At 39.7% G+C, this 47633-nt stretch carries 43 protein-coding genes, 1 pseudogene and 2 riboswitches; of the genes and pseudogenes, 37 read left to right on the forward strand and 7 right to left on the reverse strand.

Features of this window, described 5'->3' with window-relative positions; translation table 11 throughout:
• Nucleotides 1-405: 405 nt before the first annotated feature.
• The 3 genes and pseudogenes from ABES02_RS16615 to ABES02_RS16625 all read right to left on the reverse strand — a co-directional run bounded on the left by ABES02_RS16615 (nucleotide 406) and on the right by ABES02_RS16625 (nucleotide 3918).
• A pseudogene (locus tag ABES02_RS16615) lies at nucleotides 406-1679 on the reverse strand (IS110 family transposase).
• 377 nt (nucleotides 1680-2056) lie between these two features.
• Complete coding sequence (locus ABES02_RS16620) at nucleotides 2057-3061, reverse strand: NADP-dependent oxidoreductase (protein ID WP_430137110.1); 1005 nt, start codon at nucleotides 3059-3061, stop codon at nucleotides 2057-2059.
• 563 nt (nucleotides 3062-3624) lie between these two features.
• On the reverse strand, nucleotides 3625-3918 hold the full coding sequence (locus ABES02_RS16625; protein WP_430137113.1) for a hypothetical protein: 294 nt from the start codon (nucleotides 3916-3918) through the stop codon (nucleotides 3625-3627).
• A 95-nt stretch (nucleotides 3919-4013) separates the two neighbouring features.
• On the opposite strand from ABES02_RS16625, the gene ABES02_RS16630 reads away from it, so the two are divergent.
• The 3 genes from ABES02_RS16630 (at nucleotide 4014) to ABES02_RS16640 (ending at nucleotide 5182) form a co-directional block, all read left to right on the forward strand.
• The gene (locus ABES02_RS16630; RefSeq protein ID WP_430137116.1) at nucleotides 4014-4148 is read left to right on the forward strand and encodes a hypothetical protein; all 135 of its coding nucleotides are present in this window, start codon (nucleotides 4014-4016) and stop codon (nucleotides 4146-4148) included.
• Nucleotides 4149-4300: 152 nt separating this feature from the next.
• Nucleotides 4301-4438, forward strand: coding sequence for a DUF3953 domain-containing protein (locus tag ABES02_RS16635; protein WP_430137217.1), 138 nt, complete (start codon nucleotides 4301-4303; stop codon nucleotides 4436-4438).
• 57 nt (nucleotides 4439-4495) lie between these two features.
• Nucleotides 4496-5182: a restriction endonuclease gene (locus ABES02_RS16640; protein WP_430137118.1), complete on the forward strand. Its 687-nt coding sequence runs from the start codon at nucleotides 4496-4498 to the stop codon at nucleotides 5180-5182.
• A 193-nt stretch (nucleotides 5183-5375) separates the two neighbouring features.
• Here the strand turns inward: ABES02_RS16640 and ABES02_RS16645 are convergent, their stop codons facing one another.
• Nucleotides 5376-5909 (reverse strand): tubby C-terminal domain-like protein, encoded by a 534-nt coding sequence (locus tag ABES02_RS16645; RefSeq protein WP_430137120.1) that lies wholly within the window; start codon nucleotides 5907-5909, stop codon nucleotides 5376-5378.
• Nucleotides 5910-5994: 85 nt separating this feature from the next.
• Here ABES02_RS16645 and ABES02_RS16650 point away from each other — a divergent pair, with 85 nt between their 5' ends.
• Both ABES02_RS16650 and ABES02_RS16655 read left to right on the forward strand, forming a co-directional pair.
• Nucleotides 5995-6219: a hypothetical protein gene (locus tag ABES02_RS16650; protein ID WP_430137123.1), complete on the forward strand. Its 225-nt coding sequence runs from the start codon at nucleotides 5995-5997 to the stop codon at nucleotides 6217-6219.
• Nucleotides 6220-6687: 468 nt separating this feature from the next.
• Entirely contained in the window at nucleotides 6688-7026 is a 339-nt protein-coding gene (locus tag ABES02_RS16655) for a YolD-like family protein (RefSeq protein WP_430137125.1), read from the forward strand.
• A 318-nt stretch (nucleotides 7027-7344) separates the two neighbouring features.
• Here ABES02_RS16655 and ABES02_RS16660 read toward each other — a convergent pair whose 3' ends face one another.
• On the reverse strand, nucleotides 7345-7551 hold the full coding sequence (locus ABES02_RS16660) for a helix-turn-helix domain-containing protein (RefSeq protein ID WP_430137128.1): 207 nt from the start codon (nucleotides 7549-7551) through the stop codon (nucleotides 7345-7347).
• A gap of 165 nt (nucleotides 7552-7716) precedes the next feature.
• Between ABES02_RS16660 and ABES02_RS16665 the strand changes: the two genes are divergently transcribed.
• The 5 genes from ABES02_RS16665 to ABES02_RS16685 all read left to right on the forward strand — a co-directional run bounded on the left by ABES02_RS16665 (nucleotide 7717) and on the right by ABES02_RS16685 (nucleotide 10959).
• The gene (locus ABES02_RS16665; RefSeq protein WP_430137131.1) at nucleotides 7717-7950 is read left to right on the forward strand and encodes a hypothetical protein; all 234 of its coding nucleotides are present in this window, start codon (nucleotides 7717-7719) and stop codon (nucleotides 7948-7950) included.
• Between the two features lie 84 nt (nucleotides 7951-8034).
• Nucleotides 8035-8310 carry a hypothetical protein gene (locus ABES02_RS16670; protein WP_430137134.1) on the forward strand — a complete coding sequence of 92 codons (276 nt, stop codon included), beginning with the start codon at nucleotides 8035-8037 and terminating at the stop codon, nucleotides 8308-8310.
• Nucleotides 8311-8556, forward strand: coding sequence for a hypothetical protein (locus ABES02_RS16675; RefSeq protein WP_430137136.1), 246 nt, complete (start codon nucleotides 8311-8313; stop codon nucleotides 8554-8556).
• 320 nt (nucleotides 8557-8876) lie between these two features.
• On the forward strand, nucleotides 8877-9146 hold the full coding sequence (locus ABES02_RS16680) for a hypothetical protein (RefSeq protein ID WP_430137139.1): 270 nt from the start codon (nucleotides 8877-8879) through the stop codon (nucleotides 9144-9146).
• 367 nt (nucleotides 9147-9513) lie between these two features.
• Nucleotides 9514-10959, forward strand: a complete 1446-nt coding sequence (locus ABES02_RS16685; RefSeq protein WP_430137142.1) for a S8 family serine peptidase — start codon at nucleotides 9514-9516, stop codon at nucleotides 10957-10959.
• Nucleotides 10960-11528: 569 nt separating this feature from the next.
• On the opposite strand, the gene ABES02_RS16690 is transcribed toward ABES02_RS16685, so the two are convergent.
• Nucleotides 11529-11732, reverse strand: coding sequence for a hypothetical protein (locus tag ABES02_RS16690; RefSeq protein WP_430137144.1), 204 nt, complete (start codon nucleotides 11730-11732; stop codon nucleotides 11529-11531).
• Nucleotides 11733-12151: 419 nt separating this feature from the next.
• Between ABES02_RS16690 and ABES02_RS16695 the strand changes: the two genes are divergently transcribed.
• The 20 genes from ABES02_RS16695 to ABES02_RS16790 all read left to right on the forward strand — a co-directional run bounded on the left by ABES02_RS16695 (nucleotide 12152) and on the right by ABES02_RS16790 (nucleotide 33951).
• Nucleotides 12152-12913 (forward strand): DeoR/GlpR family DNA-binding transcription regulator, encoded by a 762-nt coding sequence (locus ABES02_RS16695; RefSeq protein ID WP_430137147.1) that lies wholly within the window; start codon nucleotides 12152-12154, stop codon nucleotides 12911-12913.
• Between the two features lie 405 nt (nucleotides 12914-13318).
• Entirely contained in the window at nucleotides 13319-14287 is a 969-nt protein-coding gene (locus ABES02_RS16700; protein ID WP_430137149.1) for an ABC transporter substrate-binding protein, read from the forward strand.
• A 103-nt stretch (nucleotides 14288-14390) separates the two neighbouring features.
• Nucleotides 14391-15953 carry a sugar ABC transporter ATP-binding protein gene (locus ABES02_RS16705; protein WP_430137152.1) on the forward strand — a complete coding sequence of 521 codons (1563 nt, stop codon included), beginning with the start codon at nucleotides 14391-14393 and terminating at the stop codon, nucleotides 15951-15953.
• Complete coding sequence (locus tag ABES02_RS16710; RefSeq protein ID WP_097973606.1) at nucleotides 15950-16927, forward strand: ABC transporter permease; 978 nt, start codon at nucleotides 15950-15952, stop codon at nucleotides 16925-16927. Before ABES02_RS16705 ends, ABES02_RS16710 begins: the two co-directional genes overlap by 4 nt.
• A gap of 45 nt (nucleotides 16928-16972) precedes the next feature.
• On the forward strand, nucleotides 16973-17317 hold the full coding sequence (locus ABES02_RS16715; RefSeq protein ID WP_430137155.1) for a fumarylacetoacetate hydrolase family protein: 345 nt from the start codon (nucleotides 16973-16975) through the stop codon (nucleotides 17315-17317).
• A gap of 499 nt (nucleotides 17318-17816) precedes the next feature.
• Entirely contained in the window at nucleotides 17817-19424 is a 1608-nt protein-coding gene (gene dcuS, locus ABES02_RS16720) for a DcuS/MalK family sensor histidine kinase (protein WP_430137158.1), read from the forward strand.
• Nucleotides 19421-20179, forward strand: a complete 759-nt coding sequence (locus tag ABES02_RS16725; RefSeq protein WP_430137160.1) for a response regulator — start codon at nucleotides 19421-19423, stop codon at nucleotides 20177-20179. Before dcuS (ABES02_RS16720) ends, ABES02_RS16725 begins: the two co-directional genes overlap by 4 nt.
• Before the next feature lie 335 nt (nucleotides 20180-20514).
• Nucleotides 20515-21987, forward strand: coding sequence for an anion permease (locus tag ABES02_RS16730; RefSeq protein WP_430137163.1), 1473 nt, complete (start codon nucleotides 20515-20517; stop codon nucleotides 21985-21987).
• Nucleotides 21988-22012: 25 nt separating this feature from the next.
• Nucleotides 22013-22267 carry a hypothetical protein gene (locus ABES02_RS16735; protein ID WP_430137165.1) on the forward strand — a complete coding sequence of 85 codons (255 nt, stop codon included), beginning with the start codon at nucleotides 22013-22015 and terminating at the stop codon, nucleotides 22265-22267.
• A complete protein-coding gene (locus tag ABES02_RS16740) occupies nucleotides 22200-23045 on the forward strand; it encodes a fumarate hydratase (protein ID WP_430137168.1) in 846 nt (281 codons plus the stop codon). Before ABES02_RS16735 ends, ABES02_RS16740 begins: the two co-directional genes overlap by 68 nt.
• A gap of 12 nt (nucleotides 23046-23057) precedes the next feature.
• Entirely contained in the window at nucleotides 23058-23618 is a 561-nt protein-coding gene (locus ABES02_RS16745) for a Fe-S-containing hydro-lyase (RefSeq protein WP_430137171.1), read from the forward strand.
• A gap of 24 nt (nucleotides 23619-23642) precedes the next feature.
• On the forward strand, nucleotides 23643-25352 hold the full coding sequence (locus ABES02_RS16750; RefSeq protein ID WP_430137174.1) for an FAD-dependent oxidoreductase: 1710 nt from the start codon (nucleotides 23643-23645) through the stop codon (nucleotides 25350-25352).
• A complete protein-coding gene (locus ABES02_RS16755) occupies nucleotides 25352-26311 on the forward strand; it encodes a succinate dehydrogenase/fumarate reductase iron-sulfur subunit (RefSeq protein ID WP_430137177.1) in 960 nt (319 codons plus the stop codon). Before ABES02_RS16750 ends, ABES02_RS16755 begins: the two co-directional genes overlap by 1 nt.
• On the forward strand, nucleotides 26308-27186 hold the full coding sequence (locus tag ABES02_RS16760; RefSeq protein ID WP_430137180.1) for a CoB--CoM heterodisulfide reductase iron-sulfur subunit B family protein: 879 nt from the start codon (nucleotides 26308-26310) through the stop codon (nucleotides 27184-27186). Before ABES02_RS16755 ends, ABES02_RS16760 begins: the two co-directional genes overlap by 4 nt.
• 37 nt (nucleotides 27187-27223) lie before the next feature.
• Entirely contained in the window at nucleotides 27224-27571 is a 348-nt protein-coding gene (locus ABES02_RS16765) for a molecular chaperone GrpE (protein ID WP_430137183.1), read from the forward strand.
• 178 nt (nucleotides 27572-27749) lie between these two features.
• Nucleotides 27750-28499, forward strand: a complete 750-nt coding sequence (locus tag ABES02_RS16770; protein ID WP_430137186.1) for a sulfite exporter TauE/SafE family protein — start codon at nucleotides 27750-27752, stop codon at nucleotides 28497-28499.
• 109 nt (nucleotides 28500-28608) lie between these two features.
• Nucleotides 28609-30204: a DcuS/MalK family sensor histidine kinase gene (dcuS, locus tag ABES02_RS16775; protein ID WP_430137188.1), complete on the forward strand. Its 1596-nt coding sequence runs from the start codon at nucleotides 28609-28611 to the stop codon at nucleotides 30202-30204.
• Between the two features lie 2 nt (nucleotides 30205-30206).
• Nucleotides 30207-30914, forward strand: coding sequence for a response regulator (locus tag ABES02_RS16780; RefSeq protein WP_430137190.1), 708 nt, complete (start codon nucleotides 30207-30209; stop codon nucleotides 30912-30914).
• A 244-nt stretch (nucleotides 30915-31158) separates the two neighbouring features.
• Nucleotides 31159-32127, forward strand: coding sequence for a 2-keto-3-deoxygluconate permease (locus ABES02_RS16785; protein WP_430137192.1), 969 nt, complete (start codon nucleotides 31159-31161; stop codon nucleotides 32125-32127).
• Nucleotides 32128-32235: 108 nt separating this feature from the next.
• A complete protein-coding gene (locus ABES02_RS16790) occupies nucleotides 32236-33951 on the forward strand; it encodes an NAD-dependent malic enzyme (protein WP_430137194.1) in 1716 nt (571 codons plus the stop codon).
• Nucleotides 33952-34229: 278 nt separating this feature from the next.
• Here the strand turns inward: ABES02_RS16790 and ABES02_RS16795 are convergent, their stop codons facing one another.
• A complete protein-coding gene (locus ABES02_RS16795; RefSeq protein WP_430137197.1) occupies nucleotides 34230-35918 on the reverse strand; it encodes a GMC family oxidoreductase in 1689 nt (562 codons plus the stop codon).
• 385 nt (nucleotides 35919-36303) lie between these two features.
• Between ABES02_RS16795 and ABES02_RS16800 the strand changes: the two genes are divergently transcribed.
• The 7 genes from ABES02_RS16800 to ptsG all read left to right on the forward strand — a co-directional run bounded on the left by ABES02_RS16800 (nucleotide 36304) and on the right by ptsG (nucleotide 47397).
• The gene (locus ABES02_RS16800; protein WP_430137200.1) at nucleotides 36304-37260 is read left to right on the forward strand and encodes an AAA family ATPase; all 957 of its coding nucleotides are present in this window, start codon (nucleotides 36304-36306) and stop codon (nucleotides 37258-37260) included.
• Nucleotides 37261-37305: 45 nt separating this feature from the next.
• Nucleotides 37306-38478, forward strand: coding sequence for a DUF58 domain-containing protein (locus ABES02_RS16805; protein WP_430137203.1), 1173 nt, complete (start codon nucleotides 37306-37308; stop codon nucleotides 38476-38478).
• Nucleotides 38475-40688, forward strand: coding sequence for a transglutaminase TgpA family protein (locus ABES02_RS16810; protein ID WP_430137206.1), 2214 nt, complete (start codon nucleotides 38475-38477; stop codon nucleotides 40686-40688). The genes ABES02_RS16805 and ABES02_RS16810 overlap by 4 nt, the downstream gene beginning before the upstream one ends.
• Nucleotides 40689-40728: 40 nt before the next feature.
• Nucleotides 40729-40830, forward strand: a riboswitch (purine riboswitch).
• A 143-nt stretch (nucleotides 40831-40973) separates the two neighbouring features.
• Entirely contained in the window at nucleotides 40974-42494 is a 1521-nt protein-coding gene (gene guaA, locus ABES02_RS16815; protein ID WP_430137219.1) for a glutamine-hydrolyzing GMP synthase, read from the forward strand.
• A gap of 107 nt (nucleotides 42495-42601) precedes the next feature.
• Nucleotides 42602-42703, forward strand: a riboswitch (purine riboswitch).
• A 115-nt stretch (nucleotides 42704-42818) separates the two neighbouring features.
• Nucleotides 42819-44147, forward strand: a complete 1329-nt coding sequence (locus ABES02_RS16820; RefSeq protein WP_430137209.1) for an NCS2 family permease — start codon at nucleotides 42819-42821, stop codon at nucleotides 44145-44147.
• Nucleotides 44148-44294: 147 nt separating this feature from the next.
• Nucleotides 44295-45137, forward strand: coding sequence for a glucose PTS transporter transcription antiterminator GlcT (gene glcT, locus ABES02_RS16825; RefSeq protein WP_430137212.1), 843 nt, complete (start codon nucleotides 44295-44297; stop codon nucleotides 45135-45137).
• 190 nt (nucleotides 45138-45327) lie between these two features.
• On the forward strand, nucleotides 45328-47397 hold the full coding sequence (gene ptsG, locus ABES02_RS16830) for a glucose-specific PTS transporter subunit IIBC (RefSeq protein ID WP_430137214.1): 2070 nt from the start codon (nucleotides 45328-45330) through the stop codon (nucleotides 47395-47397).
• The last annotated feature ends 236 nt before the right edge of the window (nucleotides 47398-47633 follow it).

The following is a 47633-nucleotide window of genomic DNA, read 5'->3' on the forward strand; positions in this document are numbered from 1 at the left end:
GCTCCCTCAGTTAGATACGATTATCTCTCGAATACTCACTTATTCGCAGGATTTCAAATCACTTGAAAGAATAGTAGGGTATTGTTTGAATGAGTTTAGATCATTTTGGCACATGAAGGCGTACTTAAATAAAGGAGGTAGTAATAACTCCAATAATTTCCATATAATGTACGTATTCTCCACGCTACCCTTGGAGGTTTTCACTCCCATGTCTCAACGGGTCAATGCCCTCTCATTCCTTCGTTACACCTATCCAAGTGGTAGAGGCCGGTCTTTCTAACGGAATGGGTATTGAGCCCTTTTGCACAACAAATCCGGTACTCGTACTTTCTTTGAAATCCTACGAATAAGCCAATATTCGAAAGGCATTAAACTTAAAGTAATTATTTTATTATCAATTTAACATTAGGCAGCTATTGACATAATAGGTTGTACCTTCTCAGGACGATAGGAATCATTCTTTCTAGCCATTCCTACTAGGACTCTTGCGAGTTTATGAATTAGTTTCATAATTGATTTCATTTTCTTCATCTTTTTCACTTTAACATTATTAGAGTGTAGTTCTTTAAAATCAGGGTTGTTCATGACAAGACTCATAGTCGTTAGATACAAGAAGCGCCGTAAACGAGATCTACCACGTTTGGAAAGGACAATTTGACCTTTCCATTTACCTGAACTAGCTTCTGCAAGGTGCAACCCAGCATGACGCAATAATGAATTGCCGTGTGCAAATCCACTGAGATCTCCTGATTCTCCTAAAATGCCTGCGAGGGCAATTTCGCTAATCCCTTTAATAGCAAGTAACTTTCTTGCGAAAGGTATTCGTTTAAGGACTTCAGTGACTTCCTTTTCAACTCGCTCGAGTTGAGTGGTTGCTAAATCAAACTCTTCAATCAATTGTTCAAGGTGTAGTTTATAAGCATCAAGTGCTTGTCGAGTTCCGACTGAATGGATAGCCAATTCAATTAATAATTTTGCTTTTCTTAACCCAGGTTGTCTCTTCATTTGGGTTTTCCAACCTACAACGATATCTGTTGCTTTCATTGAACGTAGTTCAAGTGGTGTAGGAAATAATCGTAGAGTTGCCATTGCCCCTTTGCCTTTAACATCTTTGAATACCTGCCGAAGTTCTGGGAAAACAATATCGACCCAACGGTTGATTTGATTGACCGCACTGACAAGTCGTTTAACCGTCATGTCTCGGTTAGACATTAAAACTCTTAGTTTTTCAAAGGCCTCTGAAGTAGGACGAATAAAGGAATAGTAACCATTCTTGACCATATCAGCGATAACAAGAGCATCCTTTTTATCACTTTTCGAACGGCTATTATCACGGTTTTCCTTATTCTTTTTTACGAGGTGTGGGTTAACAGTTACTGCCTCAATATCTTGGTCGTATAGTCATTTTGATAGATTAACCCAGTAATGTCCTGTAGGTTCCATGCCGATTATTGTAGAAGCAAATCCTTTTAAGGTTTTAACTGGTTAATCCATTGTAGTAATCTAGCAAAGCCCTCTTCATTATTTTCAAATGTAACAGGATCGCCGACGATTATTCCACGGAAATTTACAGCTCTAGCTACGTGTAACTCTTGGGCGATATCCACACCAACCACAAGGTGTTTATCGGAAATTCTCTCAATTAGTTGATTTTGTTTGTCTTGCATCTTAAACTTCATATTAGGGTTCCTCCTTAAGGTTTTGAGTTAGAGTGGTGTCTATACTCATATCTTACTGAGGGACCTAATAATTTTTTTCAAAGTTGATAATTAGCTATCTACAGGAATTCTAACGGGTGCTTATGTTCAATAACGGGGTGGCTACGGCGATCCTGTTTTTCTTATTGAACGTGGAGTTTAATTCAATAAAATAAAAAGCAACCCAAATGAAACAGGACCGCACATTTTAGACATATATAAAATGTGTGGCCCTTTTATTATCGTTGAACTAACTAACCTTAGTATAAAGATAAAGTGTCATTTTGTTTGTCAATTTATCGATATGCACCTCAAAACGGAACGTTTGGTATTACTCTGTTTGTTTTTTTGTTAGTTCATTACTGAATTTCTGAGACTGTTACAATTGCTTTTCCAAGGTTGGCTCCTTTGAAAAGACTTAGAAAAGCTTCAATTGTATTGTCAAAGCCTTCTGTAATGGTTTCTTCATACTTTAATTTGCCGTCTTTAAGCCAACCCGCCAATGCTTGGATACCTTCACCAAAGCGTGATGAATAATTGCCAACCGTAAAGCCTTGCATTAATGAGCTCGTTTTAATTAGATAGGACTGAACGCGTGGTCCGATATCCTCAGTTTCGTTATTATAGGAGGAAATGGCACCACATACCGGAATTCGAGCAAAGTTATTTAATAAAGGATAGACTGCGTCTGTCACTTTTCCCCCGACGTTCTCAAAGTAAACATCAATTCCATTCGGGCACACTTCTTTAAGGGTCTCACCAACATCTTGAGTTTTATAATTAATTGCTGCATCAAACCCGAGTTCTTCCACCAAGTACTTGACCTTATCGGTTGAACCGGCAATTCCTACCACTCGGCAGCCTTTAAGCTTGGCAATTTGACCGACTATTGATCCGACTGCGCCGGCAGCACCAGATACAACAACCGTTTCGCCCGTCTTTGGTTTACCAATGTCTATTAAACCGAAATATGCTGTAAGTCCCGTCATTCCGAGCACACTTAAATATGAAGAAGCAGGTGCAATGGTTGAATCTATTTTACGAACGGTTGTTTCTTTTGCAATGGAATATTCTTCCCATCCTAAAGAACCTAAAACAAGATCGCCCTTTTTAAATAGGTCTGATTGAGACTCTTCAACCTGGCCAATTACACCACTTGAAATAACCTCATTTAATTGGAAGGGTGGAATGTAGGACTTCGTATCGTTCATACGCCCCCGCAAATAAGGGTCAACTGAAATATAAACGGTACGGATTAGTAATTCACCTTGTCCTGGTTGGCGAATTTCAGTTTCTCTTATTTCAAAATTCTCATGTGTTGGCATCCCTGTTGGTCTATTTTTTAATAGTATTTGTTTTGGCACTGTATGAGACTCCTTTTTCCCTAAATTTGAATCATATTTACTATATATTAATCACTTGATGAATCAAAAAGAATTGCTCGTGTCTTTAGTTTTTGTTTTTTTACCGGGTTCATACTGAACTTTGTAGTAATCCTCTTTTTTTGGTGAATTTTCCTTGTAAGGATATAAGAATGGGAGTTTCATAATGGAAGGACTTGATTTACCTTTTCTGTTCTATCTCATTATTACTTGACTAATATTAAATAGGATAATCAAAAAACATTAACTAAAGGTGAGCGTTTCTTCTATTGATATAACCATCCTGAAGACCCTGATTGTCCTGAAATGTTAGATAGAATTAGAAGTTGGAGAGAAATGTACTTAAAAATGGGGAAGAGAAACCCTAGGATTCGGTTTATATATTTTTAGGAATGTCTGAAATTTAGCTACGAATATTTTTGTGGTTTGTAAGATTGTTAAGAATTGTACTTAAACTATCGGGTGCTTTAGTGAAAAAAAAGACTGTCTTTTTGACGGTCCTTTTTTGGTGAGATTAACACAAATACATTTTTGTAAAGTGCCTGCTACTTATTTATAGAGTTATTATTGCTCTCATCACGATTTGTGGAAGCTGTTTTGTCATCGACTTCAGCCCCCTCAACGATCTGGTTACCAATAGCACCGCCTGAAACACCGCCTATTACAGTACCAATTAGTCCAAATGGAGCACCTATCATAGAACCCGCAACGGCTCCATTAAAAGCTCCTGCTGCTTCACCAAAGTCACTCGCATCTTGATTAGCATTACTATCAGCTTGATTGTTGCCACTTTCTTCTACTTTTTCACCAAAGTTATTGCGTTCGTTACTCTGATTCATCTATTCACTTCCTTGTTTATTAATGGGGAATATGCTGATGATGGAAGGACACTACCCCAAACATATACTACCCAGCTGAAGTAGTTTTACTCACTATGTTGGTTCAAGATATGCTTGTCTTATCGGCAGTCATTTTTTCTTGTTCAACTAATGGGTGCATTACTGGAACAACGGTAATGCTTTTTCTTATTGATGTAAAAGGCAGGTTAGTGAAAAAGGAATTGGATTAATGGAGAGAATAAATAATATGGACTTCTTATTAGCAGGGTAAATCGGGGTGAGATGATTGTTAAAAATTATAAGGATAATCCTTTCAATAATGGCAGTTGCAATAGGAATTTACAGTATTATCACACATAATAATGCGGTACTTCCGTATGCGATGTTTTTCTTAAGTATGTTACTGATAATTATCGGTATTTCCGAATTACGCCAAAAACGAAAAAAAGTCGGTATAAGTTACATTCTTTTTGCAACTTTTATATTTTATGGTGTTATTCAAAGTATTTTATTTCGCTAACAATTAGGTTAGGTTACCCACCATCGGTAGCTTTCTCTTATTCTAACGGGTGCTTGAGTGAAAGATGATATTCCTGCAATGATCGCTGCGGCGGTCTTTTTTTGCTGTTGTGCTAACGGTTACAGGAAGAAAGTTATATTTAATCAAAAAAATAAGCTCGAAAACTATAATAAAATGGTAGAATATAACTATTATGCTACAAGGCAAGGGAGGAAAAAATTGGACTTTTTAACTGGATTAAGAGTTGGCTTTGAATTACTGTGGGCAATACTTACAGCAGAACCAAAATTAACTGTGATCCTTGTAATATTTTTTGCAGGTTCATTAATTTGGGCTTTTGTGACTAACTATTTAAGACAACAAAGGCTACGGAAATCAGGCATATTAGAAGTAGACAAAATGACTGGTACTGTATTTGAGGAGTATTTACAAGGTCTATTGAATCGCAGGGGATATAAGGTTAGTTTAACCTCGGTAACAGGAGATTATGGTGCTGATCTTGTATTATCAAATACTGATAAAAAGATAGTTGTGCAAGCCAAAAGGTACAATAAAAAAGTGGGACTAAAAGCTGTTCAAGAAATTGTTTCTGCTAAGAACCACTATAATGCTGATGAATGTTGGGTTATTACAAATAACTATTTCACCGCACCTGCTGTGAAACTGGCAACCTCTAATAAAGTAATATTAATTGATCGAGATCGTTTAATGAAGTGGATGTTAGAAATGAATAAGGGGGCATAAGTAAGTTCTCGACATTCGTTTTACATTGACTGCAACTTTGACGATCAATATTTTATGTCTAATCTTTTTATAAAAAAATCTTGTTAAACAAATGTATGCAATAACCGAAGATCCAGCTGCCTTTTTGGCAGCTTTTCTTGCTGAAGTAACTGGCAGTTTAGTTGAACAAAAGTTTGATTTTTGTACATTAATTTTAAGCACCGTAATAATAGAACGTATGATATAAAACGGCAGCAAGACCTGCGACTTCCTGCGTCGTTGATTTTATAATAATAGTATCTAATTCTGACTTTTTGAACAACGAAATATTTGTTTTAATAGGCATCGAAACACTGGCTACTAGTTTATTGTCGCATTTTAAGTAACCAGCACTTGTATGATCTTTTTCAAAAAAATATTCGTGGTTATTTAATATAAAACGATATGCCTTTTCAATTAGCTGAACTTTATTGGAAGCTACTTGCACGGTTTGTGAGGATAAATGGTCAATCAATTTGTACCTAAAGCCTGGAAACAGGCAGTCTATGGTATAAAGTGGTTTCCCAAACGCATTAGCAATTTTATAACTATAGGGAATGCCACCACGTAATGAGTTGTGGACGATACGGGTAAAGAATTTATGTTGTTGTTTTCTTATTATGAATACAGCTTCTCCTTGTTCGGTTATTATTGGTATTATTGTTGAAATATGCACCTTTTCAGGTACTTGATAAGTAAACTGTTCCATAGTATCCTCCAGCACATTCAATTGAACTTTTATATTATATAACACGTCGGAAACATTTATAGTATCATTTTCTTTTGGAGGAAAGGTGCTCCTACATTATGAAGAAGAAATTCCTTTTATTGTGGTTGGAACGACATCAAGAATGGGTCAAGTAGCCGCAATTGAGCTTTTAAGAGGATGCGAAAATTTTAAAGCTTATCATAAGCATCTTTTCGGAACGGAAGTAAAATCATTTGTTATGGATGATAAGCTGTTTAAGAAAGTGAAAAATTGGATGCATTACTTTCATCCAAATGGAATCTACCGATAAAAAGTTATTAATTAAACAAAATGTACATAATAAAGGGCAGTCATTTTGTCAACTGCGAGCATTTCAGAAAAGATTAAATGGCTACGATGTGAAGGCAGGAATAACAAGAATTTGCATCCGCATATATTCCGTCATACTGCAGCGACAATTTTCCTGGAAGCTGAATAAACCGCGCAAGATAAAGCGATAAACTATTACGTCACCTTAACGGGTGGCGTTTTTATGTACGAAAAGGGAAAAAGCGCCATAAGCCGCTCTTGTAAATGCTTACTTTAATCAAGGGATATTAATATATTATGAGGGTTGTCTTATAAAGACATGGACAAGCATGGAGCTTATATAAAAAAACCACCCTTGAATTAAAAGGATGGTTTCATATGGAGGATTCCTAATATTGTTTCTTATATACCTTTATGTATACATATGGAACATAAGTTCGTATATAATATTAAGAAAGGAGGCGATTATATGGCGATACGTGATCGCGGTATGGTTAAATGGCAGGCAGCATTTCAATTGCCAGAATTAGCGAAGACTCAGAAGGATTTTTGGCGTGATACTAAGCGGGAAAGGAAGCCAATCATTGACGAGCATGAAGCAGAAGAGCTCGACTTACGCATTATTTACGCAATGGAATATAACCATTCGATAAAGCTGATGATATGGGCCGATGGCTTTACGAAGGAAATGACAGGGCGAATACACTTCGTTGATCCGGTAACGCATGAGCTACGGATTGAAGTTAAAGACGGAGAGTTTGAGCGGGTGGCATTCGATAGTGTAGTCGGAGTGAAGGTTGTTATTTAATACCGACAAAAAAATATCCGGGTAAGTACCGGATACAATAAGGGGTTTGGTCTACTTCTTTAATTTACCCAATTCAGATGAACTAGGCATTAAGAAATCGTAAAGATTATGTCAAAATTGGATTCGAATGTATTGTTACGCTGTCGACAGGAATTTAATGCGATTAGAAAAAAGGATTCGGTTGCCGGCTTCATTCACAGAATTGAACCGTTAGTGTTCTCAGCACTAGCGATTTTTTTGTTGGTTTTCTAATCAATATTAACGTTTTTTTAGTCCACTGTGTAAAAATTCAATCCTGATTTTGTACGGTCATACCAATCATTCTTTATCTTTTATTTTTTCGTAAAAATCGTCAAATTTACAGTTAAGCAGCTCCGCCAGCATTAAACCGGTTTCGGCGGGAATGAATAACTCGAACTTTTCGTATTTCCGTAACTGGCGCGGAGATACCTTTATTTTTTCAGCTATGAAATCTTTTCTTAGTCCGCTTTCCTTAATAAGAGCCTCTATGTTACATTTCCACATTAACATCACCTATAAAAAATAATACCGCAAAATAGCTGCAATTCCTCTATGAATGTTTAGGGCTGAAATAAGACCTCAAAAATTTGCATAAACATACCTTATTTATTCGTATATAAGTATTACCATTCATACCATAGAGTAAACAACCGAAAGGAGGAGCGATAAGTGAGCAAAAATAAGGTTATCAAATCCGTATCGTTTAACGTTACCAACGAAGAAGATAGGCGGTATTTAGAACGCATCGAGAACGTCAATTTCTCCGGTTACGTCAAGAAGCTGATCGAGAAGGATATGCGGCAGCGGAAAGTGATTAAATCCGAAAGTACATCTGTTCAGGCATCGGATAGTCATACCGCAATCGTGACGAAAGGGACACCGTTAATATTGAAAACGGAGTAACCTCCTCTCTCCCGATTATTTTGTAACAGTGTAACACGGTTGACATTGTCAATTGTCATGACGATTGGAAAGGGGTTTTGAGTTTTGATAGAAGAGAAGGGGCTAGGCGGAAAGAAAGTTCATCGGGTGAACGTGTCGCTGACGAACAGGTTAAGCCTAAAGCTAAACCGACTTGCAACAGCTTGCAACATGAAGCCTACGACACTTGCAGGTCTGCTAATTGAATTAAGCTTGAACATTGCAGGGCTGGTGGACAAATTGCAAAAAGAGTACTGCACACAAACTTCATATAGGGTGGTCATCGTTAATAATGGTGCAGGGGATCTAGTTTACCTATTAAACGGTAGGGAGGATGGATAAATGAATTGGGTCAGTTTTTTCTCAGGGGTTACTACAGTGTTAATCACATATGCATTATTTAGCCGGGTATTGGAGGAGAAACCCGAAGAAATTGAAGTGGATGAGACAGGTGTAGTTGTAAGTGGCTTTTCTGGACGACACGTCACCCTATCCTGTCAAACATGCCGAAAGTTAAAGAAGCATCGAGAAGTGGAACTAAATCTTTACCAGTGTACAAAATGTAAGCGACATGTAGATTTGCGGTGAGTTCTTAAGGTTTATATGTTGCCGATAGCGTCTTTCCGATTGGAAGGGCGTTAAGTTATTTTACTTATCAATAAATGGTCACATCTGTGATAAACCTGTATGTGACCATTTATTTATTGATTTAGGCCGGCATTCCTCTCATACTGCGACCAACAGATCGTGTGGTCATCTTCAATGCCCTTCCACTCCATTAGCGTTTGCGTGTTCGCCTGCACCACCGATGGTCCGACAAGTAGAACTCATCCACAGGCCAAAAAGCCTGTTTTATCAAGCTTTTTTAGAATAACTTTATAACGTTTTTCTTCCTATTAAATATATAAATGAAAGATAAGAAGAGAACCTTCTATAATGATGATACCGGAGAGATTCATGGTATTGTAGGTAGGGAACCAGAAGTACTTCTTTCTTTATACTTAGAAATATTACCTGGGTTACTTAGTGCTTATCATCGAGATCAGCAAAATGTAGTATGGACTCCTACTCAGGCAATTCAGGCAATAAGGGATTGGGCTATAGAGGTTATCGAAGAGCTTTGTTTACATCATGGAATAACAAAACATGATTTAATGACGTTGCTTTCTATCCAATAACTCCTGTAGTAAATATATAGGGCTTGTTGGAATTTAATCGAAAAAAAGTTATTAGAGCTGCCATTTGGGCAGTTTTTTTGACCAAAATTTGACCACATTTTAATCACAAAATATATATAATAGTATTTTATCCTGTTTACATAAAACGTTAAGAAGCCTGGTAAATCAGTGGGTTATTAATTAAAGTGTCTTTAAAATTTTAAAAAATCGGGAGGAAGCACTTGGAGTACGACTATTTAGTTTGTCAACAACCAATTCAGACTGAATATTTCAAATATTTTCATCGAATGTTTTATATGAATTTAATTAATTTTCTGATAAAATCAATCTTGCTGATATTATAATTCATTTCTAGGAGGGGTAAAGATTGAAAAAGAAAGTTGCCATGTTATCAGTATGTTCAGCACTCACATTCTCTTTGTTTACGGGGCTCAATACAGACAAAGCAAGAGCTTCTGAGGAAACGACTCGTTATTTAATTGCTTACAAAGGAAATCTTCCATCTAATTTCTCAGAAACTGTAACTAAGGCAGGTGGTAAAGTAGAGCGCGTTATTGGAGAAATTGGAATTTTAGAAGCGGTTTCTTCTAATCCAGCGTTTCTATCTTCTATAAAACAAGATACTAATGTACAAGCTGCGGAGAAAGAATTAGAAGTATATTTAGAAGATGATCCGAATCCGGCAGACGGAATGCCGATCACGACGATCCCACAACCGGATTGGAACAATCCAAATCAAAACTATCATGAGTACCAATGGGACGTGAAGCGCGTTACAAATGATTTTAAATCATTTGATATTAATAAAGGAAATCATGATACAGTAGTTGGAATTATCGATACAGGGATGGACTTTAATCACCCAGACCTAAAAGAAAATGCTGATTTAGCCGGAAGTAAAACGTTCGTTCCAGGAACAAAGGATGCGTGGGACCAAAACGGTCATGGTACACACGTTGCTGGTTCCATTGCAGGGAATGGTAAGGTATTCGGGGTGGGGCCAAACCTGAAGGTACGTTCCTACCGTGTATTCGGAGCAACTGGTGGTGCAGAGGAATCTTGGATTACAGACGCAATCGTAGCAGCTGCAAATGATGGTGTAGCTGTTATCAACATGAGTCTTGGCGGATGGCGTTGGATAGCAAATAACTTGGATGAAAAAGGTGACTCTGCATCTATGGTTGCGTACCACCGTGCCTTGCAGTACGCAACGAAAAAGGGTGTGACGGTTGTAGTGTCTGCAGGAAACGACTCTCGCGACTTGAATAGTTTGCAGGATATGCAGTCCTACTGGGCGAAATACGGTCTAGATATTAAAGGTCCTTCTCGTGTAGCACCTGCGCAAATTCCTGGTGTTGTAACCGTTTCTTCATCAAACAAATGGTCAAATGATTCGATCGCGTTCTATTCAAACTACGGAAGCGTGATTGATGTAGCGGGACCTGGCGGAGATAACGGTCCAGTGTATGACGCGTTATTTCGTGAAAACCCTACCTTATACCGTGATTTTCCAACAGCGGAGATATTGAGTAAGCGTGATTTCATGTATCGTACACTTTCTACATGGCCGACTTACTTAGCTCCAAACGTAACGTCTAACTTGAGAGGGTATGCGCTCTTACATGGTACTTCCATGGCGGCTCCTAAGGTTGCCGGCATTGCAGGTGTCATTAAAGCAGCGCATCCTGAGTATACACCTGCACAAGTGCAAGCATCTCTTCGTCAAACGGCTGTGGACTTAGGAAAACCAGGACAAGATCCATTGTTCGGTTCTGGTGAAGCAAACATTTATAACGCACTAACAAGCAAATAATCTTTCATAGAAAAATACTGAAAAAATAAGTTTGCAGTAAATAAAGACTGCTTAAAATAAGATCCCTTCTCGAGTACGATACAAAGAGAAGGGATTTGTTTGTCTAAACAAAGAAAATAAGAAAAAAACAAGAAGCTTATGGCCTCTTGTTCAGAGTGACGAGAAACCCAAAGGGTTTCTCGTTTCTTAAAAGAATGTTTATGGAACTTTTATCGTGTTCAATGTCATCACTAATTGTATCACTGTATTTTGTCCGCAAGTTTGTCCGCAAAATTTTTAGATATTAATTAAAAAAGTTTTATTAAGAACCTTATAAATAACCATTTGAGTAGCTTTTTTATTATTATTTTTTACTATTTAGATTCAAGTTGAATGGGCGGCATGATGTAATCATCGCCCAACCTCTTGATATATGAGGGTTTTATGTAAGAGGGGAGAGAAATGCTAACATCTTGCTTACATTTCTCTCCAAACATTAGAGGTTTCTCATGAGTTGCTCAAACTTGTGGGAAGCCTCTTTTTTCATTTCTTTAGTTACTTGCAGATATACGTTTTTGGTTGTCTCCTCGTCAAAGTGGCCTAGCCGGACCATAATCTCTTATAGGATAGCCGGGTTGGTTCTCTTTCTTGGCGAAAATGAATCCTTCATCAAGATAGGCTTCACCACAGTGCTCCTGCACTTTCTTCTGGGCTAACATATGCTCATCGAGAGCAGCAATAACCTTTTCATCCACTACGGTGGTTCGTTTAGATTTTCTCGTCTTAGACGGCACACTCGATACACGTCGAATGCGTCTCGGCAATGATTTTAAAAGAAGAAGCAGGAATCGAGTAAGCTGCTTCTATTCAATTTTGGAACCACAAACTAGGAGTTACTCCCTAAAATGAGAAACTCCTTTTCCGTTTAGTTTTATTTTAGAATTTATACTTCAATTTTTCTTTTTCAAAACTACTTTCATTTCTCTCAAATTAATACCATTCGAAGCCCGAACTTGTGTTTACTTCTAAGTTTTACTTAGTCAGAGTGTTGCCCCCTTAATTTTAAAATTTTCACAATTATTCTGAAATTCATATTGTAAATTGGTAAAATAGCACATATAATCAAAAATGAGCATAAAAAGCCAAATTCATTCAAAAATGAGCTAAAACGGTCAAATGTCGCATTTCAAATGAATTGGAGGAAAACGATTCTATGTACGGTATAGAAAGAAAGTCGGCCATACTAGAGTTACTAAACAAGAATGCTAGAGTAGATGTACAAGAATTAAGTCAACACTTTGACTTATCTGAATCAACAATTCGTAGGGACTTAAAGGAACTTGAGGAAGCACAATTGTTAAAAAGAACTCATGGTGGGGCTGTCTTGTTCAAAAGTGTAACTTTCGAACCGACTTACATTGAGAAAGAAGTGCAGTTTCAAAAAGAGAAAAGGGCTATTGCAAAGGAAGCGGCTATGCTTATTGAGAACGGTGAAAGTATCTTGCTCGATTCGGGTACGACAACTTATTATCTTGCTCAAGAACTAAGAAACTTTTCTAGCTTACAGGTGGTTACCAATTCAATATTATGTGCCAACGAATTAAAGGATGTATCTGGAATTGAAGTCTTATTATGTGGTGGTTCTCTGCGTTCAGAAACACTATCCTTGGTGGGTCCTTTGGCTGAAATGAGCTTTAATCAAATTTGTGTAGACAAATCGTTTATTGCTACGAATGGCGTTGATGTAGAAAATGGTTTAACCACCCCAAATTTAATTGAGGCATCAACAAAAAAGAAGATGATTGATTGTGCGGAAAAGGTTATCCTCATTACTGATCATACTAAAATAGGTCAAGTAAGCTTTGCGAAGTTTGCGGATATTCATGAGATAAATTATTTAATAACCGATAGTGCTGCACAAAAGACCGTGCTTAACCGCATTGAGGAATCAGGAATTTCTGTTCGCATAGTCTGACTTTTCCCCCATAGGTAAAGATCTAATATCAGATAAAAGAAAAAAATGAAGGCGTTTAAATGAAGGTGTTTAAATGAAAGCGTTTTAAAAAAATATCCACATCATTTTTAGGAGGTGATGCTTATAGAGTTGAAAAAATAATAGAAGAGATTTTAATCGTTTTAATTAACTTGTTCTTTGAGAGAGAAAAATGAAAGAATCACAAAAAAAGGTTACGATTCAGGGCAACCACGACCAAATGGAAAAAAGCCCAAAATCATAACCCTGCCTGAGTATATCTAAAATTAATACTAATTTTAGCACTCATTTTTAATACTACGGTATTTATGATTTTTTTACAAGGATTGTGTTTTGCTAGAAGTATCTATTACTTTACAAAACTATATTTAGGAGGAATTACAAACCATGAAAAACTTTAAAATTTTTAACATAGTATTATTAATTTTAACATTATGCTTTTTAGGTGCATGCAGCAATAATGAAAGCGCTTCTAATACAGGTAAAACAGATGACAAGTCGAATACTGAAAAAAAGCTAAAGATTGGTTTAACAGTTCCAAATTTAAGTAATCCATTCTTTGTAGCGATGTCTAAAGGGGCTAAAGAAGTTGCTTCTAAGTATAATGCTGAAGTAACGACTGTAAGTGCGGATCAAGATCTTGCTAAACAAACTGCACAAATTGAAGACTTTATTACAAAAAAAGTTGACTTAATATTATTAAGCCCATTTGATTCTGCTGGTATTGCTGGTGCAGTTAGTGAGGCAAAAGCAGCAGGTATTCCGGTTGTTGCTCTTGATGGATTTGCAGAAGGTGGCATTGACACTGTGGTTATGTCTGATAACCGTCAAGCAGGTAAATTAGCTGCGGAGTATCTTGTAAAACAACTTAATGGAAAAGGTAATATTGTTATTATTGATGGACCTCCTGTTTCAGCAGTGACAGATCGAATTAAAGGTTTTAACGAAGTAATTAAAAAATATCCAGATATCAAGGTTGTTGCTAAACAAAATGGTGAGGGTAATCGTGAAAAGGCTCTTACCGTAATGGAAGGTACACTAACAGCAAACAAAAAAATCGATGCAGTATTTACAATAAATGATGAAGAAGCTGTTGGGGTACAAATTGCTCAAGAACAAGCTAGTAGACAAAATGAATTCTTTGTCGTAAGTGTTGACGGTGCGCCTTCTGCGGTTAATGCGCTGAAAAAAGGCGGAAGCTTTGCTGGTACTTCAGCACAATTCCCGAATCAGATGGTTATTGATGGTGTTGCTTTAGCATTAAAAGTCATTGATGGAAAGAAAGTTGACTCAAAAGTTCTTATTCCAACTAAATTTATCACTAAAGATAATGTTGATTCCTATGGTGGCTGGTAATTGATTTCCCTCTAGTGGAGGTAAAATATGGTGCTCTATCAGGAGCACTATATTTATTTCCTAGAAGAATAGGGCTAAAAAAGAGACTTAGGGAGTGGCACTAATGGCAGTATTTCAGGTTCAAGAACAAATAAATCGTCGTCTACCAGAGAGTCAGTTACCTATACTTAGGATGAAGGCGGTTACGAAGAAATTTTCCGGTGTCAAGGTGTTGCAAAACGTTAATATCGAACTCTATAAAGGGGAAGTTCATGCCTTGATGGGGGAGAATGGTGCAGGAAAATCTACTTTAATGAAGATCATGGCTGGAGTGTATCAGCCTGATGAAGGAACGATTGAATATAAAGGTCAAGAAGTACATTGGAATAATCCAATGGAGGCAAGAAATAAAGGGATCAGTGTTATTCACCAAGAAATAAGCCTTTCACCTAATCTGTCCATTGGTGAGAATATTATGATGGGGACAACATTTAAGAAAAATAGGCTGGGCCTAATAAATTGGAATGATATTTATGAAAATGCTGCCCAAGTTTTAAAATCCATAGGATCTTCCTTGGATCCTCGAGCGGATGTTTCAACCTTAAGTGTGGCCCAACAACAAATGGTAGAAATTGCTCGAGCTTTATCACTTAATTCTGAGATTTTAATTATGGATGAACCGACGGCATCTCTGACAGATAAAGAAATAGAAAAGCTTTTTGGCATCATTGAAGAATTAAGAAGAAAAGGCGTAGCTATTGTTTATATTTCTCATCGAATGGATGAGATTTTTAAAATTTCAAATCGCTTTACAGTTCTTAGAGACGGTCAATGGGTTACAAGTGGACCAATTTCGGATACCAATCCCGAGAATCTAGTAAAACTTATGGTAGGAAGAGAGTTAAATGAGCTATTTGTAAGAGAAAGAATTAAAAGTATGGTTAGGTCTGAACAAAAACCAGTCCTTGAGTTAAAAAATGTCTCTGACAAGAAGTTTGTAAAGGGGATATCACTAAAAATCTACCCTGGTGAAATTGTGGGCTTAGCGGGCCTTGTCGGTGCGGGACGGACTGAGCTGGTAAGAACAATCTTTGGACTATCCGAACTGTCAGAGGGTCAAATAATTTTGGATGGCCAGCAGGTTCATATAAAAAGTCCTATTGATGCAATAAAACTTGGCATTGCTCATGTTCCTGAAAGCAGGAAGGAACAGGGGTTATTACCAAATTTATCTGTAAAAGAAAATATACTGATGGCACAATTACCAACCTATCGTAAATTTAAACTATTGCAGTATAAGCAAATGAATCGTGATGCGGATAGATACATTAAAGAACTTGGAGTAAGAACGGCATCAAAAGAACAAAATGTTATGGGCCTTAGCGGAGGAAATCAACAAAAGGTTGTTATTGCTAAATGGTTATCTATTGGTCCTAAAATACTGCTGCTTGACGAACCGACCCGTGGTGTAGACATAGGTGCAAAGACTGAGATTCATAAAATCATAAGTAAATTAGCAGAGCAAGGGCTTGCTGTATTGATGATTTCTTCTGAATTACCAGAAGTATTAGGAGTTAGTGATCGGATTTTAGTGATTCATGAGGGGAAACTAAGAGCTGAACTATCTCGTGATGAAGCTACACAAGAAAAAATTATGTACTATGCTACAGGAGAGGTTAAACAATGAATACAAACTTACAAACGTCAAGTCCATCCGTAGTTTCATTCAAGGAACGGTCAAAACAGATTTTTAATCAGCTGGGCATGGTAATAATTCTTGCCTTATTAATCATCGTTATGATTATTGTTGCACCGAATTTCACGGACTCAAGTAATATCTTAAACGTACTCAAGCAGAGTTCAATCACTGCTATTCTGGCAGCTGGGATGACTGTAGTTATATTAACAGGAGGAATTGATTTATCGGTAGGCTCAACCCTTGCATTGAGCGGTGTTATATCTGTATTACTATCAAATGCCGGAACTCCTCCAGTAATCGCTATGTTAGTAGGAGTTGCGGTAGGATATGTTGCTGGGGCTATTAATGGATTTTTAACAGCTGTACCTAAGTTGCCTGCCTTTATTGTGACGCTTGGAAGTATGACCTACCTGAGGGGGTTGGCTTATGTTATAACCGGCGGATATCCTGTAGTTTTGGCATCAAAGCAGTTCAAGTTCATTGGTGCAGGTGAAATTCTGGGGATTTCTACTCCTATTTATGTGATGGCAATTGTTTATATCATCATGATAACTGTTTTAAAGAATACGATGTTCGGGAGACATGTTTATGCTATTGGCGGTAATGAAGAAGCTGCACATCTTACAGGGATCAAAGTTAATCGCACCCTGATTAATGTATATTCCATCAGTGGCTTATTGGCCGGTGTTAGTGGCGTTGTGATGGCAGGACGATTGTTCTCAGGGCAGCCCATGGTAGGAATAGGATTTGAGCTAGATGCGATAGCAGCTGTCGTACTAGGTGGTACTAGTTTTGTAGGGGGACGTGGCCGTATACAAGGAACTATCATTGGGGTTTTGATTGTGGCTGTGTTAACGAATGGAATGACCTTACTTAACGTGGATTATTACTGGCAACAAGTTGTAAAAGGGATCGTTATTGTTATTGCTGTGCTTCTTGATAGATTACGAAGCAGAACTTAAATAGTTCCATTTCAAATAAAAAGCCAGAAGAGTAGTCTTCTGGCTTTGTTGAAGAAAAAGGGGTATCCTTGGCTGCTTGCAAAAGGCTTTCCAAACTCTGCAATATTGACCCAATTTATTGAGTTTCCGAGTGTAGAAAAATGCAAGCAATTTGATTTTGCTCTTTGGAAGAATGGTGAGCAAGTACAGCTTGGGAATATTCAAAATATGATTTTTGACTTACAGACCATTGTTGATTTTAGTGCGTTACATTTTGGTCTTGGTAAAGGAGATATCATTTTTACAGGAACGCCTGAGGGGGTTGGGCCTGCTGCTGAGGGTGATCATTTTGCTCTCAAATGGGGAGAAAATACCCTTGGAGAGTTTTCCGTTTCTTTGAATAATAAATAGATATCCAATTATTTAAATGCTTTAAGTGATAAGCAATATGAAGGAACACCAATTTTCAGACATCTTGTTCTTTTTTTAAACAAAAAGCTAACATTTTGCTAACGCAATGAAGTAAAACAGTAAACTTTCGTTAAAGATGTTACAGTTAGAAAATCCAAAAACGTTGATATATCGCACTTTTAATACACAAGTTGAAAAGGTGTTACACCTTTTCAACTTGTGATCGGCATGATGTAATTAAAGATAAATCTCTGGTCTTATCAGCGTTTCACCAATAAAATATACTACTGTCCTCGTTATCCAAACGATGACAAAAGAAAAATATCGATTAGAGAAGGTCTTCCTTCAGTTTGTAAAACTGTTGGGAGGCCTTTTCTTTTTGTGCTTTTTTGTTTTTTGAAGTTATTGAAGTTTCCTCCTTCACAATATTGAAACACTTTTAATCCTTTAACACCATTAGAATAAAGGAAAGTCATTTAAGTTAAAGGGGCCATTTCTAATGAAGTTTAAAATAAACCTCCCCCTGCGTTATAAAATCACGTTTCTAGTATGTGGGGTAAGTATTCTATGTCTATTAGTTACTAATTACTTTATACAGAGAAACTTTGAGCAAACCATCATCGCGAATATAGAAGAGAAAGCAAAGGATATTTCTAAAACAGCCGCACTTTCTCCGGTTTTTGTCGATGGATTAAGCGGGAAGGTAAGTGACCAAACGATTCAGCAATATTCGGAGAAAATGCGGAAGGCAGCCAATGTTTCCTTCCTTGTTGTCCTTGATATGAATGGAATCAGAAAGTCCCACCCCATGCCAAGTAAAATTGGTAAGAAATATGCAGGCGGTGATGCAGGGGAAGTCTTTAAAGGTCATGAACAAATGTCAATCGCCAAGGGGACTTTAGGAAAATCGTTACGATATTTTACTCCAGTCTACAGCCATGACGGCAAGCAAATCGGAGCCGTTTTGGTAGGTATTTTAATAGACGATGTGGAGCGGCAAGTCGCGAAGAGTACAAGAGTTATCCTTTTCAGTATGCTTTTGGGAATTATCGTTGGTTTAATTAGTGCAATTGGTTTAGCAAATAAAGTGAAGAAAATATTATTTGGAATGGAACCAGTAGAAATAGCCCATCAACTCGAACAAAGGAGTGCAATCTTGGAGTACGCCCGTGAGGGGATTATCGCAGTTGATCAATACTCAAGAATCACGCTCCTCAACAAGGAGGCTTCCAGATTAATAAAGTTGATGGGAATTTATAACGATCCAATTGGAATGGAAATAGGACAGGTGATGCCTCAGCTTCAGTTGTCCTCATTGATAAGCGGCGGAGAAAAAATACTTGATAAAGAATACTCGTTTCGGGGGCTTGTCATTGTTGCCAACATTGTCCCCATTTACGTAAATCAACAAATCACTGGAGCTGTAGCCACTTTTCGTGACAAAACAGAAATCAAACAATTAGCTGAACAGCTTACAGGAGCACGAGAATATGCTGAGGCACTAAGGGCACAAACGCATGAATTCATGAATAAGCTCCATGTCATTCAAGGATTGGTCCAGTTGAAAATTTTTGATAAACTGACTGATTACGTAAAACAAATCTCTCACTCTTTTCAAACCGAGGTTGGATATTTATCAAAACGGATCAAAGACCCTGTTATTGCAGGATTTATCATTGGTAAAGCTAGTTATGCCAGGGAAAATGGAGCCCAGCTTAAGGTCACAGAAAATAGTTATGTTCCAAAACCCAATAATAATGATGCTATACAAGATTTAGTCACCATCCTAGGAAACTTAATTGATAATGCGATCGATTCCTTACAGGGGTGCAAAGAGAAAAAGGTGGAGGTAGAGGTGCGTCCGGTTGAAAACAATCAACTATCAATCATCGTTTCTGACACAGGAATGGGAATGAATAGGGAAATTCAAGAGCAGGTACTTGAAAAAGGTTTTTCCACAAAGGGAGATAACCGAGGAATAGGACTTTATTTGGTGTTTGAGACAATAAAGAAGTTAAATGGAAAAATGACTATTTTATCCGAACCCCAACTGGGAACGACCATTCATGTAACGATATCTCTAGAGAGAAAGGAGCAGGAGTTATGATTAAAACGGTAATAGTAGAAGATGATCCGATGGTAGCCGAAATCAATCGCCGTTATTTAGAACAAATCGAGGGATTTGAACTTGTTGGAATGGCTGGAACCATTGAAGCTGCCCTTTCAATCCTGGAAAAGAAAAAAGTGGACCTGCTTCTGCTGGATATTTATATGCCTGGAGAAAATGGCTGGGATTTAATGTCTAAAATCCGTGGTTTAGGAAGCGAAATGGACGTTATCGTTATTACTGCATCTTGCGACAAGGAAAGCATCAAGAAAGGGCTCCGATTTGGCGCAGTAGACTATTTAATTAAACCGTTTGAGTTTGAGAGATTCCAGTCTGCACTGATTTCCTATCAAAAGGAACAAAGGGTGATGGATGACCAGGATCAGCTCAATCAAACGGATCTAGACCACTTATTACTTCATAAAGACCAAAGGGTTTCAGAGGCATATGAGTTACCAAAAGGGCTGACAAAGGATACGCTTTGTAAAGTGTGGAAGCAGGTAATCAAGATGGGCAGGGATGCTTGTTCAACAGAGGAGCTTGCCAGTAAAACTGGCATATCCAGAGTTTCGATGAGAAAATATGTCCATTTTCTAGCGGACATTCAGGTTCTGGAAACGGAAATTGAATATGGCGCGGTTGGTCGTCCAGTGTATATGCACAGGATGACAAATGATGCCGGAAAAATGATGGCAGCTCGGCGGCTTAGTGATAAATGTTTAAAGTGCAATGAAAAGTGTGAAACATATGAATAAATATTCCAAAGCAGTGTCTCCCTTTCTAAATGGAGGCACTGCTTTTTTTACTTTTATGAGAAAACGTAATAACTTTAGTTACAAAAGTTTTTAATAATTTCCATAATCTATAAACGGTCTGCAGAATCTTTTATTCTTTAATTACAGATTTAATAAATATATTGGCGACGGAGGGATCAATGGTAAAAAATTTATATCCTTACAGCTCAGCCGCTTCATAGGGAAACTTCTAATCTTGGATTAGCAGTTATTTTATTAAAAAAGTATGTGAAACACTTCACAAGATTGAACATTTTGTGAACAAAGTAATTCAAACCTAAAAGGGAGTTGAAAGAATGGCTATTCCTATTTCAAAAGTACAGCAGCACCCAAAAAACCCGCAAGTAAAGGCAAAAATTCCTGCAGAAGTAAAATTAGTACCATTGTTGATTACCGTCGCTATTGGAGCAATCATCTGGTTTATTCATCCACCGCATGGTTTATCCGCACAAGCATGGCACTTGCTGTCGATTTTCGTGGCGACGATTGTCGGATTAATTATTAAGCCGTTGCCAATGGGTAGTGTTTCGATTTTAGCCCTAATGGCGACCGTCCTGACCCAAACGCTTACCATTGAGCAATCGCTTAGCGGCTTTCAAAACACAACGATTTGGTTAATTGTTATTGCGTTTTTCATTTCACGAGGATTTATTAAAACAGGCTTAGGCACAAGGGTTGCCTATATGTTTGTGAAAAAGTTTGGAAAAAGAACACTTGGATTATCGTATTCGCTAATTGCCAGCGACTTGATTTTATCACCGGCGATGCCATCGAACACCGCTCGTGCGGGCGGCATCCTGCTCCCAATCATCCGCTCGCTTTCAGAAGCTTACGGCTCGAAAGTCGGAAACGGAACGGAGCGAAAAGTCGGGGCATTTTTAACAAAAGTAGCTTTCCAAGGCGACATGATTACGTCAGCGATGTTCCTTACGGCGATGGCGGCCAACCCGCTGGCAGCCCAAATTGCTGGAGATATTACTGGAAAACATATCAGCTGGATGGGCTGGGCAACAGCAGCCATCGTCCCTGGTCTGCTTAGCTTAATCTTAATCCCACTTGTGATCTATAAATTATATCCGCCAGAAATTAAAGAAACACCGCAAGCAACGCAAATGGCGGAAACGAAATTAAAAGAAATGGGTCCATTGAAAAAAGAAGAGTACTACATGATCGGTGTATTCCTCTTGATCTTAGCGCTTTGGATTTTTGGAACAAGCTTAAACATCAACGCAACTACAACAGCCTTTATTGGTTTAGGAGCACTGCTCATTACACAAGTCCTTTCTTGGTCAGATATTAAAAAAGAAGAAGGGGCTTGGGATACGTTAATTTGGTTCTCCGCCCTTGTAATGATGGCAAGTTTCCTAAACGAATTAGGATTAATTCCATGGTTTAGTAAAACCATGGAAGGCGCTGTACACGGTATGCCGTGGATGTGGACATTAATTATTCTGTCTTTTGTCTATTTTTACTCTCATTATTTCTTTGCCAGCAACACCGCTCACGTTAGTGCGATGTACTCTGCTTTCCTCGCGGTATTGGTTGCAGCTGGAGCACCGCCGGTTGTATCGGCTTTAGTGTTAGGTGTATTTAGTAACTTATTTGGCTGTATCACTCATTATAGCTGCGGGCCGGCACCGGTATTTTTCGGAAGCGGATATGTGTCCCAGAATAAATGGTGGTCGCTTGGTTTCATCATTTCCATCATTCATATTGTCGTCTGGCTAGGCGTCGGCGGCCTGTGGTGGAAAGTATTAGGTCTTTGGTAAAACGGTGTTGGAAGGTGAGAAGAACATGAAATCAACTTGCTGCTTTGAAAGTTTAGAGACACGGCATTCGCTAGAGCTTTACCATGGGGCCGATGATGATTATGAATTATGGATTCCATACTTGGTCTGTACAAAATGCGGATCGATAAACCTTCAATATATAGATGAAAGCGAAGAAAAAAAGGTTGCTAAGATAACAGGAGGAGAACGCATTGCGGGAAATATCAGCGAAATCAATCACCAAAACAGTAAAAGAACTTTGTATGCAAGCGGCTTGTGACCTTCCGGAGGATGTAGAAGCTCTGATTACGGCAGGTCTAGAAAAAGAAGAATCACAGTTTGGTAAATATAGCCTAGAAAAGATTTTAAAAAATGTGAAATTAGCGCGTGCCGAACATGCCCCTATGTGCCAGGATACCGGCATGACCGTCGTTTTTGTTGAGGTTGGCCAAGATGCCCGAATCATCGATGGTGATCTAAAGGCAGCCATCAATGAAGGAGTTCGTCAGGGATATGAGGAAGGCTACCTGCGTAAGTCGGTAGTAAAAGATCCAGTGTTTGACCGCAAAAACACAGGTGATAATACACCGGCAGTCATCCATATGGAGATTGTCCCAGGAGACAAAGTAAAGCTAGAGGTGCTTCCCAAAGGCGCGGGTAGCGAGAATATGGGAGCCGTTAAAATGTGCAAGCCAGCTGAGGGAGTAGAGGGAGTGAAAGATTTTATCGTCAACTCCATCACTCAGGCTGGAGGAAACCCGTGTCCACCGGTTATTGTCGGTGTCGGCATAGGCGGCACTATGGACAAATGTACCTTATTAGCGAAAAAAGCATTGGCACGAAAAGCCGGTGAACCGAATCCGAATCCAGCCTACGCCGAGATGGAGGCGGAGCTGTTAGAGAGGATCAACAAGCTTGGCATCGGACCTCAAGGCTTTGGTGGAAAAGTAACCGCCCTTGCCGTTCATATTGAAACGTATCCAACTCATATTGCCATGATGCCTGTCTGTGTCACGTTAAACTGCCATGCGGCACGTCATAAAGAAGCAATTTTATAGGGGTGTACCAGAATGACTACCATAAAAAAATTGACCACACCATTAACATATGAACAAATCAAAGATTTACGGGCAGGCGACCAAGTCTCGATCACCGGTGTCATCTACTCAGCAAGAGATGCTGCTCATAAAAACATGGTCGATGCCTTGAAAGAGAATCAACCTCTTCCAATCGATGTCGAAGGACAAGTCATTTATTACGCAGGACCGACTCCTGCTAAACCGGGGAAGGTCATTGGGTCTTGCGGACCGACGACAAGCGGCCGGATGGATGCTTTCTCGCCGCAAATGCTCGACCAAGGCTTGAAGGGCATGATTGGTAAAGGCCCTAGAAGCCAAGAAGTGATTGAATCAATGAAAAAAAACGGAGCCGTTTACTTTGCGGCCATTGGCGGTGCAGCAGCCTTGATTGCCGATACGATTAAAAAAGTAGATATTGTCGCTTATGAAGAACTAGGTCCTGAAGCGATCCGCCGGATGGAAGTGACCGATTACCCTTGTATTGTGGCAGTAGACAGTGAAGGAAACGATTTATACAAGTTAGGTGTAGAGAAATATAGAGTAGTAGATTAAAACATGAATTGAGGAGAAACTACCATGCTAAGCTATGATGTCGTAATTGTAGGAGCGGGTGGGGCTGGCATGATGGCAGCCCTCTCTGCCAGTGAAGACAAAAGCCTTCGCGTCGCTTGTCTTTCAAAAATTTTCCCAACACGTTCCCATACGGGAGCGGCACAGGGAGGAATTAACGCGGCAATGGGCTATCGGGATGCCAATGATTCTCCTGAAAGCCATTTTCGCGATACGGTTAAGGGAAGTGACTTTTTAGCCGATCAGGATGCCGTTGAATTTTTTACCACGAATATGCCAAAGGTCATTTCTGAATTAGATTATTACGGGGTTCCCTTTTCAAGAGATGAGAATGGCCGGATTGCCCAGAGGCCATTTGGTGGTGCTTCCAGCCCAAGGACTTGCTATTCAGCCGATAAAACTGGACACGTTATCCTGCATGCCTTATATGAACAATGTTTGAAAAATGGCGTCAATTTCCACAACGATTGGAACTTGTTGTCCCTTTCTGTGAACAACGGCAATTTTGAAGGAATTGTTGCAATGGATATCCGCAGCGGTGAAATCCATTCGATTCAAGCAAAATCTGTTGTGATTGCCACTGGAGGCTTTGGCCGTGTGTATTGGAGCCGAACCACTAATGCTATTAATATGACGGGTGACGGAACTGCAGCCTGCTTTAATGCAGGGATTCCATTGAAGGACCCGGAATTTGTGCAATTCCACCCAACTGGTTTAGCTTCCACTGGTGTTCTTTTATCAGAAGCTTGCCGCGGAGAAGGCGGCTATTTAATCAATAAGGATGGCGAGCGGTTTATGGCTCGCTATGCTCCAGAAAAAATGGAGCTTGGTCCGCGTGACCTAGTTTCAAGATCGATTGAGATCGAAATTAAAGAAGGCCGCGGTTTTGGTGAAGGAATGGGCTCCTATGTACTGATGGACCTTCGCCATTTAGGCGAAAAGAAAATTATGGAGCGCCTGCCACAGGTTAGAGAATTGGCATTGGATTTTGAAGGTGTTGATCTCGTGAAAGAGCCTGTTCCAATTCGTCCAAGCTGCCATTATACAATGGGCGGCATTCATATCAGTGACTACCAAACTTGCAGTACACCAGTCGATGGCATTCATGCCGCGGGTGAATGCTGCAGCGTCTCGATTCATGGCGCGAACCGGCTTGGCGGCAATTCCGTGGCCGACGTTGTACTTTTTGGAAAGTACGCTGGATTGGGTGCAAAGGAAAGTGCGAAGCGTCGTTCGTTTACTTCTACGGAAAAATTGCTGCGTGATACAGACGAATGGGTGGAGAAGTTCAACAGCATCCGCCAGAAAAAAACGGGTATTAATATGTTCAAGATTCGCGATGAACTGGCCGAAACGATGTGGAATAATGTAGGCATTTTTAGAACGGAAAGTGATATGGAAAAAGCAAATCGAAAGGTGTCCGAGCTTCTGGAAGAATATAAAGATGCTATGATTGGAGATTCCTCTGAAAAGTATAATATGGCCTTTATTAATTACGTAGAAATCGGAAATATCTTGAAGCTGGCTAAAGCCATTTCCATGGGAGCGCTGAACCGTAAAGAAAGCAGGGGTTCTCATTCACGTGCAGATTACCCGACTCGTGATGATGCTAACTTCCTTAAACATACATTGATTTATCAGGATGGGGACCAATACCGTTTGGAATATAGCCCGGTGAAAATTACGAAATATCAGCCGGAGGAGCGAAAATACTAATGTATACAAACCTATATTTTAAAGTTAAGAGATTTGATGGCGATAGAGAATGGTATCAGGATTATGAACTGCCATATGAAAAGGGAAAAACGATTCTTTGGGTGTTAACCACCATTCGGGAACAGCTTGATCCGACGCTTGTGTTTACATCCGCTTGCCGTCATGCCATTTGTGGAAGCTGTGCGATTAGAATCAACGACAATGCTTTCCTAGTCTGTAAAACATCTCTAGATGAGGTTCTCGAGACGTTCAGGACGAATCGGCTGTTATTTGAACCGTTGAATAATTTTGAGGTCATCAAAGACTTGGCTGTCGCCTGGGAGCCAAAAATGGAAAAAATGGAGAAAGTTAAGCCGTGGCTTATTCCTTCTGAGGAAGGCAGCAAAGAAGATGGATTCATTCAGAGTGAAGAAGACTTTCATCAGATTGCAGCACCAACGGATTGTATCCTGTGCGGAATTTGTGCTTCTGAATGTAATCAGCTGGCAGTCAATGATGGTACGTATTTGGATCCATTTATCTTAAACAGGGCCTACCGTTTTGCCGTTGATTCAAGGGACGCTGCTCCTGAAGAGCATATTATGCCGGCTTTTGAAAATGAATTATGGAAATGTCTGCACTGCATGCAATGTGTGACGAAATGTCCAAAGGGAATTCCGTTGACCGAGCAAATCTCCTATCTTCGCCAAGAAACGATTAAGATGGGTGAGGTACGAAACCAAGGTGCAAAGCATGCCTTTGCATTCCATGATGACGTTAAGAAGAAGGGCCGTTTAAATGAAGTCATGCTCCCAGTCAAAACAGATGGTTTAATCACAACTGCGATGACAAAGGTACCATTTGCCTTAAGGATGATTCGAAAAGGGAAAATCAATCCATTCCATATACCAAAAGAAGTAGAAGGGATTAAGGGTGTCAGAGAACTTTATAAGTTTGCACAGGAGGTAAGCGAATCATGAGATATGCATTTTTTCCAGGATGTACATTGGAATCCGCAGCAGAAGAGTTGATGATTTCTACGAAAAAAGTAGCCGCTGCTCTAGGGATCGAATTAATTGAACTGAACGGCTGGACCTGTTGCGGCGCCAGTCATATTCAAGATGTCGATGACCTTTTGGCTACCTCCATTAATGCCCGGAATATCGCTTTGGCAGAAGAGCTAAAGGTGGATAAGCTTATCACCGTTTGTAATACGTGTACCTTAATGCTTCGTACAGCCAAGCTGAAAATGGATAAAAATGAAAAGATGCGTACTAAAGTGAATGAAGGTCTTAACAGGGCAGGGATGGAGTATCAAGGAACCGTCGAAGTAACTCATTTACTTTGGGCTTTAATCCAAGACTACGGTTTAGAAAATCTAAGGGCGAAGGTGAAACGGCCATTGACCGGCTTAAAGGTCGCTAACTTCTATGGCTGTCATATCCTGATGCCGCCCAATATTATGGGGTTTGAGAACCATATGAACCCGCAATCAATGGAAATGGTTGCAAATGTTTTAGGTGCGGAGAGTGTTGATTTTGATCAGCGTCTTGCTTGCTGTGGCTTCCATGCTGTTTTTCCAGCAGAAAGGGAAGTAATGGATCTCACAGGAAAAAATTGCTTGTCACCGAAGGCGCAAGGTGCTGACTGCATTGTCACCCCTTGTCCTTTATGCCAAATGCAGCTCGATGCTTATCAGCCGGATGCACAGAAAGGCTTTGGTGAAGATATTACGATGCCAATCCTTCATTTACCGCAATTAATCGGTCTGGCTCTAGGATTCTCTCCGGAAGAGCTCGCCATTCAAAGGCATGTTGTTGATGCAATTCCAATTCTACAAGAGGTATTGGTTTAGTCAAGGTTCTAGTCCGCTAAAAAAAGGGGGGGGGCATATGCAATATGTTTTGGATAAAAGAGCGAAATTGGTGGGGAGATTGGATCAAGGAAGTCTCTGGCTCTTAAATGTCCATGATGATTGGATTCATGACCAATATGGTGAAAGCTATATTTTTCATGGGACGATTTATTCATCGCGCGAGCCATTTCATCCATTGTCGACATCGATTACAGGCTATTTTCAAGATGAAGATACGAAGAAGTGGATTAAGGTTCGGAATGGTGTAGCAGTCTTTAATCCAGAGAACATGGCTGACTCTTGGGCGGCTAGACTTCAAGACCTCATTAAAATTAAGTTTAAAACCGGTGTTTATAAGTATTTTAGAAATAGGTTCACAAATTAGACCGCATTGGTGCTTCAAGCGGTTTTTTTTATTTAACTTAATTAAATGGGGGTCTTCCAGTTTTGAAAAACTTATGGTTTTTTTAATTACAAAAAACGTCCTGCCGGTTTGAAATACTATAATGATACTATTGGACAAATATTGGCAGTGAAGTGAAAGTTTGTTTGGGGGGATGTTCTTGGTTATCACACTTACAATGTTCCTAATGGGAATTTTACTAGGTTTTATTGGGGCCGGAGGATCCGGCTTTATTATTGCTCTTTTAACCGTTGTTTTTGGAGTACCAATCCATACAGCGTTAGGTACGTCTTTGGCTGCAATGGTGTTTACGACTATGTCCGGAGCCTACAGCCATTACCGGCAGGGAAATATTGATGTGAAAACAGGAATAACTGTTGGTGCCTTTGGGGCGATTATGTCCTTTATTGGTTCTAAGATTGCCGTATGGATTCCGGTTCATTCACTCCATTGGCTCACGGCGGGAATGTTGTTCCTATCCGCTGTTATGTTGATGATCCGCCTTTTTGTTGTAATTAGGCTTAAAGAGACAAATAAAAAAGCGAGATCAACTGGCAGCTTTTTACTTAGGGCGGCTTCTGTCGGGATCGTGACTGGTATTTTATCTGGTACGTTTGGTATTGGATCGGCTCCATTCATCCAACTTGGGTTGATGGTGGTGTTGGGTCTTTCTATACAAAGATCAGTCGGCACAACGATGTTGGTTATACTTCCCATCGCTTTCGCTGGCGGGGCAGGCTACTATTTTGAAGGCTATTTCAACGTCTTGCTTCTAGTCCAGGTACTGGCTGGCACGATGATTGGTTCTTATATTGGGGCTAAATTTACCAACAATGTTCCGCTGCCAATTTTAAAGAGTGCTATGGTTATCACCCCCATTATGGCAGGTGCCATATTGCTAATTCGATGATTGATGATAAAGGCTGTTTAAGACTCTTTTTCCTGAGCTTAGCGGTCTTTTGTCATTTTATACATAAGTCTTAAACATACTAAGATTATGATCAAACCTGGAGGAGATTATGAAGAAGGGAAAACTTAGTTTACAAGCAGTTATTATTATATTTGTATGCATTGTCGTGGCTTTATCACTTGGAATAACTGATTTAATTATTAGTAAAAGAATTACCTCCAGTGTGGAAGAAACAGAGAAAGAAAAGGCTCTGAATGTGGCAAAGATGGTTGCCCTTAGTCCACAGGCGATTGGCGCACTTGAAGGGAAAGCAAACAAAAAAAATGTACAAGTTTTTACTAATCAAATAAGAAGAAAAACCAATGTTAACTTCGTTGTTGTGATGGATATGAAAGGTATTCGTCTATCCCACCCGGAACCCGAAAAGATTGGTAAGCACTTCACGGGAGGAGATGAAGGGCCAGTTCTTAAAGGAAAGGAGTACGTGTCCATTTCAACAGGGACTCTCGGTCGATCCATGAGGGCATTTACTCCAATAAAAAATACACAAGGAAAACAAGTCGGTGCAGTTGCCGTAGGGATTTCATTAGAAAGTGTAACAAAGGCGTTACATAAAGGCCGTATGGGTATGGTGATAGGTACCCTCATTGGTATCTTAATTGGGGTAGTTGGTGCAGTGGGTCTAGCGAGATACCTCAAAAGAATTCTTTTAGGATTAGAGCCGTTCGCGATTGCCAGGCTGCTTGAAGAGCGCAGTTCTATGCTTCAGTCTGTTCGCGAGGGAATCATCGCCATTGACCAGGAAGGAAACATCACCCTTGTAAACAGGGCAGCCAGTACGCTTTTAAAAAAAGCCGGACTTGAAGGGAATCCTATAGGAATGAATGTTGAAGAGTATTTGCCAGAGACTCGGTTAACTCGCATTATAAAATCGGGCGAATCGGAAATGGATCAAGAACAGAATCTGCATGGAGTGACCATCTTAGTAAACAGGGTACCAGTGATTGTAGGAAACCAGCCTGTGGGAGCAATCGCAACTTTCCGTGATAAAACCGAGGTTCAAGTTTTGGCAGAACAGCTTACAGGTGTGCGCAATTATGCGGATGCTCTCCGGGCTCAGGCACATGAATTCATGAATAAACTTCATGTCATTCTAGGTCTGGTTCGTACTGAACAATACGATACACTCGCTAACTATGTGAGTGAAACCGTTAACCACCGTGAAACGGAAGTGGGTTTTGTAACAAAAAAAGTCCAAGATCCGGTTCTTGCCGGATTTCTGATTGGCAAGCTAAGTTTTGCCAGAGAATCTGGGGCCCTACTATCAATTGAGTGTGCAGATAAACTTCCCAAGCCTGCAAACTCGGAAATTACACATGAGTTAATCACAATCATTGGAAATCTCGTCGATAACGCAATGGAGGCAATTGCGCAAAGTTCAATCAAAAAAGTCGAGCTTAAACTTGATTACGCAGAGGATATTTTGACAGTCGAGGTTAAAGACACAGGAATGGGAATGACGAAATCACTCCAAAACAAAATACTGGATAAAGGCTTTTCCACGAAAGGAGACAATCGAGGAATCGGATTATATCTTTTGGCGCAGGCAATTGAAAGACTGGAGGGTGACCTGATTATTTCGTCCAAGCCTGGAAAGGGAACGAATTTTGCAGTATATATACCTTATAATGCAGAGGATGAATAGAAATGATTAATGTAATGATTGTTGAGGATGACCCGATGGTAGCGGAAATCAATAAGCAGTACCTTTCTAAGATTAACGGGTTCCGTTTAGCTGCAACAGTCAATTCTGTCGATGAAGCCATCCGATTTTTGGGAAAGAGTGATATTCAGCTCATTCTTTTGGATATTTTTATGCCGGGAAAGCAGGGGCTGGAACTGTTATCGTATCTTCGTAAAAATGATCTTGAAATTGATGTCATCATCATTTCGGCGGCCTCAGATCTTGAACGAATTAAACGAGCATTAAGGTATGGTGTTGTCGACTATTTGATTAAGCCTTTCGAGTTTGAACGGTTTAACGCTGCACTTACATCCTACCTGAAGCAAACTAGGTTCATTGTAAAACAGGATTCAGTTAGTCAGCAGGAGCTCGATCACTTAATTTTGCACAGGGAAGAGGCAGTCATCGCAGAGGAACTGCCAAAGGGATTAACGAAGGATACCTTAAAGCAGATATGGGATGCGGTTCAAGAGTTAAAGGACGGGCCTTTTTCCACTGATGAAGTAGCAAATGTTGTAGGAATATCAAGGGTTTCGGCAAGAAAGTATCTTAATTTCCTAAAGGACTTAGGAATCCTCGAGGTCAAGGTTATCTATGGAACGGTCGGAAGGCCTGTATACCAGCATGAATATAACAAATTTAAAGAGCACTTAATAAAAAACTTTCTGTAAGCAGTTTTTGAAACTGCTTACTTTTTTTATTTACAAAAAGAATGATTAAACTTTCATAATCTATGAAAACGGTTTACATGAGAATATGATAGACATGTAGCAAGACAAAGGAAGATTAAAATACAGCAAAGCCAGCAAGAAAATTGGAATCGCTCTCAACATGTATGGGAGAAATTGATAAAAACGCTAGTAAAAAATAATAGCTTTTTTGCAAGATTAAAAAACTATTTTAGGAGGATTAAAAATGCAAATTCCAATTAAGAAAACGCTTGATAAAATTCCAGGTGGTCTGATGGTTGTTCCACTTTTTTTAGGGGTATTAACGAATACATTTTTTCCGCAGGTTTTACAAATTGGAAGTTTTACAACAGCATTATTCAGTAAAGAAGCCTCATCGACCATTTTGGCATGTTTTATGTTTTTAATTGGTTCACAAATTAATTTCAAATTAGCACCAAAGGCATTAAAAAAGGGTGCAATATTATTAACAGGAAAATTTATCGTCGGTGCTGGGATTGGTTTAGCTGTAGCAGCGATTTTTGGACCTGCCGGAATACTAGGATTAACACCATTAGCCATCCTTGCAGCTTTGTTAAATGCTAATGGCGGGTTATATGCTTCTCTTGCTTCATCGTATGGTGACGAAACGGATGTAGGCGCATATGCTTTATTTTCATTAAAAGACGGACCATTTTTCACATTAGTGGCATTAGGTGCATCTGGCCTTGCCACCATTCCTTTTCAAACACTTCTTGGAGTATTAATTCCAATTGTAATCGGAATGATTTTGGGTAATATTGACTCTGATATGAGAAAGTTCCTTGGAAGCAGTAAATTATTATTGATCCCATTCTTCTCATTCCCATTAGGTGCAGGAATGAACCTTTCAACTATTGTAAAAGCGGGAGGTCCTGGGATATTACTTGGAATAATCGCTGCATTCACTGGAATTGGAGCTTACTTCCTATTGAAGTTATTTAAAGAAAACCCTATCGTGGGTTTAGCCACAGGGTCAACGGCAGGAAATGCGGTAGCAACACCAGCTGTAGTGGCGGCCGCAGATCCAACCTTAGCTGCCGTAGCATCTTCAGCTACTGCACAAGTTGCAGCAGCATGTGTCATCTCTGCTATTGTCTGTCCGATTATTGTGAGCTATGTATTTAAAAGGTCCCAAAAGAAAAAAGTGAAACAACCGATTGCACGGGCAGCCTGATAAAAATTAACGTAAATTTTATTAACACGAAATGTGGAAAATAGAACAAAGCGGCCAGCCAGTTTTTACTGTCTGCTTTGTTTATTTACAAAGAAAGAAGGAAACACCATGAATGTACCTGAGAATGTTATTATTACAACATTAAAAGGAAAAGAGGTTCTCTCTAATCCTTTTTTGAATAAAGGAACGGCTTTTACGAAAGAGGAAAGGGAAGAACTTGGACTCGATGGTCTGTTACCGCCGCAAGTGCTTACCCTTGATGAACAAGTAAATAGGGTTTATGAACAATATGCAATGCGGACGACGAATTTATTCAAACACGGTGTGCTTTATGATTTATATAACCGCAATGTTGTTCTGTTTTACCGATTGTTGAAAGAGCACCTGGCAGAAATGCTTCCGATTATCTACACTCCGACTGTCGGTGAAGCTATCCAGTCATACTCTCATAGCTACCGCCGCCCGGGTGGCTTATATCTTTCCATTGATGATCCTGAGGGCATTGAAAAGGCATTTTATAATCTTGGACAGCCTAAAAATGGAATTGATTTAATCGTTGTTACCGACTCTGAAAGCATTTTGGGTATTGGGGACCAAGGGGTAGGCGGTATTAATATTGCGATTGGTAAGCTTGCCGTGTACACAGCAGCAGCCGGTATTGATCCAAGTCGTGTTCTGCCAGTCTTGTTGGATGTTGGTACAAACAATCAAGCATTGATCGCAGACCCTGTCTATATTGGCAACAAATTCGCCCGTGTCCGCGGTGAGCGTTATGACGGGTTCATTGATTTATTCGTTCAGACTGCAAGAAAATTCTTTCCAGAGGTTCTAATTCACTGGGAGGATCTTGGCAACGTGAATGCGCGTAAAATCTTGGACAAATACAGTGATAACATCCTTACCTTCAACGATGACATCCAGGGAACAGGGGCAGTGACCCTTGCTGCTATTATGTCTGCTTTGAAAGTAACAGGAGAATCTCTGAAGGACCAGCGCATTGTTGTCTTTGGACCAGGGGCTGCCGGCATTGGTAACGCAGACCAAATGGTTGATGCCATGATTTTAGAAGGGCTGACCAGAGAAGAAGCCTATGACCGTTTCTGGGCTATCGACTATCGGGGGTTACTAACGGATGAAACACCTGATGTTCTGAATTTCCAGAAGCCTTATGTAAGAAAAGTGGACGAAGTTAAGGACTGGGATAAGAATGAGGATGGAATCATTTCATTAATGGAAGTCGTTCAGAGGATGAAGCCAACCATCCTGATTGGTACTTCCGGACAAGCCGGCGCCTTCACGGAAGAAATTGTGAAAGAAATGGCTAAGCACGTTGAGCGTCCCATCATCTTGCCTATGTCCAACCCGACTGCATTGACAGAAGCAGTGCCGGAAAACCTGATTAAATGGACAGATGGAAAGGCTCTCATTGCAACCGGCAGCCCATTTGCCAATGTAAAATTCAACGGGGTTACCTACGAAATTGGCCAGTCCAATAATGCATTTGTATTCCCAGGTCTAGGCCTTGGTGCCATTGTGGCAAAGGCTGAAGTAATCTCAAAAGGTATGTTCGCAGCTGCTGCTTATGCAGTTGCAAAAATGTCTGACTCCAGTAAACCTGGATCATCCCTGCTGCCATCCATTGAAAAACTTCATGAAGTTTCAAAATACGTAGCCATTGAAGTAGTCAATGCTGCCATAAACGAAGGAATTGCAAGAGCGGATATTCAAGATGTTGAGACTGCTATTGAAGAGGCTATGTGGAAACCTGAGTATAAGGAAATAAAGAGTGTTGGGATTTGGACAAATATTCATTCCTATGCATGAGTAAAAAAAATTATGTCATAAAGCTCCAAAACATTTTATATTCAAGGGTTTTGGATTTGTTAAAAAAGAATTGCTCATAATGATCTGTAAAAATTAATTATTCGAAGGTCTTCCATCAGTTTACTGAACTGACGGGATGGAAAGAAATTATAGAGAAATACTTATGATTTAAAAGGCGAAAAAAACCTTGATCAAATTGACCAAGGTTTTTTCTTTTCTGATAAAAATCAAGGAGATAGCTTAAGGAGATCAATTTATCATTTATTTTCGATAAATTTTTAAAAAGGGAACCCTTCTTGAATAAATCGTACTGCATTTAGTCCGATCATTTGAGAAGGCATGGAAGTATTTCCATCTGGTAAAATAGGGGAAATAGAAAGATCGGCGACTTTCAGTTTTTTTGTACCAAAGACATTCAGATATTCATCCACAACCCCAGTTAGAATACTATTGCCCATTTTGCATTGACCGCCAAAATGAGCGAGATTACGATAAGAAGCCTTTACATAACTTTCTAATTGTTTACGCCGTTCTTCCTTATCATCCATCTTAAAGACCTTTTCAGGCGGGTAGACCACCTTGTAGATACCGTCAGGGTCCAGTTTACGAGCTTTCCTCATTATACGGTAAGTCTCCAAATACTGATCAACCATGAACTCCAAATCATCAGGATCCCCCAGCGGATTGAGATCGATAGAAGGATATGCCTCAGGATCGCTGTGGGCAGCCAATATCGTACCCCTGCTTTTAGGGTTTAGGTCAAAAATACCTATGCTCATAATATTGCTCTCTTTTGTTCGATCGAACCCCCAATGATTCGCCAATACATCTGGAGTTGGAACAAACGAAGGTGTTGGCGATCCATATAATTGAAGACGCCGGCCTCCGTGTTTGCCTTCTCCTTTAAAAGCACCCAGTGGAAATGGATTGTCTGGGTCAGCAGACATAAGCTCTAAAAGCCGCTCCGTTTCTACTTCTACTCCCATTCCAACAGTAAAATGACTTTGAAAGTTATGTCCTACATTTGGACTGTCAATTAATGTGGTAATACCTGCTCCGGCTAAATCATCCGGATTCCCAATTCCAGAACGCTGTAAAATAACAGAGGAAAAATTACCAGCACTGAGAATGACGCCCTTTGATGCACGCGCGATATTTGTCTTACCGTTTTTTACAAATTCAACGCCGACAGCAACTTGAAATCTGCCAGCTTCCTTAAAAAGAATTTTATTGACGGTTGTTTTGGTAAAAATAATTAGCTCTCTACCGTGAACTCCAAACTCATCCGGGTGAAACTCATTACCTTGTGTAACTATATCTTCGTTTAAATACCCGGTTGCTGTAGACGAACGAACGTAATGTCCATTTACTTCTTCATTTAAAAATTGTGATTTGTAAAATGTACAATCTCTTATTCCTGTATTATAGTCTTCGACAATAGGAATCTTTAATACTTCTGATGTTGCTTTGGCTAATGTAACTGTCAGCCCATCTTCAGGAATGTTTTGTTGTCTTACGAATATAGGGCCCTTTGTTCCTCGTTCTTCTGATTCTTGTGTCTCACCTGTGTAAGTTTCATTCTTTTTGAATAAAGAACGTACTTTGTTGTAACTCCACTGAGAACCAATGAGTTCTGCCCACTCATTATAGAATCTTCTGCTTCCACGTACAGCATACATGGCATTATGCTCGGAACTTCCCCCGATAGCTCTGCCGCTTGATACACGAAGCTGCTGGTTCCCGATATTTGGTTCAGCATTGGTCATGATATTAAATGAGTGTCTATTATCAGTGGCTAAAATGCCTGCTGTTGCACCAGAAGGGCTGCTCAGCTCTTTAATCATATTGGTTCCAGGTTCAAGAAGGAGTACAGATGTAATTTTGTCATCTGTTAGTTTTTTGGCAATTACTCCTCCTGCCGTACCAGCTCCAATAACGATATAATCGAATGTGTTATTCGTTGACACACTAATCCTCCGTTCAATATTGGTATTTCTTTATGTGAATTTTGGATGTTAGAGCAATACAATATATATATGATTTTAAGAAGTTATGGTGTAAATGCCCTTCACTTTTCTTCTCTATACCGCCAATTGAAAGGATTACCCTTCATTTCAATTGAGTCTATTACCAGCCCACCCTCTGGGGGCGTGGAAAGCTGTCCACTCATATGTAAACAACCCACCAGTTCCCAAATGGACTTTAATCAACAATTTTATATAATCAAACCAATCTATTTATTATAATTTGAATATTCTGTGTCCTGTTTTACAGGATTTTTCCATTAATAACTCGAATAAATATAGATGATGCCTTAATTTGGTCTTAGAACTTATAGAGGAGGAATCAACAATGGCCCACGAACAAATGAATCCCACGATTGAAAAAATCCTTTTAAATATTGAAAAAGTCATGATCGGAAAAAGAAATGTCGCTGAACTTAGTCTCGTTGCCCTGCTTTCCGGAGGTCACGTCTTATTAGAAGACGTCCCAGGTGTCGGAAAAACGATGATGGTCCGCGCTTTGGCCAAATCCGTGAATGCTAACTTCCGCCGAATCCAGTTCACCCCAGACCTGCTTCCATCCGATGTTACCGGCGTTTCCATTTACAATCCGAAAGAAATGGAATTTCAATTCCGACCAGGTCCGCTTATGGGCAACATCATCCTTGCCGATGAAATTAACCGGACTTCCCCCAAAACCCAATCAGCACTGCTCGAGGGGATGGAGGAAGCAAGCGTCACAATCGACGGCGTGACCCATAAGCTGAAAAAACCGTTCTTTGTTATGGCGACACAGAACCCAATTGAGTATGAGGGTACATATCCGCTACCGGAAGCGCAGCTCGACCGCTTTTTATTAAAAATGAAAATGGGCTACCCAGATTTAGCGGAGGAAATCGAAGTGTTGAACCGGGCGCAAAAGGTTCCGCCAATCGAGGACTTGTCTCCAGTGATTGATCTCGAAGGCCTACTTGACCTTCAAAAAGAAATTAGAGATGTATTTGTGGATGATACGATTAAGCGGTATATCGTAGACATTGTGAATCGGACAAGAGGTCATGGAAGCGTCTACCTAGGGGCAAGTCCGCGCGGTTCGATCGCTCTCATGAAAGCAGCCCAAGCCTATGCCTATATGTTTGGGCGCGATTATGTTCTGCCGGATGATATTCAATATTTAGCGCCATTCGTCTTATCCCACCGAATTATTCTAAAATCAGAAGCAAAATTCGAAGGGTTGTCTGCAGAAGAAATTGTAAGCATGGTGGTTGCGCGAGTTCCTGTACCGGTTCGAAGGCTTGTGAAATAAATGAAAAAAATATTCCGTTTCTTAAAAAAAGCCTGGAAGTTTGTTTTGTTACTTTTACTAATTCTCTTAACCTTCTCGTATGCGATGTTCCAAGGGGGATTTGTCAGCTGGTTTTTATTTTATAGCTTTCTTCCCTTTGCCATCTATTGTTTGGCTTTATCCTTCTACTCGATGAATGAGCTTGAAGTAACAAGGGTATTACCGAAAACCGATTACAATGCAGGCGAACCGTTAAAAGTGACTGTCCAAATAAAAAGGTCGAAAGGGTTTCCGTTATTCTATTTACTAATTGAAGACCAATTAGATGAAGCTTTAAAGTATGCCAAGCAGCAGAAAGCGCCAAAGTCGCTGCTCCTTCCTGGGATGAAAAAGGAATTTTCCTATGAATATATCATTAACGAACTGCCAAGAGGGGAGCATTTTTTCAAATCGTTTACGTTAAGAATTGGTGATCCGCTTGGCTTATTTGAAAAAGAAAAGACGTTTGAAAAAGAGAGCAAAATTATTGTGTACCCTGCCTATACCGAGCTCTTGTACCGACCGTTTGAAAATCAGTACGATCAAGGATTGACTGCATCCCGTGAGAGGGTGCAGCGTGATACTTCCATGGCGGTTGGCGTAAGGGATTATCAGCCTGGCGATCGATTCTCCTGGATTAACTGGAAAGCCTCCGCCAAGCGGGGGGAGATTATGACGAAGGAATTTGAGCAGCGCCAGTCGCATGATATCTTTGTTGTCATGGATTGTGTTCCCGAAAAGCACTTTGAGCCGGTTGTTTCCTTCACGGCATCCCTCATTCGTGCCGTTTTGAAAAAGGGTGCACAGACAGGATTGCTCACGATCAGTAAAGAGAGAGCGACATTCCCGCTTAGAGGAGGCGAGCAGCATCTTCAAGAGCTTTTCTATCATCTCGCCAAAATAGAAGCAAAAAGCTATTCTTCGTTTGATAAAGTGTTAGAAACGGATGGTCTTTTTATTCAGCAATCCGTATCATTTATGCTTGTCACGGCGCAATTGACGAAACCGCTGATTGAGAAAGCAAGTTTTCTTGGCCAAAGAAAAGGGTCGGTTACTCTATTTCTGATCAAGGGCCAGAAAGAAACGCCTTCTGAACATGAACGCTCCATGATTTCTATTGCAAATGCCCGCAGAGTCCGGGTAATCATGATCCATGAAGGCGAATTTGCATCCGCTTTTTCGGAGGTGAGTTTACGATGATGAGAAGGGATCTATCTTCCTTTCTTTTATATGTATTTGGTTTCCTGCTTTTATGGGAATGGCTTAGGCCAGTTGAACGATTAACCGATACCGATAATATCGAAACGTTTATTATCTTTATGGTCATCTCCTTTGCCCTTTCTTTTTTTCGCATGAAATGGTTCTGGCAAGCACTGATTAAAGTGTTAATAATCTTGTTTTCTATCAATCGATTCTATTATGAAGAGGGCTTTTTCCATTTTAGCTGGTTAAACACTTTTCTTACAGATGTTGTTGATAACCTTGGGCTGATCGTAGCGAGAAGTTGGAATGAATTAACGAATGAATTTCGCACGCTTTTGTTTTTTATTTTGTTGTGGTTAATGGTGTACCTAATCCACTATTGGCTCTTGAAACGCAAGCAAATCTTTATCTTTTTCTTTATGACACTCATTTATATAACGGTGCTGGATACCTTTACACCCTATAATGCAAAAATAGCCATTATCCGGACTGTTGTCATTGGTTTTTCTGTGATGGGCATGCTGACATTTTTCCGTATCCTTCAAAAAGAAAAGGTAACAAGCGATGCTTCTTTCCTCAGAAGATGGATGATTCCGCTTGCTGTGATGATTGCCTTTAGTGTATTGATTGGCATCGCTGCACCTAAGGCGGCTCCAATTTGGCCGGATCCTGTTCCGTATTTAACAGCGGCAAAGGATACGGCAGGAAAAGAAAATACAGGTGGCCCCCATCGTATTGGCTATGGAGAGGATGATTCATCATTAGGCGGCTCATTTATTGGGGATGCAAATCCTGTGTTCATGTACGAGGGGAATGGTTCGAATTACTGGAAAATGGAAACAAAGGATACGTATACGGGGAAGGGCTGGCTCACCTCCGGGACAACACCAATTCCATTTCGACAGGAAGATTTAGTCCCTGTTTACTCTTATCCACAAAATGTTGAAACCATTAAGGAAACGGCTAGTGTTAATGCTCACCAAAATTATAAATTCAACTATATAATGTATCCTGCAGGAATACAAAAAATAGTAAAAATCCTGCCTGAAGACCCAGGAGGAAATCGATTTGTTATCGATACTACCAATGAAAGGATTGGCTTTTTCGATAAAGAAAATCGGCCTCAAGTACCAGCCATTTTTACAGTAGAATTTGAAAAGCCAAAATATAAGGCAACGGATTTAAGAGTGACAGAGGGTTATAATCCAGCCGAGATTAGTCAAGAATTTTATCAACAATATACCCAGGTTCCAGACAATTTACCACAGCGGGTGAAAAATCTTTCCGAAAAAATCACTGCTGGCAAGGTGAATTGGTTTGATAAAGCAAAAGCAGTCGAAAGCTACTTTTCGAATGCTGAATTCACCTATGATCAAAAAAATGTAGCTATGCCAGGGACTGCGGATGATTACGTTGATCAATTCTTGTTTGATTCGAAACGGGGATATTGCGACAATTTCTCCTCCTCGATGGCTGTAATGTTAAGAACGATTGGTATTCCGACGCGCTGGGTGAAAGGTTTCACGGGCGGGGATTTTATCAAATATAGTGATGAAAACTCAGGAAATCAGATATACGAAGTAACCAACAACAATGCCCACTCCTGGGTAGAGGTGTTTTTTCCAAATCAAGGCTGGGTCGCATTTGAGCCGACCAAAGGATTTTCAAATGGATTAACTATTGAGTATGGAACAGGACAATCATCGTCCAATAATCAGTCCTCAACTCCAGCACCGGTCAAAAAACCACAACAGGAGCAGATAGAGGATTCTAAGGCAAACAGCGAGAAGTCGTTTGATTTCCAAACTTTTTGGAAAGATGTTAAAGAATTTTGGGAAAACAACTGGAAGTTAATCGTTCTGATTTTGGTCTTAACTGCCATCATTACAGGTATCCTTTATCGGATTCGAGGTAAATGGTTCCCAATTGTTGTTTTAGTGCGTTATCGCTTCAAGCGGAAAGACGAAAGTATTGAAACAGCATTTCTGATTTTATTAAGTCAGTTGGAACGCTATGGAATAAAGCGGAAGGATAATCAGACGCTTCGGAATTATGCGCGCTATGTTGATTCGTTTTTTTCAACGAGAGAGATGACTAGGCTGACTGACTGTTATGAGCAATATGTGTACCATCACCATCTTCCGCAGGGAAGTTGGAAAGAGTCGCGTGAATTATGGGAAAATTTAATTAAAAAGACAATCGCTTGACCAGAAAAACAACCTATTGATACAATATGTTTTAATTTAATAGGGTACGTATTTATACCTTCATATATCCTCGATGATAGGGTTCGAGAGTCTCTACCGGGCTGCCGTAAATGGCCTGACTATGAAGGCAGAATTTTTTCTGTGTTGATTTTTTAAGAGAAAACTAGAATTCTGCCTTCCTGAGATTCGTTCGGGGGGAGATTTCTAGTTTTTTTTATTTACAAGTAGCAAATACTAAAATAAATTTGGAAAATTGAGGTGGCCGTTTTGACTGAAAAACAAAATATGGTTGTGGTATTAGACTTTGGTAGCCAATATAATCAATTAATTACTCGCCGGATACGTGAATTTGGAGTATACAGTGAGCTTCACCCGCATACGATTACAGCAGAGGAAATCCGCCAATTGAACCCAAAGGGGATCATTTTTTCAGGTGGTCCCAACAGTGTGTATGATGAAAACTCATTCCGATGTGATGAGGAAATTTTTGAAATGGGCTTGCCGATTTTAGGAATATGCTACGGCATGCAGTTGATGACCGTTCATTTTAATGGGAAAGTGGAAAAAGCTAAGAATAGTGAGTACGGAAAAGCAACCATGACGATTCAAAATCAATCGTCCCTGTTTGCTGGACTTCCGGATGAGCAAGTGGTTTGGATGAGCCATGGTGACCTTGTAATAGAAGCACCAGCAGGTTTTACGGTTGATGGAACCAATCCATCCTGTCCAATTGCAGCCATGAGCGATGAAGCAAGAAAGCTTTATGCAGTTCAGTTTCATCCAGAGGTGCAGCATTCTGTTTATGGTAATGACCTTCTTAAGAATTTTGTTTTTAAGGTTTGTGATTGCGCCGGAGATTGGTCGATGAATAACTTTATTGAAATGGAAATGGCGAAAATTCGTGAAACTGTTGGCGATAAAAAAGTTCTTTGTGCATTAAGCGGCGGAGTGGACTCATCGGTTGTGGCCGTGTTAATCCATAAAGCCATCGGTGATCAACTAACCTGTATCTTTGTGGATCATGGCTTGCTTCGGAAAAATGAAGCAGACAGCGTCATGAAGACTTTTTCAGAAGGTTTCCATATGAATGTCATTAAGGTTGATGCCAAAGACCGGTTCTTATCAAAACTTGAAGGTGTCTCAGATCCAGAGAAGAAGCGGAAAATTATCGGAAATGAATTTATTTATGTGTTTGATGATGAAGCGACAAAGCTTGAGGGAATCGAGTTCCTTGCCCAAGGAACGTTATATACGGATATTATCGAAAGCGGCACAGCTACGGCTCAAACCATTAAATCGCATCATAATGTGGGCGGCCTGCCTGAAGATATGCAATTTAAATTAATCGAACCATTAAACACCTTGTTTAAGGATGAAGTCCGTGCGCTTGGAACGGAGCTTGGCATTCCAGATGATATAGTTTGGCGACAACCATTCCCAGGTCCTGGTCTTGGTATTCGCGTTCTTGGAGCTATTTCCGAGGATAAGCTTGAAATCGTACGTGAATCAGATTGGATTTTGCGTGAAGAAATTAAAAATCATGGACTTGACCGTGAGATTTGGCAGTACTTCACCGTGCTTCCGGACATTCGCAGTGTCGGCGTAATGGGTGACGCTCGGACATATGATTATACAATCGGTATTCGAGCGGTAACTTCGATTGATGGAATGACCTCGGACTGGGCAAGGATCCCTTGGGATGTGCTTGAAAAAATCTCAACCCGCATTGTCAACGAGGTAGCTCATGTAAACAGAGTGGTCTACGATATTACCAGCAAGCCGCCAGCAACAATTGAGTGGGAATAAAAATTACTAAATAACACCAAAATACGAACGATATTATTTTTTATAATAAAATCGTTCGTATTTTTTATTTACAAATTCTCAAATCGCTGGTAGAATGAAAAAGTAAACAAGAACTTATTATATTGCATCGTATAATCTTGGGAATATGGCCCAAAAGTTTCTACCGAGCTACCGTAAATAGCTTGACTACGAGGCAGTGTTTATAAATAAAGGGGCATTCTTTTCCTCTCTATTTTTACACTTGCCTTAGTCACGCTCCGGTAGAATAAATCGGAGCGTTTTTTCGTAAAATAAAGAGAAATTTTTTCCATGGGGGGAAAAGACATGCACAAGTATTTTGAGTTTGAAAAACTAGGTACAAATTATCGCCGTGAATTTATTGGCGGATTGACCACCTTTTTGGCTATGGCTTATATTTTAGTCGTCAATCCATTAACATTGTCCCTTGCTTCGGTAAAGGATTTTCCAGCAGACTTAAGAATGGATTACGGTGCGGTCTTTGTTGCAACAGCGTTAGCTTCTGCTTTAGGATCGATTATCATGGGGCTTCTTGGAAAGTATCCGCTGGCCTTAGCACCAGGAATGGGATTAAATGCTTTCTTCGCTTATACGGTTGTTTTAGGCAGTGGGATTCCTTGGCAGCATGCACTTGGTGCTGTATTGATTTCCGCCGTGTTCTTCTTCATCTTAACTTTGACAGGCCTTCGTGAAAAAATTATCAATGCGATTCCTGTGGATTTAAAGCACGCAGTTGGTGCGGGAATTGGCTTGTTCATTACTTTTATTGGTTTGCAAAATGCAAAAATTGTAGTTAATAACGATGCGACATTAGTAGGACTTGGTGACTTGACGTCTCCAGAAGCATTACTTGCGATTTTTGGTATTGTGGTAACAGTAATCATGATGACCAAGGGAATCAAGGGTGCCGTATTTTATGGGATGGTTCTTACCGTCATTGTTGGGATCATTTTTGGTGAAATCAAAATGCCTAATCAGGTCGTGGATTCCGTTCCAAGCTTAGCGCCAACATTTGGCGCAGCATTCTCTTCTTTCGGAGACAGTTCTTTTTACACAACCGCGATGCTTGGGATTATCTTGACATTCTTGTTTGTTGATTTCTTTGATAACGCTGGAACTCTTGTGGCTGTAGCCAATCAAGCAGGACTTATGAAGGACAACAAGCTTCCAAATGCAGGTAGAGCGTTGCTTGCAGATTCGATTGCTTCCGGTGTTGGAGCGGTGCTTGGTACATCAACGACAACATCATATATTGAGTCATCAGCAGGGGTCGCATCTGGTGCGAGAACAGGCTTTGCTTCACTAGTAACAGCCGGACTATTTATTTTATCGCTATTCTTCTTTCCGTTATTATCAGTCGTTACAGCACCTGTTACAGCACCTGCTTTAATCATTGTCGGTGTGTTGATGGTTTCTTCTTTAGGGAAAATTGACTGGCAGAAGTTTGAAATAGCTGTCCCAGCATTCTTAACAATGATTGCGATGCCATTGTCTTACAGTATTGCAACAGGTATTGCGGTCGGATTTATCTTCTACCCGATTACAATGATTGTAAAAGGTCGTGCGAAAGAAATTAACCCAATTATGTACTTCTTTTTTGTAATATTTGTCCTTTATTTCATCTTCTTAAAATAGTTTTACGAGGAACTGTGGTGACCACAGTTCCTTTTTTTACCTACACGGTTGTTAATAATATTGTCGCTATTTGTCGTTGACTTCCTGTTTTTCCTCTTATAACATGAAAATACTAATGTTATGCTTGGGGAAATGGGGAAAAGGGTCATGGCAAAACTGTTAATTGATAAGGTATTAAATAACAATGTGTTAATCGCTGAACACCCTTCCTATGAAGAAGTAGTGGTAATTGGCAAGGGGATTGGGTTCAACCGGAAGCGTGGGGACTATATCGATACAGATACGGTAGAAAAGCTTTTTGTATTAAAAAATGAAAAAGAACAGGAAAATTATATTAAGCTGCTGCCGTTTATCGATAATGAATTTTTAGAAGTGATTATTTCGGCGATTGACTTGATTAAGCAGAGAACGAGTTCACAGTTGAATGAACATATCCATGTTGCTCTAACGGATCACTTAATGTTCGCGATCACGCGTGCTTCACAAGGAATGGAAATGAGCAACCCCTTTTTAGTGGAAACGAAAGCGCTCTATCGCCATGAGTATGAAGTTGCTGCGGATGTGGTAGAGCTTATTAAACATAAAACGGGAATTTCCCTGCCGGTTGGGGAGATTGGATTTATTGCCTTGCATATTCATAGTGCCATTACGAATAAAAATTTATCTGAAGTTAATCAGCATTCACAGCTGGTAAGCAGGCTGGTTGAAATGGTTGAGGAGCAGTTTGAAATCGAGATTGATAAGGAAAGTATTGATTATATGAGGCTTGTCCGCCATCTTCGGTTTGCTATCGATCGGGTCATAAAAGGGGAAAAGGTGGAAGAACCAGAAAAAATCGCTTCCCTATTGAAATCGGAATATCCAGTGTGCTATAATCTTTCATGGAAGCTCATTAAAGTGATGCAACAAACTTTGAAAATGCAGGTTTTTGATGCAGAAGCAGTTTATCTAACGATGCATCTGCAAAGGCTGCAAAACAAATTTAAATAGCTATTATATTTTTTACGTGTTACTGATTCGATCAGGCATGAGTGAAAAGTATTAATTGAAATGAAGATTTAGGGGTAATCTATACCCATACCTTCATTCAGTTAAACTTTTACTCATGCCTTTTTTGTTGTTTTTTTGACAAAGATGTAAACGCTTAATGAGCTAAAAATATTTTATAGGAGGAACTATTATGTTTAAAAATGCTTTTGGTGTCTTGCAAAAAGTTGGTAAAGCATTAATGCTGCCGGTTGCTCTTTTACCAGCTGCAGGGATTTTACTTGCATTAGGTGCTGCGCTAGTTAACCCGGCTTTATTAAACCTAGCTCCGTGGTTGGATAATAGTGCTGTTGCAATGGTTGCGAATGTAATGAAAAATGCTGGTGATATCGTTTTTGGTAACCTTCCACTCTTGTTTGCGGTAGGTGTTGCGGTAGGTCTAGCTGGAGGAGAAGGTACAGCGGGTCTTGCAGCGATCATTGGTTACTTGATCATGAATGTAACGATGGGAACTGTTTTAGGGATTGATGCGAAGGCTATTAATGGTACAAGCTATGTCAGTGTTCTTGGTATCCCAACACTTCAAACGGGTGTGTTTGGCGGTATTATCGTTGGTATTATTGCTGCGAGTTTGTACAATAAATTCTATGAGATTGAATTGCCATCATATTTAGGGTTTTTTGCTGGAAAACGTTTTGTTCCGATTATTACTGCGGGAACAGCTATTCTATTAGGATTATTGATGTTAGTGATCTGGCCGCCAATCCAATCTGGATTGAATGCATTCTCGACCAACATGGTTAATGCAAACCTAACTCTTTCTGCCTTTGTTTTCGGTGTGATTGAACGTTCGTTAATTCCGTTTGGATTACATCATATTTTCTATTCTCCATTCTGGTTTGAATTTGGTAATTATACAACAAAAGCGGGTCAAGTTGTCCACGGTGACCAACGCATCTTCATGGCACAGATTGCTGACCACGTGAAAAATCTAACTGCTGGTACATTCATGACAGGTAAATTCCCATTCATGATGTTTGGTTTACCAGCTGCAGCATTAGCGATTTATCAAGAAGCACGTCCTGAAAAGAAAAAGTTTGTCGGCGGATTAATGGCATCAGCTGCTTTAACTTCTTTCTTAACTGGGATTACTGAACCAATTGAATTCTCATTCTTGTTTGTTGCACCAGTTTTATTTGGTATCCATGCGGTGTTTGCAGGTCTTTCCTTCATGGTTATGCACTTATTAGATGTAAAAATCGGGATGACCTTCTCTGGTGGATTAATTAACTATATCTTATTTGGTTTAATTAACCCGCAAACACATGCGTGGCTTGTTATTCCAGTAGGACTTGTGTTTGCACTCATTTACTATTTTGGTTTCCGTTTCGCAATTCGTAAGTTTAATTTAAAAACACCTGGTCGTGAATTAGATGATGAAGAAAATCAAGCACCAACAGGTAAAGCTGGATCAAGCGATTTAGCAGGAAATATCTTAGATGCAATGGGTGGTAAGGGCAATATTGCACACTTAGATGCATGTATCACTCGTCTTCGTGTATCTGTTAACGATATTAAAAATGTAGACAAGGATCAGTTGAAAAGGCTGGGCGCTGCAGGGGTACTTGAAGTTGGTAACAATATTCAGGCTATCTTTGGACCTCGTTCTGAAACTATCAAAGGTCAAATGAAGGATATAATGGAAGGAAAGCGTCCACGTACGACTGCTGTTAACGCACCAGAAAAAGGTGTAGAACAACAAATTGAAGAAATTAACCCAGAAGCACTGCAAACCGTGCGTAAAAACGATGAAGTATTTGTTGCTCCATTAAAAGGAGAAATTAAGCCAATTACAGAAGTGCCGGATCAAGTTTTCGCAGGAAAAATGATGGGCGACGGCTTTGCGATAGTTCCAGCAGAAGGAACGGTGGTTTCACCTGTTGACGGTAAAATCGTAAATCTCTTCCCAACAAAACACGCGATTGGCATTCTTTCTGATGGTGGACGTGAAATTTTAATCCACGTTGGTATTGATACCGTTAACTTAAAAGGCCAAGGTTTTGAAACCTTAGTAGCTGAAAATGACCGTGTAACAAAAGGTCAACCTTTATTAAAAATCGATTTAGATTACATTAAAGAGCACGCCACTTCAACGATTACACCAATTGTCTTCACTAATTTAACTGAAGGCGAAAAGGTTGTTATTGAAAAAGATGGTCTTGTTGATCTGAAGCAAGAAGGAATTGTTAAGATTACGAAGTAAAAAAATGACCGGCCCGGTAAAAACGGGTCGGTTTTTTATTTATATTTATGTTGACGTAGTTTTTACATGGTGTTATTATATTAAAGCAGTCGTTGATGACGTGTTAATAACGTGATGGTGTTGAAAAACATTATTAAAAGTTGTTGACTTCGCGATTGCAACGTGATATAGTAATAAAGTTGCTTCTGAACGAAGTGACGAACTAAGTAATGAACTTGTTCTTTGAAAACTAAACA

It is taken from the genome of Neobacillus pocheonensis (genome assembly GCF_050477905.1).
GTDB classification, from domain to species: Bacteria; Bacillota; Bacilli; order Bacillales; family Cytobacillaceae; genus Neobacillus; species Neobacillus pocheonensis_A.

Excerpts from the sequence above, each read along its gene's own strand:
- ABES02_RS16625 (WP_430137113.1), bottom strand. The coding sequence starts at position 3,918 with ATGAATCAGAGTAACGAACGCAATAACTTTGGTGAAAAAGTAGAAGAA.
- ABES02_RS16630 (WP_430137116.1), top strand. The coding sequence starts at position 4,014 with ATGTTGGTTCAAGATATGCTTGTCTTATCGGCAGTCATTTTTTCTTGT.
- ABES02_RS16635 (WP_430137217.1), top strand. The coding sequence starts at position 4,301 with ATGTTTTTCTTAAGTATGTTACTGATAATTATCGGTATTTCCGAATTA.
- ABES02_RS16645 (WP_430137120.1), bottom strand. The coding sequence starts at position 5,909 with ATGGAACAGTTTACTTATCAAGTACCTGAAAAGGTGCATATTTCAACA.
- ABES02_RS16655 (WP_430137125.1), top strand. The coding sequence starts at position 6,688 with ATGGCGATACGTGATCGCGGTATGGTTAAATGGCAGGCAGCATTTCAA.
- ABES02_RS16660 (WP_430137128.1), bottom strand. The coding sequence starts at position 7,551 with ATGTGGAAATGTAACATAGAGGCTCTTATTAAGGAAAGCGGACTAAGA.
- ABES02_RS16675 (WP_430137136.1), top strand. The coding sequence starts at position 8,311 with ATGAATTGGGTCAGTTTTTTCTCAGGGGTTACTACAGTGTTAATCACA.
- ABES02_RS16680 (WP_430137139.1), top strand. The coding sequence starts at position 8,877 with ATGAAAGATAAGAAGAGAACCTTCTATAATGATGATACCGGAGAGATT.
- ABES02_RS16695 (WP_430137147.1), top strand. The coding sequence starts at position 12,152 with ATGTACGGTATAGAAAGAAAGTCGGCCATACTAGAGTTACTAAACAAG.
- ABES02_RS16700 (WP_430137149.1), top strand. The coding sequence starts at position 13,319 with ATGAAAAACTTTAAAATTTTTAACATAGTATTATTAATTTTAACATTA.
- ABES02_RS16705 (WP_430137152.1), top strand. The coding sequence starts at position 14,391 with ATGGCAGTATTTCAGGTTCAAGAACAAATAAATCGTCGTCTACCAGAG.
- ABES02_RS16710 (WP_097973606.1), top strand. The coding sequence starts at position 15,950 with ATGAATACAAACTTACAAACGTCAAGTCCATCCGTAGTTTCATTCAAG.
- dcuS (WP_430137158.1), top strand. The coding sequence starts at position 17,817 with ATGAAGTTTAAAATAAACCTCCCCCTGCGTTATAAAATCACGTTTCTA.
- ABES02_RS16725 (WP_430137160.1), top strand. The coding sequence starts at position 19,421 with ATGATTAAAACGGTAATAGTAGAAGATGATCCGATGGTAGCCGAAATC.
- ABES02_RS16730 (WP_430137163.1), top strand. The coding sequence starts at position 20,515 with ATGGCTATTCCTATTTCAAAAGTACAGCAGCACCCAAAAAACCCGCAA.
- ABES02_RS16735 (WP_430137165.1), top strand. The coding sequence starts at position 22,013 with ATGAAATCAACTTGCTGCTTTGAAAGTTTAGAGACACGGCATTCGCTA.
- ABES02_RS16745 (WP_430137171.1), top strand. The coding sequence starts at position 23,058 with ATGACTACCATAAAAAAATTGACCACACCATTAACATATGAACAAATC.
- ABES02_RS16750 (WP_430137174.1), top strand. The coding sequence starts at position 23,643 with ATGCTAAGCTATGATGTCGTAATTGTAGGAGCGGGTGGGGCTGGCATG.
- ABES02_RS16755 (WP_430137177.1), top strand. The coding sequence starts at position 25,352 with ATGTATACAAACCTATATTTTAAAGTTAAGAGATTTGATGGCGATAGA.
- ABES02_RS16760 (WP_430137180.1), top strand. The coding sequence starts at position 26,308 with ATGAGATATGCATTTTTTCCAGGATGTACATTGGAATCCGCAGCAGAA.
- ABES02_RS16765 (WP_430137183.1), top strand. The coding sequence starts at position 27,224 with ATGCAATATGTTTTGGATAAAAGAGCGAAATTGGTGGGGAGATTGGAT.
- dcuS (WP_430137188.1), top strand. The coding sequence starts at position 28,609 with ATGAAGAAGGGAAAACTTAGTTTACAAGCAGTTATTATTATATTTGTA.
- ABES02_RS16780 (WP_430137190.1), top strand. The coding sequence starts at position 30,207 with ATGATTAATGTAATGATTGTTGAGGATGACCCGATGGTAGCGGAAATC.
- ABES02_RS16785 (WP_430137192.1), top strand. The coding sequence starts at position 31,159 with ATGCAAATTCCAATTAAGAAAACGCTTGATAAAATTCCAGGTGGTCTG.
- ABES02_RS16790 (WP_430137194.1), top strand. The coding sequence starts at position 32,236 with ATGAATGTACCTGAGAATGTTATTATTACAACATTAAAAGGAAAAGAG.
- ABES02_RS16800 (WP_430137200.1), top strand. The coding sequence starts at position 36,304 with ATGGCCCACGAACAAATGAATCCCACGATTGAAAAAATCCTTTTAAAT.
- ABES02_RS16810 (WP_430137206.1), top strand. The coding sequence starts at position 38,475 with ATGATGAGAAGGGATCTATCTTCCTTTCTTTTATATGTATTTGGTTTC.
- guaA (WP_430137219.1), top strand. The coding sequence starts at position 40,974 with ATGGTTGTGGTATTAGACTTTGGTAGCCAATATAATCAATTAATTACT.
- ABES02_RS16820 (WP_430137209.1), top strand. The coding sequence starts at position 42,819 with ATGCACAAGTATTTTGAGTTTGAAAAACTAGGTACAAATTATCGCCGT.
- glcT (WP_430137212.1), top strand. The coding sequence starts at position 44,295 with ATGGCAAAACTGTTAATTGATAAGGTATTAAATAACAATGTGTTAATC.
- ptsG (WP_430137214.1), top strand. The coding sequence starts at position 45,328 with ATGTTTAAAAATGCTTTTGGTGTCTTGCAAAAAGTTGGTAAAGCATTA.